The 57,671-nt window shown below is 48.3% G+C and carries 47 protein-coding genes, 1 pseudogene and 1 riboswitch (1 of these 49 running past the window's edge); of the genes and pseudogenes, 25 read left to right on the top strand and 23 right to left on the bottom strand.

Features of this window, described 5'->3' with window-relative positions; all coding sequences use genetic code 11:
* The 7 genes and pseudogenes from BACCOPRO_RS15545 to BACCOPRO_RS15515 form a co-directional block, all read left to right on the top strand.
* A protein-coding gene (locus BACCOPRO_RS15545; protein WP_008145126.1) for an efflux transporter outer membrane subunit crosses the window boundary here: on the top strand, positions 1 to 394 show its 3' end. Its footprint begins 971 nt before the window's first position; only the last 394 of its 1,365 coding nucleotides appear in the window; the start codon falls outside the window, past its left edge; its stop codon occupies positions 392 to 394.
* Between the two features lie 139 nt (positions 395 to 533).
* Complete coding sequence (locus tag BACCOPRO_RS15540; protein WP_008145124.1) at positions 534 to 1,439, top strand: ion transporter; 906 nt, start codon at positions 534 to 536, stop codon at positions 1,437 to 1,439.
* Between the two features lie 341 nt (positions 1,440 to 1,780).
* Positions 1,781 to 2,296, top strand: a complete 516-nt coding sequence (locus BACCOPRO_RS15535) for an RNA polymerase sigma-70 factor (RefSeq protein ID WP_008145122.1) — start codon at positions 1,781 to 1,783, stop codon at positions 2,294 to 2,296.
* Positions 2,297 to 2,368: 72 nt separating this feature from the next.
* On the top strand, positions 2,369 to 3,181 hold the full coding sequence (locus BACCOPRO_RS15530; protein WP_008145120.1) for a FecR family protein: 813 nt from the start codon (positions 2,369 to 2,371) through the stop codon (positions 3,179 to 3,181).
* A complete protein-coding gene (locus tag BACCOPRO_RS15525; protein ID WP_008145118.1) occupies positions 3,178 to 5,769 on the top strand; it encodes a TonB-dependent receptor in 2,592 nt (863 codons plus the stop codon). Before BACCOPRO_RS15530 ends, BACCOPRO_RS15525 begins: the two co-directional genes overlap by 4 nt.
* 4 nt (positions 5,770 to 5,773) lie before the next feature.
* The gene (locus BACCOPRO_RS15520) at positions 5,774 to 6,754 is read left to right on the top strand and encodes a DUF4249 domain-containing protein (protein WP_008145116.1); all 981 of its coding nucleotides are present in this window, start codon (positions 5,774 to 5,776) and stop codon (positions 6,752 to 6,754) included.
* A gap of 128 nt (positions 6,755 to 6,882) precedes the next feature.
* Positions 6,883 to 8,543: pseudogene (locus tag BACCOPRO_RS15515) on the top strand (NAD(P)/FAD-dependent oxidoreductase).
* Between the two features lie 119 nt (positions 8,544 to 8,662).
* Here the strand turns inward: BACCOPRO_RS15515 and BACCOPRO_RS15510 are convergent.
* On the bottom strand, positions 8,663 to 10,249 hold the full coding sequence (locus BACCOPRO_RS15510; protein WP_008145111.1) for a sulfatase family protein: 1,587 nt from the start codon (positions 10,247 to 10,249) through the stop codon (positions 8,663 to 8,665).
* A gap of 45 nt (positions 10,250 to 10,294) precedes the next feature.
* The gene (locus BACCOPRO_RS15505) at positions 10,295 to 12,262 is read right to left on the bottom strand and encodes a beta-N-acetylhexosaminidase (RefSeq protein ID WP_008145108.1); all 1,968 of its coding nucleotides are present in this window, start codon (positions 12,260 to 12,262) and stop codon (positions 10,295 to 10,297) included.
* 118 nt (positions 12,263 to 12,380) lie between these two features.
* Here BACCOPRO_RS15505 and BACCOPRO_RS15500 point away from each other — a divergent pair, with 118 nt between their 5' ends.
* From BACCOPRO_RS15500 to gluP, 11 genes are all read left to right on the top strand, one after another.
* The gene (locus BACCOPRO_RS15500) at positions 12,381 to 14,699 is read left to right on the top strand and encodes a glycoside hydrolase family 20 protein (protein ID WP_008145106.1); all 2,319 of its coding nucleotides are present in this window, start codon (positions 12,381 to 12,383) and stop codon (positions 14,697 to 14,699) included.
* A gap of 386 nt (positions 14,700 to 15,085) precedes the next feature.
* Positions 15,086 to 15,300: riboswitch (cobalamin riboswitch) on the top strand.
* Positions 15,301 to 15,356: 56 nt separating this feature from the next.
* On the top strand, positions 15,357 to 17,372 hold the full coding sequence (locus tag BACCOPRO_RS15490; protein WP_008145101.1) for a TonB-dependent receptor plug domain-containing protein: 2,016 nt from the start codon (positions 15,357 to 15,359) through the stop codon (positions 17,370 to 17,372).
* A gap of 14 nt (positions 17,373 to 17,386) precedes the next feature.
* Positions 17,387 to 18,475 (top strand): YncE family protein, encoded by a 1,089-nt coding sequence (locus tag BACCOPRO_RS15485; RefSeq protein ID WP_008145099.1) that lies wholly within the window; start codon positions 17,387 to 17,389, stop codon positions 18,473 to 18,475.
* 10 nt (positions 18,476 to 18,485) lie between these two features.
* Positions 18,486 to 19,625 (top strand): ABC transporter substrate-binding protein, encoded by a 1,140-nt coding sequence (locus tag BACCOPRO_RS15480; RefSeq protein WP_008145098.1) that lies wholly within the window; start codon positions 18,486 to 18,488, stop codon positions 19,623 to 19,625.
* Positions 19,626 to 19,678: 53 nt separating this feature from the next.
* The gene (locus BACCOPRO_RS15475) at positions 19,679 to 20,647 is read left to right on the top strand and encodes an iron chelate uptake ABC transporter family permease subunit (RefSeq protein ID WP_081446957.1); all 969 of its coding nucleotides are present in this window, start codon (positions 19,679 to 19,681) and stop codon (positions 20,645 to 20,647) included.
* Positions 20,644 to 21,648, top strand: coding sequence for an ABC transporter ATP-binding protein (locus BACCOPRO_RS15470; protein ID WP_008145096.1), 1,005 nt, complete (start codon positions 20,644 to 20,646; stop codon positions 21,646 to 21,648). Before BACCOPRO_RS15475 ends, BACCOPRO_RS15470 begins: the two co-directional genes overlap by 4 nt.
* A 33-nt stretch (positions 21,649 to 21,681) precedes the next feature.
* Positions 21,682 to 22,113, top strand: a complete 432-nt coding sequence (locus BACCOPRO_RS15465; protein WP_008145095.1) for a hypothetical protein — start codon at positions 21,682 to 21,684, stop codon at positions 22,111 to 22,113.
* A complete protein-coding gene (locus tag BACCOPRO_RS15460; protein ID WP_008145094.1) occupies positions 22,079 to 23,377 on the top strand; it encodes a DUF3440 domain-containing protein in 1,299 nt (432 codons plus the stop codon). The genes BACCOPRO_RS15465 and BACCOPRO_RS15460 overlap by 35 nt, the downstream gene beginning before the upstream one ends.
* On the top strand, positions 23,368 to 23,913 hold the full coding sequence (locus BACCOPRO_RS15455) for an IbrB-like domain-containing protein (protein ID WP_008145093.1): 546 nt from the start codon (positions 23,368 to 23,370) through the stop codon (positions 23,911 to 23,913). Before BACCOPRO_RS15460 ends, BACCOPRO_RS15455 begins: the two co-directional genes overlap by 10 nt.
* Before the next feature lie 24 nt (positions 23,914 to 23,937).
* Positions 23,938 to 25,398: a potassium/proton antiporter gene (locus BACCOPRO_RS15450; protein ID WP_008145092.1), complete on the top strand. Its 1,461-nt coding sequence runs from the start codon at positions 23,938 to 23,940 to the stop codon at positions 25,396 to 25,398.
* Between the two features lie 328 nt (positions 25,399 to 25,726).
* Positions 25,727 to 26,938 carry a glucose/galactose MFS transporter gene (gluP, locus tag BACCOPRO_RS15445; RefSeq protein WP_008145090.1) on the top strand — a complete coding sequence of 404 codons (1,212 nt, stop codon included), beginning with the start codon at positions 25,727 to 25,729 and terminating at the stop codon, positions 26,936 to 26,938.
* A gap of 109 nt (positions 26,939 to 27,047) precedes the next feature.
* Here the strand turns inward: gluP and BACCOPRO_RS15440 are convergent, their stop codons facing one another.
* Positions 27,048 to 27,461 (bottom strand): DUF6249 domain-containing protein, encoded by a 414-nt coding sequence (locus tag BACCOPRO_RS15440; protein ID WP_008145087.1) that lies wholly within the window; start codon positions 27,459 to 27,461, stop codon positions 27,048 to 27,050.
* A 200-nt stretch (positions 27,462 to 27,661) separates the two neighbouring features.
* Between BACCOPRO_RS15440 and BACCOPRO_RS15435 the strand changes: the two genes are divergently transcribed.
* A complete protein-coding gene (locus BACCOPRO_RS15435; RefSeq protein WP_008145083.1) occupies positions 27,662 to 28,216 on the top strand; it encodes an RNA polymerase sigma factor in 555 nt (184 codons plus the stop codon).
* A complete protein-coding gene (locus BACCOPRO_RS17285; protein ID WP_008145081.1) occupies positions 28,213 to 28,590 on the top strand; it encodes a hypothetical protein in 378 nt (125 codons plus the stop codon). The genes BACCOPRO_RS15435 and BACCOPRO_RS17285 overlap by 4 nt, the downstream gene beginning before the upstream one ends.
* Positions 28,591 to 28,711: 121 nt before the next feature.
* Here the strand turns inward: BACCOPRO_RS17285 and BACCOPRO_RS15425 are convergent, their stop codons facing one another.
* The 6 genes from BACCOPRO_RS15425 to BACCOPRO_RS15400 all read right to left on the bottom strand — a co-directional run bounded on the left by BACCOPRO_RS15425 (position 28,712) and on the right by BACCOPRO_RS15400 (position 33,747).
* Positions 28,712 to 28,897 carry a type II toxin-antitoxin system HicB family antitoxin gene (locus tag BACCOPRO_RS15425; protein ID WP_008145079.1) on the bottom strand — a complete coding sequence of 62 codons (186 nt, stop codon included), beginning with the start codon at positions 28,895 to 28,897 and terminating at the stop codon, positions 28,712 to 28,714.
* A gap of 207 nt (positions 28,898 to 29,104) precedes the next feature.
* Positions 29,105 to 30,814: an acyl-CoA dehydrogenase family protein gene (locus BACCOPRO_RS15420; protein WP_008145076.1), complete on the bottom strand. Its 1,710-nt coding sequence runs from the start codon at positions 30,812 to 30,814 to the stop codon at positions 29,105 to 29,107.
* Positions 30,814 to 31,833, bottom strand: coding sequence for an electron transfer flavoprotein subunit alpha/FixB family protein (locus BACCOPRO_RS15415; protein WP_008145075.1), 1,020 nt, complete (start codon positions 31,831 to 31,833; stop codon positions 30,814 to 30,816). The genes BACCOPRO_RS15420 and BACCOPRO_RS15415 overlap by 1 nt, the downstream gene beginning before the upstream one ends.
* A 4-nt stretch (positions 31,834 to 31,837) precedes the next feature.
* Positions 31,838 to 32,725 carry an electron transfer flavoprotein subunit beta/FixA family protein gene (locus tag BACCOPRO_RS15410; RefSeq protein WP_008145074.1) on the bottom strand — a complete coding sequence of 296 codons (888 nt, stop codon included), beginning with the start codon at positions 32,723 to 32,725 and terminating at the stop codon, positions 31,838 to 31,840.
* A 105-nt stretch (positions 32,726 to 32,830) separates the two neighbouring features.
* Positions 32,831 to 33,349: a TlpA family protein disulfide reductase gene (locus BACCOPRO_RS15405; protein ID WP_008145073.1), complete on the bottom strand. Its 519-nt coding sequence runs from the start codon at positions 33,347 to 33,349 to the stop codon at positions 32,831 to 32,833.
* On the bottom strand, positions 33,349 to 33,747 hold the full coding sequence (locus BACCOPRO_RS15400) for a DUF4891 domain-containing protein (protein ID WP_008145072.1): 399 nt from the start codon (positions 33,745 to 33,747) through the stop codon (positions 33,349 to 33,351). Before BACCOPRO_RS15400 ends, BACCOPRO_RS15405 begins: the two co-directional genes overlap by 1 nt.
* Before the next feature lie 74 nt (positions 33,748 to 33,821).
* On the opposite strand from BACCOPRO_RS15400, the gene BACCOPRO_RS15395 reads away from it, so the two are divergent.
* A complete protein-coding gene (locus tag BACCOPRO_RS15395) occupies positions 33,822 to 35,024 on the top strand; it encodes a mechanosensitive ion channel family protein (RefSeq protein ID WP_008145071.1) in 1,203 nt (400 codons plus the stop codon).
* Here BACCOPRO_RS15395 and BACCOPRO_RS15390 read toward each other — a convergent pair.
* Both BACCOPRO_RS15390 and BACCOPRO_RS15385 read right to left on the bottom strand, forming a co-directional pair.
* Positions 35,002 to 36,600, bottom strand: a complete 1,599-nt coding sequence (locus BACCOPRO_RS15390) for an aspartate:alanine exchanger family transporter (protein WP_008145070.1) — start codon at positions 36,598 to 36,600, stop codon at positions 35,002 to 35,004. The two genes, BACCOPRO_RS15395 and BACCOPRO_RS15390, sit on opposite strands and share 23 nt — an antisense overlap.
* Positions 36,601 to 36,681: 81 nt before the next feature.
* Positions 36,682 to 38,556: an AAA domain-containing protein gene (locus BACCOPRO_RS15385; protein ID WP_040311585.1), complete on the bottom strand. Its 1,875-nt coding sequence runs from the start codon at positions 38,554 to 38,556 to the stop codon at positions 36,682 to 36,684.
* Positions 38,557 to 38,684: 128 nt separating this feature from the next.
* On the opposite strand from BACCOPRO_RS15385, the gene BACCOPRO_RS15380 reads away from it, so the two are divergent.
* Positions 38,685 to 39,509, top strand: coding sequence for an AAA family ATPase (locus tag BACCOPRO_RS15380; protein WP_008145064.1), 825 nt, complete (start codon positions 38,685 to 38,687; stop codon positions 39,507 to 39,509).
* An 11-nt stretch (positions 39,510 to 39,520) separates the two neighbouring features.
* On the top strand, positions 39,521 to 40,519 hold the full coding sequence (locus tag BACCOPRO_RS15375; RefSeq protein ID WP_008145062.1) for a DUF4435 domain-containing protein: 999 nt from the start codon (positions 39,521 to 39,523) through the stop codon (positions 40,517 to 40,519).
* Here the strand turns inward: BACCOPRO_RS15375 and BACCOPRO_RS15370 are convergent, their stop codons facing one another.
* From BACCOPRO_RS15370 to BACCOPRO_RS15345, 6 genes are all read right to left on the bottom strand, one after another.
* Positions 40,520 to 41,875, bottom strand: a complete 1,356-nt coding sequence (locus BACCOPRO_RS15370) for an MATE family efflux transporter (protein ID WP_008145060.1) — start codon at positions 41,873 to 41,875, stop codon at positions 40,520 to 40,522.
* Between the two features lie 19 nt (positions 41,876 to 41,894).
* A complete protein-coding gene (locus BACCOPRO_RS15365; RefSeq protein ID WP_008145058.1) occupies positions 41,895 to 42,305 on the bottom strand; it encodes a PaaI family thioesterase in 411 nt (136 codons plus the stop codon).
* Between the two features lie 5 nt (positions 42,306 to 42,310).
* Positions 42,311 to 43,363, bottom strand: a complete 1,053-nt coding sequence (locus tag BACCOPRO_RS15360; RefSeq protein ID WP_040311584.1) for a DUF2027 domain-containing protein — start codon at positions 43,361 to 43,363, stop codon at positions 42,311 to 42,313.
* A 185-nt stretch (positions 43,364 to 43,548) separates the two neighbouring features.
* Positions 43,549 to 44,640, bottom strand: coding sequence for a 2-aminoethylphosphonate--pyruvate transaminase (phnW, locus tag BACCOPRO_RS15355; protein ID WP_008145054.1), 1,092 nt, complete (start codon positions 44,638 to 44,640; stop codon positions 43,549 to 43,551).
* A gap of 25 nt (positions 44,641 to 44,665) precedes the next feature.
* The gene (phnX, locus tag BACCOPRO_RS15350; RefSeq protein ID WP_008145053.1) at positions 44,666 to 45,466 is read right to left on the bottom strand and encodes a phosphonoacetaldehyde hydrolase; all 801 of its coding nucleotides are present in this window, start codon (positions 45,464 to 45,466) and stop codon (positions 44,666 to 44,668) included.
* Positions 45,463 to 46,851 (bottom strand): DUF5690 family protein, encoded by a 1,389-nt coding sequence (locus BACCOPRO_RS15345; protein ID WP_008145052.1) that lies wholly within the window; start codon positions 46,849 to 46,851, stop codon positions 45,463 to 45,465. The genes phnX and BACCOPRO_RS15345 overlap by 4 nt, the downstream gene beginning before the upstream one ends.
* A gap of 303 nt (positions 46,852 to 47,154) precedes the next feature.
* Here BACCOPRO_RS15345 and BACCOPRO_RS15340 point away from each other — a divergent pair, with 303 nt between their 5' ends.
* Both BACCOPRO_RS15340 and BACCOPRO_RS15335 read left to right on the top strand, forming a co-directional pair.
* The gene (locus BACCOPRO_RS15340) at positions 47,155 to 48,048 is read left to right on the top strand and encodes a hypothetical protein (protein ID WP_008145051.1); all 894 of its coding nucleotides are present in this window, start codon (positions 47,155 to 47,157) and stop codon (positions 48,046 to 48,048) included.
* 82 nt (positions 48,049 to 48,130) lie between these two features.
* A complete protein-coding gene (locus tag BACCOPRO_RS15335) occupies positions 48,131 to 49,348 on the top strand; it encodes an S-adenosylmethionine:tRNA ribosyltransferase-isomerase (RefSeq protein ID WP_008145050.1) in 1,218 nt (405 codons plus the stop codon).
* A 217-nt stretch (positions 49,349 to 49,565) separates the two neighbouring features.
* On the opposite strand, the gene BACCOPRO_RS15330 is transcribed toward BACCOPRO_RS15335, so the two are convergent.
* From BACCOPRO_RS15330 to BACCOPRO_RS15305, 6 genes are all read right to left on the bottom strand, one after another.
* Positions 49,566 to 51,602: a M13 family metallopeptidase gene (locus BACCOPRO_RS15330; protein ID WP_008145049.1), complete on the bottom strand. Its 2,037-nt coding sequence runs from the start codon at positions 51,600 to 51,602 to the stop codon at positions 49,566 to 49,568.
* A gap of 22 nt (positions 51,603 to 51,624) precedes the next feature.
* A complete protein-coding gene (locus BACCOPRO_RS15325; RefSeq protein ID WP_008145048.1) occupies positions 51,625 to 53,559 on the bottom strand; it encodes an ABC-F family ATP-binding cassette domain-containing protein in 1,935 nt (644 codons plus the stop codon).
* Between the two features lie 129 nt (positions 53,560 to 53,688).
* Positions 53,689 to 54,963 (bottom strand): adenylosuccinate synthase, encoded by a 1,275-nt coding sequence (locus BACCOPRO_RS15320; protein WP_008145046.1) that lies wholly within the window; start codon positions 54,961 to 54,963, stop codon positions 53,689 to 53,691.
* Between the two features lie 19 nt (positions 54,964 to 54,982).
* On the bottom strand, positions 54,983 to 55,444 hold the full coding sequence (locus BACCOPRO_RS15315; protein WP_008145044.1) for a Fur family transcriptional regulator: 462 nt from the start codon (positions 55,442 to 55,444) through the stop codon (positions 54,983 to 54,985).
* Positions 55,445 to 55,497: 53 nt separating this feature from the next.
* Complete coding sequence (locus BACCOPRO_RS15310) at positions 55,498 to 56,172, bottom strand: DNA alkylation repair protein (protein WP_008145042.1); 675 nt, start codon at positions 56,170 to 56,172, stop codon at positions 55,498 to 55,500.
* A 40-nt stretch (positions 56,173 to 56,212) separates the two neighbouring features.
* Positions 56,213 to 57,671 (bottom strand): dipeptidyl-peptidase 3 family protein (locus tag BACCOPRO_RS15305; RefSeq protein WP_008145041.1); only part of this gene is annotated, 1,459 nt, incomplete at its 5' end.

Below are 57,671 nucleotides of genomic sequence, written 5' to 3'. Positions count from 1 at the left end.
CGCCTGGTTGCTGCAAGCCGTAGGATCTCTGGTTCAGCCGCTCTTCAACCGCGGACAAAACATTGCCAATCTGAAGATCGCCAAGGCCCAGCAACAGGAAGCCTTACTTGCTTTCAAACAATCTTTGCTCGATGCAGGACAGGAAGTCAACAATGCGCTGACCCAATGGCAGACAGCCAGAGAACGCATCCGGCTGGAGAATGAACAAGTAAAACATCTGGAGACAACTGTCTCTGATACCCGCCTGCTGATGAAATATGGTACCATCAATTATTTGCAGGTACTAACCGCACGTCAGTCCCTTCTTTCAGCCCAGCTGAATCTGGCCTCCGACCGATATAATGAAATACAAGGTGTTATAAATCTTTATCACGCTCTGGGAGGAGGATGCTGACAGTATCCTCACTTCATCTATTCATGCAGAAAAATCCGTATGCCTCGCGACGAAGCGTACGGATTTCTTTTTTTCAGGGAGGTCAAACCTGTCAATTAATTGCTAACTTTGTCCCATCATTATCAAGCATTGAAACATCATGAACTATCTTTCCAAATGGCGCCGAAAATGGCATCAGTTCCTGCACGACGAAGACCTGAAACAACGAATCTATTCCATCGTATTCGAATCTGATACCCCGAAAGGGAAACTTTTTGACATCATTCTGATCGGAAGCATTACGCTCAGCGTACTGCTCGTCATTCTGGAAAGCATGCACATATTTCCCCATTCGGCTTATCTGGCCCTGCGGATCACGGAATATATCCTCACGTTTTTCTTCACCGTAGAATATCTGGCACGCATTTATTGCCTGAAACAGCCCCGCAAGTACATTTTCAGTTTCTTCGGCATCGTCGACCTGCTGGCTACACTTCCCGTCTACCTGAGCTTTTTCCTTCACGGTTCCCACTATTTGCTGGTGATCCGTGCATTCCGGCTCATCCGGGTGTTCCGTATCTTCAAGCTCTTTACATTCATCAACGAAGGCAATCTTCTTCTGCGCTCCCTGTGGATCAGTGCTCCCAAGATTTCCATCTTTTTCTTTTTCGTGCTCATTCTTGTCACCTCCATGGGAACGGTCATGTATATGATTGAAGGAAATGTGCCCGACTCGCAGTTCAATAACATTCCCAACAGCATCTACTGGGCCATTGTCACGATGACCACAGTAGGCTATGGGGACATCACTCCCGTTACACCGACCGGCCGTTTCCTCTCGGCCGTCATCATGCTCATCGGTTACACCATCATTGCCGTACCTACCGGAATCGTTTCGGCTACCATGGTAAGCGAACATAAAAAACAGGAGAAACGCCGCTGCCCTCGCTGTCACCGTGACGGACATGAGTTTGAAGCCCTCTATTGCAAATACTGCGGTGCCAGACTGAAACAGGAAAAGCCTGAAACGCCCGAAAAGGAACGTCGTGCAGACGAACGTTTCTGATTCTGAAAAAAGGCCTCGGGCTTTTAAAAAAACGTTTCGACGTTTTCATAAAAAGATTTCGGCGTTTTAAGGAAAAGAATTCGACGTTTTTCTTCAAAGACGGGCTCCGCATAATCACCTGAATTACAACACATCATTAAAGGCATAGTCAAGAATCGTCCAGTGCAGTTCCTGACTGACTTTACTTTTCGGGAATTTATTTTCAGACTCTGCTGACCGGAACTGTTGAAAAGACATACCTGACAAAAAGAACAATTTCACTTTTTTTCTCATCCGGGCATAGTGGATTTATCCCGAAACGCCGTCATAATAAAATAAACACCCGCTAAAATCACTGAAGGATGAACAAAGCAAACATAGACATCGATACTACTTTCAAATACTACTACCGGCCCTTATGCCTGTATGCCATTCATTATGTCCGGAACATGGAACTGGCAGAAGACATCGTACAGGACAGCTTTTCCGCTTTATGGGAAAAGCTCAACGAACAGGAGCATCCGATTGAAAACCTCAAAGCATACCTATATACCATGGTACGCAACCGCAGTCTGGACTATCTGAAAAAGGAACCACTTTTCGACATGTCCCTTTCTCCTGCCGATCTGGAAGAAACACTTACTGATGAAGAGGCAGAAAATCGCTCGCTTATGGAAGCACGGATGTGGACAGCCATTGATGCTCTGCCTGAACGATGCCGGGAAGTTTTTCTGCTGAACAAACGTGATGGCATGAAATACAAGGAAATTGCCGAACTCTTCGGCATCTCCGTCCATACGGTAGACAACCACATCACCAAGGCACTCCGGCTGATCCGGGAGGGTGCGAAAAAAATCTATACCTTTCTGTTTAACTAATATTCACGAGGAAGCCATAGGGACATTTCACCAATTCTTCCTCTTAGCGATGTAACTTCAAACTACAGATGTATGAAAGAATTAGAAAACAAATGCCTCCGGTTTGTCCTGCATTACTATCAGAAAGATAAACTGGATACACCGAAAGCCTTGAAAGCATTCAAAGAGAAAAACCGGATCTCTGTACACAAACACTCCTCTTTCCGTACTTTCCTGTTTACATCAGGAGCTGCTGCCATAATCCTGCTGGCAGTGGCTCTGCATACAGTGCTCCGTCCGGATTCCGAACGAACCGTGATTACCGCACATGCCCAACGGGTGAACTATCTGCTTCCGGACAGTTCTCTCCTGACCTTGTACCCTTATTCTTCGGTCAGCTTCTGCAAGCAAACCTATCAGAACGACCGGCGTGAAATTCAGATGAAAGGAAAAGTTGCATTTACTGTCAGACACGATGAAACCCGCCCCTTCCGTGTACTGGGCCGGCTTACACAAACAGTCGTGCTGGGAACGCAGTTCACAGTCGACGAAAGCCGGCAGGACACCGCTTCCGTGCAAGTAACAACAGGTAAAGTCCGGCTCACTTCGCTACAGGGAACGGAAAGTGTTATCCTGACCAAAGGCATGACTGCACAAATCGTCAAAGGGGAAACGAAGCCTCGGGTGATCTCTCAAAAGCAGGAAATCCGAAAAGGCAGCTTCCAGTTTGAAAATACACCGCTGTCTCAGGTCCTTGAACAACTGTCCCGATATTATCAGGTACGCCTCACGACACAGGCATCCGACAGACGACTGACAGCCCGATTTGAAGAACGCAGTCTGGATGAAATCATTGAGATCATTGAAAAGGTGTTGAAGGTCAAAATCAGAAAGGAGAAACCATGAGAGTGCTTTTCAGTATGCTGATCGTCTGCATCTGGCTGAGTGCAGCCGCTCAGTCCGGACAGACAGAGATGAGTAAAGCCATCGGGCAGATGCAGCAATTGTATGGAATGAATTTCGTGTACGATGCCTCTCTGACTGCTGTCAGACCGAAACAAAAACCCCTGCCTGACAAAACGCTGGCTGAAAATCTCAGGCGAGTGTTCGGAGGAACGGGTATCCAATGGGAAATACAGGACAAGCATGTTCTGCTGTTGCGTCCCAATCTGTATACCTTTTCCGGCTACATCCGCCTGGAAAACGGAGAGTCGCTGATCAATGCAACCGTATTCGATGCCGGAACCCAAACGGGAACTCTCAGCAATGAACACGGTTTCTTCAGCATGACGCTCCCCGAAGGGAATCATGTCATCCGCTTTTCGTATGCCGGTTGTCAGGAAGTGAACAAAGCAATCAGCCTGCAGGCCGACCACACGGAAACCGTTTATCTGAAAGAAAACATCACTTCATTGGGAGAAGTAGAAATCAGGGCCGACCTGAATTCACCTCTCCGCACGACACAAACCGGCAAGATATCACTGACTCCCGAACGGCTGAATCCCGGATTTTCACTGTTGAGTTCACCCGATCTCGTAAAGACTCTTCAGTCGCTTCCCGGCATCTCATCCGGAACAGAACTGCTTTCCGGATTATACGTTCACGGAGGCAGGAATGATGAAAATCTGTTTCTGCTTGACGGAACTCCCGTTTATCAGATCAATCACCTGGGAGGGCTGTTCTCTGCATTCAATACGGATATCGTCAAGAATGTGGACTTTTACAAAAGCGGATTCCCGGCCCGTTACGGAGGACGGACCTCTTCCGTCATCGACGTGCGTACCAGAGACGGAAACATGAAAGAACATCACGGCACTTTTTCTATCGGACTCCTTGACGGAAGAATCCAGTGGGAAGGTCCGATCGTAAAAGACAAGACTTCCTTCAACATTGCCATGCGAAGAAGCTGGGCAGACCTGATTACTGCCCCGGCCTTCCTCCTCCAGAACCGTCTCAATCCGAATGACAAACAGAATATGCGTTATGCCTTCCATGATATCAACGGCAAACTGACCCACCGCTTTTCCGACAGAAGCCGGATCTCGCTGAGTCTGTATTCAGGCAACGATCTGCTGAAAGGAAAGAGCAATCAGAAATTCCAGATCTTCTCGGACGAAACGCTTCAGGAACTTTATCAGGCTAATTTCAAGCTGAGATGGGGAAACCTGAACACGGCACTGGCATGGAACTATCAGTTCAATCCGAAATTATCGGGTAACTTTGCAGCCGTCTATACGCATAATTCTTCCATGTACGACTATCTGGAAGACGACCGTTACCTGAAGGACAAGCAGCTACAGTCCCATACACGAATGGAGCGCTACAACCATTCAACCATTCACGATGCAGGCTATTCCGTCGAATTTGACTACCGCCCGAACGGAAAACACCACATCCGTTTCGGAAGCAATTACCTGTATCATCTGTTCCGTCCGCAAAGCCAGGCTTCAAAGAACCTGAGCGGAAACCAGGAAGAGGCAGACAGCATCTGGAGCAGAAGCCGGAATATTCATAGAGGACACGAACTGTCTGTGTATGCGGAAGACGACGTGACTCTAAGCCGTAAGCTGAAGGTCAATGCCGGACTTCGGTACACACTCTATCAGACAAACGGATCGGCCTTTCACTCTCTGGAGCCTCGTTTCGCTCTCAGCTATCAGTGGACTAAAGATCTGACCCTGAAATTGTCCTATACCGAAATGAGTCAGTTCGCCCATCAGCTTTCAAGCACTTATCTGAACCTGCCCACCGACTGCTGGGTTCCTTCTACTTCCCGCATACGGCCGATGCATTCCCGGCAACTGGCAGGAGGTCTGTACGCCCGGCTGCTTCCGCAACTCAGTCTGAGCCTGGAAGGTTACTACCGTTTCACGGAACGTCTGCTGGAATACGACACGGGAAACAATCTGATGCTTCCTGCCGACAAATGGGAAAATCTGGTTCGGACCGGAAACGGAAAGAGTTATGGTCTGGAAGCCCGCCTGACTTTCGCCAATACACAGAATGCGCTGGAGGCCAATTACACCTTGTCGTGGACAAAAGAAAAATTCAAGGACTTCTATCCGGACTGGTATCCCGGGAAGTTTGACAACCGGCACAAGCTGAACCTTGCGTTCAGTCACAAGTTCAATCAGAGAATTGACTGTTATGCTGCATGGACTTACCACAGTGGAGACCGCGCAACGGTGCCCACCCAGTACGTTCAGGGACCTTCCCTGCCGGGCATCCCTGACTCCGGTTATGCGGAACTGATTTATGAAAGGCCGAACAACATCACACTGCCTGCCTACCACCGGCTGGATTTTGGAATCAACTTCCGACGCACAACCAAACGGGGATTCGAACGCATCTGGAATATCAGTATTTATAATGTCTATTGCCGGATCAATCCATTTTACACCAAGGTGGAGCAAACAACAGACGGAAGTTTCAGAGGAAAAAGCTTCGGAATCTTTCCGATCCTGCCTTCTTTCAGTTATACACTTAAATTTTAAACACATGAGATTGAATAAATACCTGTCGGGAGCGGCTATCCTGAGCCTGATTTCCTCCTGTACTTATTATATCCCGCTGGACAACGTAAACGAACCTTCCAAACTGGTATTGTACTGTTATCCGGGAAACGGAGAAAATACAGTTGTCCGGCTCTCGCGCAGCCTCCCGGTCGGAAGCAAAAATATTCCGGAATTCTCAGCAGAAAGAGCTGAAGTACATTTCTTTCTGAACGGAGAGGAGCAGCCTCTTCAGTGGACGGACGACTCACTACCCGGAATCCCGGCACAGAGTTTCTACCGGCCGGGCAGACTGAACGACAAGGATCTTGTCAGAATCACGGCAGCGGCAGATGAGATGAAAGCTGTCACATCGTCAACCGTCGTTCCAGCTCCGTTCCTCGCCGACTCCATCCGGATGGAACGGGAACCATCGGATCCCGGCAAGCTTCTGTTCCGGATTCATTTCACAGACCGGCAGGACACAGACAATTACTATGCAGTAAGAGTGGAATGCAGACAGACGAACTACCTTAACGGAGATTATAAAGAATGGATTTATGCTGTCAACTTTGATCTGGACAAAGAGCCGCTGCTGAATACGAACTCCGGTCTGGATGACATTCTGATGAGAGAAGAAAATTATTATCAGGACCTTTATTTCTGGGACGACAGCCAAATCCGCGGAAAAAGTTATACCCTCCGGCTAAGGGCTAATTATCTGCCCGATTCTGAAGATACCTATGACACACCGGAAGGAGAAGTTTATACCATCTATAAATACCAGTATCGGATCAGTCTTTACAGTTTGTCGGAAGAATTCTACAAGTATCTGAAATCCATGAATGACCAGCACAACAACGAACTGGGCAAAACCGAACTGGCACCGATTCGTGCCACCTATACCAACGTCACAAACGGTATCGGTCTGGTAGGGGGATGCCGGTTCACGCAGACCGGTTGGCTCGACAATCTTCCGGCAGAATAAGATATCTTTCAGCCCGCCCCACTCTGCATGGCGGGCTTCTGATTTTTATTTGCCCGCCGGATGAGGATAATTCACGACTTCTCCGTATCTTTACCTGCAGAACCAAACCATCAAAGAAGTTCATTGATATGATTAACGAATACCAATTAAGAATTCTGCCCGAACAGGCAGCCAGCGAACAAAGTATCAAACAATATGTCAGCCGTGAAAAGGGAATAGACATCCGTACCATTCAGGCCGTACGCATCCTGAAGCGAAGCATCGATGCACGCCAGCGGACCATTTACGTCAATCTGAAAGTACTGGTATTCATCAACGAAATGCCGGAAGATGACGAATTTGTGCATACCGAATATCCCAATGTGGAAGGAAAACCGCAAGTCATCGTAGTAGGTGCCGGACCGGGAGGACTGTTTGCAGCCCTGCGTCTGATCGAACTCGGACTGCGCCCTGTCGTTGTGGAACGCGGAAAGAACGTACGCGACCGCAAGGCCGACCTGGCACGCATCAGCCGGGAACACAAAGTTGATACGGAATCCAATTACAGTTTTGGTGAAGGGGGCGCCGGAGCTTACTCCGACGGAAAACTCTACACCCGCAGCAAGAAAAGAGGAAGTGTAGACAAGATTCTGAATGTATTCTGCCAGCACGGGGCCAGCACTTCCATCCTGATCGACGCACATCCGCACATCGGAACGGACAAACTCCCGCGGGTCATTGAAAACATGCGGAACACGATTTTGGAATGTGGCGGAGAAGTCCACTTCCAGACACGGATGGATGCCCTGCTCATCGAAAACAACAAAGTGGCAGGAATCGAGACAAATACCGGAAAGACATTCCGGGGACCTGTAATCCTGGCCACGGGACACTCTGCACGCGATGTTTACCGGTGGCTTTATGCGAACGGGGTTCCTGTTGAAGCCAAAGGACTTGCCGTCGGAGTCCGCCTGGAACATCCTTCCATGCTGATTGACCAAATCCAATATCACAATAAAAACGGACGTGGAAAATACCTGCCTGCTGCCGAATACAGCTTCGTCCAGCAGGTGGAAGGACGCGGCGTTTACAGTTTCTGTATGTGTCCCGGAGGTTTCGTCGTTCCCGAGCCAGCGGACCGCATCAGCTGGTTGTCAACGGAATGAGCCCGAGCAACCGCGGAACGCAATGGAGCAACTCGGGCATGGTGGTGGAAATCCGTCCGGAAGATCTCACCGATCCTGCTCTCCAGCCGCAGGCTCTTGAGCTGATCGCCGGTTCAGCAGAAGCAGAAACCGAACGGCTGATCCGGGAAAGCAAGGCAAGCAGCGGCAATGATATCCATCCGCTGGCTGTAATGCACTTTCAGGAAAAGCTGGAAATGCTTTGCTGGCAACAGGGAAACATGCGGCAGACAGCCCCCGCACAGCGTATGGCAGACTTTACCCGGCAGAAGCTGAGTTATGACCTGCCCAAGAGTTCCTACAGTCCCGGACTGGTATCTTCTCCTCTGCACTTCTGGCTGCCTCCTTTCATCAGCGGACGCCTCAGCAAAGGATTCCAGCTGTTCGGTAAAAGTTCAAGGGGCTTCCTCACCAACGAAGCTGTCATGATTGCCGTCGAGACACGTACTTCTGCTCCGGTGCGCGTGACACGTGACGGAAACACACTGCAACACATTACCGTAGAAGGACTCTTCCCCTGTGGAGAAGGAGCCGGTTATGCCGGAGGAATTGTTTCTGCCGGAATCGACGGTGAACGGTGTGCCGAAGCTGTGGCAGCCTATCTGGAAGCTCGTCCTCAGGCATGATCAAATCTGCTGCCAGACAAACAAGAATCCCCATAAAAACAAGAAGGTGTCAGAACGCAAATCCTGACACCTTCTGTCTGTTTTAAGGCATTCCGTCCCGCGAAAGGGACGGAAACATTTTACTTCTTCTGTTCTTTCAGCTTCTCTTCAATCGGATCCTGATACTGCTTCTGCAACTTCACCAGTTCCTGTTTCAGCTCTTCCGTAATCTTTTCATATCCCGGTTTGCCGAAAAGATTATGCATTTCAGTCGGATCTTCCTTCAGATCATACAACTCCCATTCATCAATGTCATTGTAGAAATGAATCAGTTTGTAACGGTCTGTACGCACTCCATAATGGCGTTTCACCATGTGTTCTGCCGGATATTCATAGAAATGATAGTACAGCGACTTGCGCCAGTCTGCCGGTTTCTCGCCTTTCAGCAGCGGCAACAGAGATACTCCCTGAATATCTTCCGGAATCGGAGCACCAGCCAGATCCAGGAAAGTCGGAGCATAGTCGATGTTCTGTACCAGCTGAGGAATATCTCCCCGAGTCTGGAAATCTTTCGGCAGATGCATGATCAACGGTGTACGCATGGATTCTTCATACATGAACCGTTTGTCGAACCATCCGTGTTCGCCCATATAGAATCCCTGATCAGAAGTATAAACAACCAGCGTATTGTCCATCAGACCTTTTTCCTCCAGATAGTCAAGTACACGACCTACATTGTCATCCAGAGTCTTTACAACCTTCGCATAATCGCGCATATAACGCTGGAACTTCCATTCGGCCAGTTCCTTTCCCTGCGGATTCTTTTTATAGAACTCTTCGATGATAGGTTCATAGAAAGCATCATACTGCTTGCGTTCTTCCGGATCCAGGCGTCCGATGAAGCTTTCGTACGTGCTCTTCAGCGGAGTTTCCTTGTCCTTGCGGTACATCTTGGTATCATAAATGATATCCATGTCTTTCCAGACGCTCATCTCCTGTGCGGCAGCAGCAGGACGTCCTTCGTAGTCATCATAGAAGTTTTCCGGCATGGGGAACGTCTTGTCTTCATACAAAGACAGGTATTTCAGCTCAGGAAGCCAGTTGCGATGGATTGCCTTGTGATGAATGAACAGGCAGAAAGGCTTTTCCTTATCCCGCTGATTCTCCATCCAGTCAATACTCATATCCGTGATCAGGTTGGTCAGATAACCTTTTTTCTCAATGGTATCATTTTCCATGGTGATGAATCTCGGATTGTAGTAATCGCCCTGTCCCGGAAGAATTTCCCAATAATCGAATCCCGTAGGCAAGCTTTCCAGATGCCACTTTCCGATAATTGCCGTCTGATATCCTGCTTTCTGAAGCAGCTTCGGCATGGTCTGCTGGGATCCGTCGAATACACAGGTTGTATTGTCTGTAAATCCGTTGGCATGGCTGTGTTTGCCGGTCAGCATACAGGCACGGCTCGGTCCGCTCAGGGAATTGGCAACAAAACTGTTGACGAAACGCACGCCATCATTAGCGATCCGGTCCAGATTCGGAGTCTCAACATACCGTGTGTCGTAACAACTCATCATCTGAGCCGTATGGTCATCAGTCATGATGTAAACAATGTTGTATTGTTTCGCGGCTTCTTTCTGCTGAGAGGCACAGCCGGACAGTACGGGCAGCAGGGCTGCAACGCCCGCTACCGAACCAATGAAAGGGTGACAAGTTAATGGTCTCATAAATAAAACTTTTTTCTTGCTAAAACTAACAGGTATACGACAGGGTTACTTGGTTATTTCATTATAAACCTTCAGGTTCGTCACACGTCCCTTGAATGATCCGGCCTTCTCAAGCGGGAAAACAAGTGTACGTACATAATTCATGGAGTCTTTTCCACCATTGAAATAACGTTTCTGGATATCCATCTTTTCAATCAGCTGATCGTTGATGAACAAGGAAGTGGAAACATTGTCCCCCTGTACTTTTACATGAACTTTCTCACCCGGATACGGACGGTAGTTGAATGTGTTCAGATAACCGTCACGGGCAAAGCCGAACAGACCGCTGACAGGATCTGCCAGATAGAACACAGCGTTCGGAGAACGGAAGAGTTCTGTTCCGCAAGATTCAGCCGCAGCTTCCAGATCAAACGATACGGTATATCCGTAACCAACTTCAGGGTAAGGCAGAGTTTCTCCCGCACGTACTTCATCTTTCTGATAAACCAGTCCCGGTTTCTTGCCGATCTTTCCCATCTGATTTACACCCGGAGCTTCGCTGAGGAGCTGGCGGTTCGCATCGAATTCAGCATAAGGAACTGTCACTTTCGCATCCCATGTCTTGACAGCCAGTGTCTGCAAAGCCGGGAAAAGACGATGATGAATGTCTTTTACTGAGATACCGTTTCCTACATGATCGTTCCAGACAGCAAACATACCACCCAGAATAGCCGGATCCTTTTCTTCGAATACAGCTTTACCGACATGAGCCGGAGTCCAGTTTTCGTACAGATATTTGGTATTCAGATAGTCATAATAATATCCTGCAGCAGGCACAATGTAAATCAGTCCGTCAGGGATGCTGATCAGCTTATATCCCTGTTTCACCATTTCCTTCGGTTCGGCATATCCGTTATACCATGCGCTCATGATGACATTTTCCGATTTCACCGGAGTTTCACCGTTGGCATGTGTCAGGGCTCCCCATACGCAAGCCTGCTTGCCGAAGCTTTCCACATAACGGATATAACGGTCAGTAAATGCACGGAATTTTTCTACGACATCTTTTTTCTTATTGGAATATTCATCGGTACCGATGTGTACACGCGGGCCGCGGAACACAGGTTCTTCCCCTTCCAGGTATTCTTTAAACAAGGCATCCATGAAAGTATAAGTCTCCGGATTGAACAGATCAAGATGATCCATACCATATTCCTTGCTTCCGAGTTCCGGTTTGTAATGGCTGAAAGCCAGTGTATGAGCCGGAGCATCAATTTCCGGAATGATTTCTACGCAACGTGCAGCAGCATCCAGCTGGAAATCCACGAACTCACGTTTGGTGTAATAACCATCGCGGGCAGTCAGACCGGGGAAGGTTTCACATTCCAGACGGAAAGCAGCATACGTCTTGCTCCAGTCGTGACCGAAGAACTGCTTGAAGCCGTTATCGTTCAAATGTACCTGCAGTACATTCATCTTGTAATAGGACATCATCTTCACCAGATCGCGCATGTAAGCCATCGGAATGAACTTGCGTCCGCAGTCCATCATAAATCCGCGAACAGAATAATCCGGCCAGTCGCGCACGGTTCCATGGGGTAAAGCATGATTGTCGGACTGTTCTCCGATCTGAAGCAGGGTACGTGTAGCCCAGTAAACACCGGTTGTTTCAGGAGCTGAAACAGTTACATACTTCGCAACGGCAATAGCATATCCTTCTTTTCCCAGTTTCTTATCTTTCTTCAGTGTCAGATAGAAATCACCGGCCTGCGGTTTTCCGGCCTTGACCTGAAGTGCGTTTCCGAACATTTCTTTCCAGTCAGCAGCAAAGGCTTCCGCAATACTTTGCAACGCAGCGTTGCCATAAACGATGCAGGTCTTTTCCGAAGGGACGAACGCTCCGTCCTTGCCCTGCCATTCTTTCAGTTCAGGAATAACAAAAGGTTTTGCATTCTGAGCGGCTACGCCCACACAAGTCAAACACAGCAGACACAGTCCCAGGATTGCTTTTTTCAAAAAGTTTAAATGATTCATGTTTCAAAGTTTTAAAGTCAATAATGTTGCAAAAATACGTTTTTTTTAAATATAAGAAAAGGAGTCTCGTCAAAAAAGCCTATTTTTGCAAGGTCATCCCTAAAACAACGTTTGATTCATGAAAACATCTTTTTTTAAAAGCTGCACAGCAGCAGCCCTGCTCTTTCTTGCTTTTTCGGCATGTTCGCAGCAGGAAACAACTCTCGGCAACCTGCATGTGATTCCCCTGCCGCAGGAAATTACGGAACAGGCCACGGCAAATCCTTTTGTGATCCGTACTTCTACCACCATCTGTTATCCGGAAGGTAATGAAAAGATGAAGCGCAACGCTGAATTCCTGGCTTCCTATATTAAAGAGGTGGCAGGTACACAGGTGAAAGTTTCTTCAGAAACGGCCGCAAGCAACTGCATCATGCTGGAAACCGACACAACCCTTACAAATAAGGAAGGCTATGAAATGGATATCAACGCCGACCGCGTGATCATCAAAGGCGGTTCGGAAGCTGCCGTTTTCTACGGCATTCAGACCCTTCACAAAGCACTTCCCATCACCAATGGTCAAACGTTGGCTTCACTGCCAGCCGGCACCATCAACGACTGGCCGGAGTTCAGCTACCGCGGATTCCTGGTGGATGTGGGCAGACACTTCTTCTCTGTCGACTACCTGAAGGAAGTCATCGACATGCTGGCCCTGCACAACATCAATTATTTCCACTGGCATCTGACCGAAGACCAGGGCTGGAGAATCGAAATCAAGAAATATCCCAAACTGACCGAAATCGGCTCTCACCGCAAGGAAACCATTGTGGCTCCGGGTTCAGATCAGTTCGACAATACTCCTGTCAGCGGATATTACACCCAGGAAGAAGCCAAAGAAATCGTCAGATATGCAGCCGAACGCTATATCACCGTCATCCCCGAAATAGATATGCCGGGACACATGCTGGCTACCCTCGCTTCGTATCCGGAGCTGGGCTGTACCGGAGGTCCGTATGAAGTGGCAACTCAGTTCGGAGTCTTCACCGACGTTCTGTGCGGCGGGAATGAAAAGTCCTTGCAGTTCGCCAAGGATGTGCTCAATGAAATCATGGATATCTTCCCTTCGCCCTATATTCACATCGGAGGAGACGAATGTCCGAAAGAACGCTGGGAAGCCTGTCCCAAATGCCAGGCGCAGATCCGCAAGCTGGGACTGAAGGATACACCGGAGCACTCCAAGGAAAACCAGCTGCAAGCCTGGTTCATGGGCGAAGTGGAAAAGAGCATCGTCGCACGCGGACGGAAAATGCTTGCCTGGGACGAGATTCTGGAAGGAAATCCTGCCAAGAGCACAACCGTCATGGCATGGACAAGTCCTAACGTCCGCATCAAGTCAGCCCGGCTGGGACATAACACCATCGTCTGCCCCATCACTCACCTTTATTTCAGCAACCCGGGATACAACCGCCTGAAAGGGGTAAGCAGTGTGGCACGCGTGTATAATTTCGAACCGGTTGCCGACGAGCTGACTCCCGAAGAAAAGGCACGCATCATCGGAGTACAAGGCTGTATCTGGACTGAATGGACGAAGGACAGCGTGAAAATGGAATGGCAGATGATGCCGCGCATTGCCTCCCTGAGCGAACTGCAATGGAGCAATCCGAAACAGAAGAACCTCGATAATTTCCTGGGACGCCTGCGTCATCAGCTGGATCTCTACGTACTGTATGGCTACCACTATAAACAGGATATCGACAATGTGACCATCGATATCAATGCCGGTGAAAACGGACAGGCCCTCGTGACACTGAGTACCTTCGACAATGCTCCGGTGTTCTACAGCACCGACGGCAGCGAACCGACAGCCTCATCGGCAGCCTATACGGAACCTTTCCCCGTACAGGGAAGCCAGACCATCAAGGCAAAGGCAATCCGGAACGGACGTGAAAGCGAAACCACCGAAGAAACCCTGAACTACAGCCTCGCCACGATGCGCCCCATCACACTGGCTTCGGAAGCCGACAAAGGCTATACTTTCAAGGGAGCTACGCTGTTGAACGACGGTTTGAAGGGAGACGGAAACTACCGCTCCGGCCGCTACATGGGATTCTATTCCAACAACGTGGATGCAACCATCGATCTGCAGAGTGAACAGGAGATTTCCGAAGCTTTCATCGACACGTACCTTGTGCCGGGCGACTACATCTTCGGACTGACCGGTATGGAAGTTTATGTTTCCAACGACGGCAAATCTTTCAGTAAAGTAGCATCCAGACAGATCCCTGTGCTGGAAAAAGGCAGCAAGAATAATGTTCCCTGCCACAACACGCTTGCTTTCGACAAGACCAAAGCCCGCTACGTGCGCATCGTCGGTAAATGCACGCCTACCCTTCCGGCATGGCATTCCGGAGCCGGCAAAAAGGCTTTCCTCTTTGTAGATGAAATCGGTGTAAATTAACCGGATATACATAGCCGAAAAACGTTTCGGCGTTTACATGAAAATCCTTCGGCGTTTAAACTAAAACGTCGAAGGATTTTTTTAAAAGCCCGGCGGCTTCTGACAACGGTCCGGAAGGCTACGGGCAACAAGCAGAAACCGTGCGGTCACAGCCAAAACATTATGCGGACATTGCGACTCAATCGTGCAGTCGTTGCAGCTCAATCGTGCGGTCGTTGCGGCCCAATCGTGCAGTCGTTCCAACCCGATCGTGCGGTCGTTGCAGCACATTGTTAATCAAACACTTGCAAAGTCTTCTTTCCTCATCTTCCCGACAAACAGTTTCATGCTCACCGGAAGAAGCATACATAAACCCGCAGCGAATTATTGCACATTCAAAAAAGTTTCCTACCTTTGCGAAGTCTTGTTCTGTAAACCTCCTTTCCTGAGGTTTCAGATGAAAAGGGAATCGGGTGAAAGTCCCGGACAGTCCCGCTGCTGTAAGCTCCATAAAAAGGGTTGCCCATCTATCCTTTAGCCACTGCCCCCGAAGCAACCGGAGGGTGGGAAGGCCGGGCCAACCGGAGTAAGTCAGAAGACCTGCAAGACAAAAGCCATGTTTGTACCCTCGAGGAAAGGGTGACAAATACATGCACATCAATAAAAACTGTAAATTTTATGCCCATGAAGTATCTGGTACGCAGACTTGTTCTGTGCCCTATCGTTGCAGCCTCCGGTGTGCTGACTGCCGTCGTCCACGCACAAGATCCGGTCAACGACAGCATTTCCCGACGTGTTTATGACATTCCGGAAGTGACAGTCAAAGCCCGGCGTACGCCCCCTTCCGTAAAAGCCGCCTCTCCCTTACAGGTGATGAACAAGGCAGAAATGGAACGCATGGGCATCAGTGAAGTGGCAGATGCCGTCCGCCATTTCTCCGGAGTCAGCGTAAAGGACTATGGAGGCATCGGCGGTCTGAAAACCATTTCCGTACGCAGTCTGGGTGCCCAGCATACAGGAGTGATCTACGACGGTGTCAGCGTCAGCGACTGCCAGTCGGGACAAATCGACATTTCCCGCTTTTCACTGACCAACATCTCCCAGCTGACCCTGACCATCGGCCAGAGTGACGACATCTATCAGTCGGCCCGTGCCTTCGCTTCGGCAGGAGTGCTCCACATCCAGACCGACCGGCCGAACTTCTCGGAACAGAACTGGCATATCAATACCACACTGAAAGCCGGTTCATTCGGGCTGGCCAATCCTTCGGTGCTTTACAGCCAGCAACTCTCGCAGCGCACTTCGTTTTCCCTCTATGGTGACTACCTGCGGGCAGACGGAAATTATCCTTTCAAATTATGGAACGGTAATCAGTTGATCGACAGCAAACGAAACAACAGTGATATCCAGACATATCGGGCCGAAGCAACCCTATACACCTCTTTCACTCCGAAACAGGACCTGCAAGTAAAGGCTTATCTCTTTGACTCGGAACGCGGTTTGCCCGGTGGAGTCATCTACGACAACCCCTATGCGGCCGAACGGCTTTCCGACAAGAACTATTTCGGACAGTTCCGTTATGAGAACCGTTTCAGCGAAAAGTTCAAGCTGCAGGCACTGGGCAAGTTCAACTACAGCTGGAACCGTGACTACAACGACGAGGCATCGGGCATCACCGACGACCGTTACCGGCAGACAGAAAGCTACTTGTCGGCTACGCTCTGGACCGAACCTCTGAAAGGGCTTTCCTTCTCACTGGCACAGGATTTTGCCTACAATTACCTGCATACAACTCTTGACAAGTGCCAGTTTCCGGAACGCTTCACCTATCTGACAGCCTTTGCCGCACGTTACGAACACAACCGCTTTTCGGTCACGGCCTCGCTGCTCAACACTTATATTACGGAAAAAGTACGCATCGGTATCGCTGCAGACGACCGGAAACGGCTTTCACCAGCCTTCAGTGTGTCCTGGAAACCTTTCCTGGAAGCCGGTCTGCGTATCCGCGCATCGTATAAGGACATTTTCCGCACTCCGACTTTCAATGACCTCTATTATCTGGAAATCGGCAACACCAGTCTGCGCCCGGAAACCACACGCCAGGGAAACCTGGGAGTTACCTGGAGCCGTTCAAATCTGGGCTTTCTCGACTTTATCAGTCTTTCGGCCGATACCTATTATAATAAGGTGAAAGATAAAATCGTAGCCGTTCCGACCATGTTTGTCTGGAAAATGTCGAACGTAGGAAAGGTGGAAACCATCGGAGTGGACGTCAACCTGTCCGCAGAATGCCGTCTCAACCAGCAGATGAAGCTCTACCTCACGGGCAACTATAACTTCATGCAGGCCGAAGACGTGACCGACCGCAACTCAAAAACCTGGAGAAACCAGATAGTCTATACTCCCCGGCATTCGGGAAGCGGAAGTCTTACTCTGGAAACGCCCTGGCTTAACATGACGTACAATCTCACCGCTTCGTCCGAACGGTACACGCTGGCACAGAACCTGCCGAAGTACCGCATTGATGCATATACGGACCACGGAATCTCACTTTCGCGCAGCTTCCGCTGGAACCGTCATCACCTTCGTATACAGGCCGACGCGCTGAACCTGGGCAACAAGAACTACGAAATCATCCGTTTCTATCCCATGCCCGGAAGAAACTACCGAATTACCATCAATTACTATTTATAAAAACAACAAGACTTATGAAAAAGAACTGGATTTATTTCTTATGCATGGCATTGCCGTTGGGCCTTGGTCTGACAGCTTGTGACAACAACGATGATCCCGATGGTCCCGGCACCGACCCGATACCTACCCAAACCCTGGGCGCTTACGTCATCAATACCGGTAACTGGGGAGCCAACAATGGTTCGCTTCAGTGGTACGATACACAGGCCGGAACAATCAGCGGTGACATCTATGAGGCTCAGAACGGAAAAGGAATCGGTGACATTGAAGACCTTTGCGTATATGGTTCCAAACTGTATGCCATCGGAAGTACTTCTTCAAAAATCGACATTCTCGACCGCAACGGAAAACTCCTGAAAAGCCTTCCGATGACCAATGAAGAAGGAAAGCCCATCGAACCGCGCCGCGCCGTTGGTGCTGAAGGATGCGTATTCTTCACTGCATACGACGGAACGGTTTCCAAACTGGATACACTGACACAGACCGTAACTGCCAAGGTGGAAGTAGGCGCTTATCCGGAAGCTCTGGCTTATACCGACGGAAAACTCTACATCAACCTTTCCGGATATGGAAAAGGAAATCAGGTAGCTGTAGTCAACACTGCTACGATGACCAAAACCAAGGATATTGAAGTAAAACTGAACCCGTCTTACCAGTGTCTGAGAGGTGACGACGGAGCAATCTATGTAGTATCCTTCGGTAACTACGCCGGCAAACCGGGTCTGGCTGAAAGCGACTACATCTATCAGACTCTTCAGCGCATTGATCCGGCAACCGATCAGGTGGAAGATCTCTGTAAGGCTACTTACATTGCCAACAAGGGTAACAAGATGTATATCCTGTATTCAGAATATTATCTGCCGGAAACACGCGGCTGCTTCGTTTACGATCTGGAAACCAAAGAAGAGAAAACATTTGTTGACATCAGCGACATTCCTTCACCGAACGGTATTGCCGTTGACCCTGTAACCGAAGACGTTTACATCATCAACCAGCCATACGGCGCTCTGTGTGAGCTGTACATCTATGGAAGCGACGGTACATTCAAGAAAAAAGTTGAAACAGGAATCTATACAACCAACGTACGCTTCGTAACTGAATAATCTTTCTTCAATGAAAAAGATCTTACTATCTGCCTACATAGTAACATGGGTCTTGCTTCTCTCTGCCTGCGGCGGAGGAAGCAAGACTTCTTCCTTACAAGCTGAAGGTGACACCGTCCGGATGAAATATTCGTCCCTGCTGCAGATCGTGAAACATGCTGACTATACGGTTGTCACGATCCGTAACCCCTGGGACACCCTGAAAGTGCTGCATACTTACCTGCTTGCTGACCGCGAAAAACCGCTTCCGGAACACCTGCCCGAAGGAACCGTCGTACGTACTCCCCTGCAGAAGTCGGTCATCTATTCGTCTGTACACTGCAGCCTGTGGTCTGAACTCGACGAGCTGAAAGGCATTGGCGGAGTATGCGGTCTGGAATACATCAAACTTCCCCAAATCCAGGAAGGCTGCCGGAACGGAAGCATTGTCAACGTCGGCAACAGCATGAATCCCGATATCGAGCGCATCATCGACCTCCGGCCGGATGCCATCCTGCTTTCTCCTTTCGAGAACAGCGGCGGTTACGGAAGAGTCGGCAAACTGAATATTCCCATTATCGAATGTGCCGACTACATGGAAACCTCTGCCCTGGGACGCGCGGAATGGATGCGCCTCTACGGATTATTACTTGGAAAGGAAGCACAGGCTGACTCTCTGTTTGCCGGCATCGAGAAGGAATATCTGACCCTCACGCAACAGGTAAAATCGCAGAACCTCAAACGGCCGACGGTGATCAGCGAAATGAAAAACAGCTCTGCATGGTACATTCCGGGAGGAAACAGCACTATGGGTCGCCTCTATCAGGACGCCGGAGCCGACTATGTCTTTGCTTCCCTGTCCAACAGCGGATCTGTACCTCTGGCTTTCGAAACGGTATTCGACCGGGGAGGAAATGCCGACATCTGGCTGATCAAATACAATCAGCCTCAGGACAAAACCTACAGCGAACTGGAAAGAGACTATGCTCCCTACGCACGCTTCAAGGCATTTCAGGACAGAAAAGTATACGGCTGCAACACCAACCATGTTCCTTTTTATGAAGAATCCCCGTTCCATCCGGAGCTGCTTCTGAAAGATCTGATAAAAATTTTCCATCCGGAGCTGCTCCCTGACTATGATTTAAAATATTTCAGTAATTTAGCGGAGTGAAACAAAAAGGATTTATTTATGGAGGAATACTGGCCGTTATCATCCTTCTGCTGATGGCCGGCAACTTATTCCTGGGTGCAGTAAGCATTCCGGCTTCTGCTGTATGCGACATATTGACGGGAAATGAAGTGGAGAAAGCCAGCTGGAGCTTCATTGTATGGGAATCACGTTTTCCCCAGTGTATTACGGCCCTGCTCTGCGGGGCGGCTTTGTCTGTGTCCGGACTGATGCTGCAAACCGTCTTCAGTAACCCGCTGGCCGATCCGTCAATACTGGGCATCAGTTCCGGGGCCAGCCTGGGAGTAGCACTGGTCATGCTGGCCGGTGGAGGAACGATTGTAACCGGAGCCTTTACCCTGTCCGGATTCCTTTCCGTCATCGTGGGAGCCTTTGCAGGTGCCTCCGTGGTCATGGGACTGATCCTGTTTCTTTCAACGCTGATCCGGAACAGTGTCATGCTGCTCATCGCCGGTATCATGATCGGCTATATCACCTCATCCGCTATCTCATTGCTTAATTTTTTCGCTACGGCTGAAGGAGTACATTCCTACATGATCTGGGGACTGGGAAACTTCGGCGGGGTATCATTGCAACAGCTTCCGGTATTTTCAGCCGTTACTTTACTGGGACTGTTTACGGCCGTTCTGCTTATCAAACCTCTCAACGCCCTGCTGCTGGGACCGCGGTATGCCGAGAATCTGGGTGTAAACATCCGGCGCATCCGTAACCTGCTGCTGATTGCCACCGGACTTCTGACTGCAGTCACGACTTCTTTCTGCGGACCGGTTGCCTTTATCGGACTGGCAGTTCCTCATATCGCCCGGCTGATGCTGGGTACTTCCAACCACAATTCGCTGCTGCCTGTCACTCTGCTCACCGGAAGCGCCATGGCCTTGCTCTGCAATCTGATCTGCGTCCTGCCGGGAGAAGCCGGTATCATTCCCCTGAATGCCGTGACTCCGATTCTCGGGGCACCAGTCATTATTTATGTTATCATCAACCAACGCAAGCTCTTCTCATGAACCACTCCACACCCATCATTGAAGGATGCGACCTCAGCATCGGATACCGAAGCGGAAAACAGGTGAAAACCGTACACCGGCATCTGAACTTTTCACTCCACCGGGGCGAACTGACCTGCCTGCTCGGAGCTAACGGAGCGGGCAAATCAACCTTGCTGCGCACACTGGCCGCCACACAAATGCCCCTGGAAGGTTCCCTCAAACTGCTGGGACGTCCCATCGCATCCTATTCCGAACGGGAACGTTCGCGCACCATCGGAGTGGTACTGACCGACAAGACTCAAGCCGGCGGGCTGACCGTCTATGAGCTGGTAGCCCTCGGAAGACAGCCTCACACGGGCTTTTTCGGACGACTGCACGCCCGCGATCACGAAGTAATCCGACATGCACTGCAAGCCGTAGGAATTACCCACAAGGCACAGACCTACACCTCCGAACTGTCGGACGGAGAACGTCAGAAGGCCATGATTGCCAAGGCCCTGGTTCAGGAATGTCCGCTGATCCTGCTGGACGAACCGACAGCATTCCTTGACGTCACCAGCCGGATAGAAACCATGAACCTGCTCCATCGCCTGGCCGTAGAAGAACAAAAGGCGATTCTCCTGTCCACACACGACATCGAACAGGCACTGATACTGGCCGACCGCCTGTGGCTGCTGACTCGTGAAGGCGGTCTGGAATGCGGAGTCACGGAAGATCTGATTCTTCATAACCGGATGGATTCCCTGTTCCCTCAAAATAAAAATATCCGCTTCGACCTCATGCACGGAGGTTATTCTCCCATCGTGAGCGGACAAAAGTCCGTCTGCCTGCAGGCGGATGACGAAATGTTGCGTCACTGGGCCCAGAATGCACTGAACCGAAACAACTGTTTCTGCCTTTCCGAGTTGTCAGACGACTATCCGACTGTCCGCATCACTTCCCCCGAAAACATTCTTCTCACCACATCCCAGGGAACGTACACCTGTACATCTTTCGACGAATTGCTGCAAAATATTTAAAATTTTGCTACTTTTGCAGAAAACAGGTGTACTATGATAGAAGTCATACAGCTAAAAGGAACGGAGTCCCGACTTTACAAACACGTCGCTCCGCTGATAATGGATCCGAAAATTATCCATTACAATCAGGGATATCCCTTCAAGACAAGTCCCAACTATATCTGGTTTCTGGCCTTTTCTTCCCCCCGGAAGATTTCGGGATTTTTTCCTGTGGAACACCGGGGCGGACAATGGATCATAAATAATTACTACGTCGCTCCGACCGACAAAGAGCAGGAAACATTCCAGGCCCTGCTGGAAGCTGTCAAGACCTTTGCCGCCGACCAGCAGGAAGTGACCGCTATCGTACAGACACCCCATAAAGACTATTTCACGGCATATGCTTTCAAACCCGTAAAGGAATGGAAAGCTTACCTAAAAATGAGATTGAATGAACAAACAGAACACCAAGAAGAATGTATATGAGCTGACTCAGGAAAGATTACGGATGATCTTCAATGAGTTTGACAACATCTACGTCTCCTTTTCGGGAGGAAAGGACAGCGGCATCTTGCTGGAACTGTGTATTGACTACATCCGCAAGAATAACCTGAACCGGAAAATAGGCGTCTTTCACATGGATTATGAAATCCAGTACCGGATGACCATTGACTATGTGGACCGGATTCTGGAAGCTAACAAGGATATTCTGGAAGTATACCGGGTCTGTGTGCCTTTCAAAGTACGCACGTGTACCTCCATGTACCAGCAATACTGGCGTCCCTGGGAGAAAGAGAAAGAAGACATGTGGGTGCGTCAGATGCCCAAAGGCGTCATGACTCAGGAAGATTTTCCGTTCTACAACGAGAACATGTGGGATTATAACTTCCAGATTGAGTTTGCCAAATGGCTTCACCAGAAAAAGAATGCCATTCGTACCTGCTGTCTGGTCGGCATCCGTACCCAGGAAAGTTATCATCGCTGGCGGACCATTTACAAGACTTCCAAGCTCCTGCTGTATCATAATTACCGCTGGAGTACGAAAATAGATAATGACGTATATAACCTGTATCCCATCTATGACTGGAAAACGACGGACGTATGGACTGCCAACGGAAAATTCGGATGGGACTACAACAAACTCTACGACCTGTACTACCAGGCCGGAGTCTGTCTGGAGAAACAACGTGTAGCAAGCCCGTTCATCAGTGAAGCAACCGAAAGCCTTTACCTCTATAAAGCTATCGATCCCGACACATGGGGCCGCATGATCGGACGCGTGAACGGCGTAAACTTCACCGCCATATACGGAAACTCGTATGCCATGGGACGGCAGTCGCCCAAACTTCCGCCTGGACATACCTGGAAGTCGTTCATGGAATTTCTGCTCTCCACCCTGCCGGAAGAAAGCCGGAGAAACTATCTGGGAAAACTGGAGACCAGCATCAAATTCTGGAGAACCAAGGGAGGCTGCCTGAGCGAAGAGACCATCCAGCGCCTTCAGGACCTGAACATCCCGATTGAAGTCCGCAATACGACAAACTACAAGACGGACAAAAGACCGGTCATGATGGAATACCTGGATGACATCAATATCCCGGAATTCCGGGAAATCCCGACTTACAAGCGTATGTGTATCTGCATCCTTCGCAATGACCATGCGTGCAAGTACATGGGATTCGCCCTGACCAAAGAGGAAAAGAAAATGAAAGATTACATTCTGAAACAATACCAAAACATATGGACGTAAAAGAAGAAAAGAAAAGCCCTGTATATAATGTGATTGCTGTCCCCGTGGAAAAAGTGACAGCCAATGATTATAACCCGAATGTCGTAGCCCCGCCGGAAATGAAACTGCTGGAACTTTCCATCTGGGAAGACGGTTTCACCATGCCCTGCGTGTGCTATTACGACAAGGAGAATGACAAATATATCATCGTAGACGGATTCCACCGCTATACAGTGCTGAAAACATCCAGACGGATCTTCGAACGTGAAAAAGGAATGCTGCCTGTTGTTGTCATCGACAAGGATCTGTCGAACCGCATCAGTTCCACCATCCGTCACAACCGTGCCCGAGGTACACACGATATCGGACTGATGACACACATCGTAGGAGAACTTACCAATGCCGGAATGTCCGACCAATGGATCATGCGGAACATCGGCATGGACCGGGACGAACTGCTCCGCCTGAAACAGATATCCGGCCTTGCCGCACTGTTCACTAACTCTGACTTTTCGATCCCCGATCCGGAAACTACCATTCCTTCCATCGACGAATAAGAATCTGACCACTAATAATTGCATATGACATTTACAGCCGAAAATATCCTGCTGGTAGGATCTGTGCTGATCTTCTCCAGCATTCTCATCAGCAAGACGGGATACCGTTTCGGAATCCCGACCTTGCTTCTCTTTCTTCTGGTCGGTATGCTCTTCGGAAGCGACGGACTGGGACTTCAATTCAACAGCGCCTCTGATGCCCAGTTCATCGGTATGATGGCACTGAGCATTATTCTTTTTACCGGAGGTATGGACACCCGCTTCCAGGACATCAGGCCCGTGCTCCGTCAGGGTATTCTGCTTTCCACCGCAGGTGTGCTGATTACCACCGTACTTACCGGCCTGTTTATTTATTACATTACAGCCTGGTATACCGGAAGCCCGACGCTGCCCATGCTGACTTCCCTGCTGCTGGCAGCCACCATGTCGTCAACCGACTCTGCTTCCGTATTCAGTCTGCTCCGTTCACAGAAGATGAATCTGAAAGAGAACCTGCGTCCCATGCTGGAACTTGAAAGCGGAAGTAACGACCCGATGGCCTATATGCTGACCATCGCCCTGATTCAGGTGATCAGCAGCGGAAGCGAACTCCACGTCGGACTGATAGCCAAGGATCTACTCGTGCAGTTCTTTGTGGGAGGCGTTGTGGGATATGCCTTCGGACGCTTCGCCGTGTGGCTTATCAACCGGATCAACCTCAGCAACAGTTCGCTTTATCCGATCCTGCTGCTGAGCCTGGTTTTTGCCACCTTCACCATTACCGACTTGCTGAAAGGAAACGGCTATCTGGCTGTCTATATCACCGGTATTCTGGTCGGCAACTCAAGACTTGCTTTCCGCAAGGAAATCAATACCTTCATGGACGGACTTACCTGGCTGTTCCAGATCATCATGTTCCTCACACTGGGGCTGCTTGTCAATCCGCACGAAATGCTGGACATCGTGGTCATCGGCCTGCTGATCGGACTCTTCATGATCATTGTAGCCCGTCCCGTCAGTGTCTTTGCCTGTCTCCTTCCTTTCCGGAACCTGAGCGGACGGGCACGCCTGTTCGTCTCGTGGGTAGGACTGCGCGGTGCGGTTCCCATCATTTTTGCCACTTACCCGGTATTGGCACACGTGGAAGGCTCGCACTTGCTGTTCAACATCGTGTTTTTCATCACCCTGCTTTCGCTGATCGTACAGGGAATGACCATCGCCAAGGTAGCCAGACTGCTGCATCTGGACCTGCCTCAGGAAAAGGAAGGCAATGAATTTGGTGTTGAACTTCCGGACGAAATCGACACCCGTCTGCAGGATCTGACCCTGACTCCTGACATGCTGGCCGGCGGCAACCGCCTTGCCGACATGAATATCCCCAAGGGAACCCTTGTCATGCTGATCAAGCGCGGCAATGAATTTCTCATTCCGAACGGACAGATGGAACTGCATCCCGGCGACAAGCTGCTGGTGATGCTGGAAAACAAAAAACCAGCAGAAACCTGACTTCGCCTGCGGCGGGATTTTTGTAGGCAGTGAGATTCCTGCTCTTCCAAAGTTTCGGGAACTCCTGAAAAAGCCCGCCAGCTTTTTTAAAAACGTTTCGGGCTTTTCAGGAAAAGAATTCGGGCTTTGAAGCAAAACGTTTCGGCGTTTTTCAAGGCACCGGAAAGTTTCCTGTGCATTCCCTTCCAGATATTACAAATTATCTCTTTGCAACGCTTTGTATAAAAAATTTTTTCGTAATTTTGAAGCTCAAAACAAAATGTATAACTAACCTTATTATTATTCACTCAATGGGCATGCTATTACCATTGAAAAAACAAAAAACAACATGAGTCAAGAAAAAACGAACTTCATGATTCCTTTGTCATTCATCGGAATCATGTTCTTTGCGATTGGATTCGCATTGGGCATCAACTCCTTGCTGGTTCCCGTATTGCAAGGATCACTGGGTATTTCTAACGCCGCTTCTTACCTGATCATTGCAGCTACCTTCATTCCGTTCCTGGTATTCGGTTATCCGGCCGGACTGACCATCAAGGCAATCGGTTACAAGAAGACAATGTCACTGTCATTCTTCATCTTCGCCGCTGCCTTCTACCTGTTTATCCTTTCTGCCAACGAAAAGAGTTTCTCTCTCTTCCTGCTGGCTTCTTTCGTGAGCGGTGCTGCCAACGCTTATCTGCAGGCTTCCGTTAATCCGTACATCACCATCCTCGGTCCCCTGGAAAGTGCAGCAAAACGTATCAGTATCATGGGTATCTGCAACAAGATGGCATGGCCTATCCCTTCTATCTTCATCGTATGGCTGCTGGGCAAGGATGTAAACCTGATCAGCATCGACGACCTGGAAAAACCGTTCCTTATCATCATTGCAGCCTTCATCGTTCTGGGTATCATGGCTTTCTTCGCTCCCCTGCCTGAAGTGAAAGCTGCCGGTGAAGACGAAAGCGAAGATTCTGCAGATGCTTGTCCTTATGCTGCCGGAAAGACTTCAGTCTTCCAGTTCCCCCACCTGCTGCTGGGTTGTCTGGCTTTGTTCCTTTATGTAGGTGTTGAAACAGTTTCACTGGGAACCCTGGTTGACTATGCCAACTCACTGGGTCTGGAAGGTGCAGCCAACTATGCATGGATCGCTCCGATCGGTATTGTAATCGGTTATATCTGCGGTATCATCTTCATCCCGAAATACATCAGTCAGGCAACAGCCTTGAAGGTTTGCTCATGGCTGGCTATCATCGGTTCACTGCTGGTAGTACTTACTCCTTCTGACATCTCGATCTACTTCATTTCATTCATGGCACTGGGATGCTCTCTGATGTGGCCTGCTTTGTGGCCGCTGGCTATGGCTGATTTGGGTAAATTCACGAAAGCCGGTTCTTCACTGCTGATCATGGCTATGTTCGGTGGAGCAGTGATCCCGACCCTCTACGGCTGGCTGAAAGATATCACCGGTCCGCAGCAGGCTTACTGGCTGTGTCTTCCCTGCTTCCTCTTCATCCTGTACTACGGTATGGCAGGTTATAAGATCCGCACCAAATAAGAACGGTAATTTCCGTTCAGAAACGGCATAAAAATAACAGGCAGACGAAAGATCACCGGAAGGGTGCTTTTGTCTGCCTGCTTTTATTTCAGACACACTTTTTGCTGAATCATTCGTGGCCTTTCTCCTTGCGAAGACGGTTCATCTCAACCAAATAAGCAACAATCAGGCCTAGTCCGCCACCCAGCAGCAGGCAGGAACCATAGATCACACTGATTGAATTCTGAATCTTGCCTGACCATTCATCAGAAACAATGTACGATTGAAAAAACATCAGGGTAAGAATGAATCCGACCAGCAGTCCCAGTCCAAGTCCCAACATCAGGCATCCTCCACGCAAAGCCCAGTTACCGGAAGAGGAGAACTGAGGCAGCAGATTTCCCTTGAACTCTTCGGGGCGCCACCCGGAACTCAGTTTCTCGATCAGCATGATACGTTCCTGACGGCGTACATACAGTTCAAACAATTTATAAATCACTCCAAAAACAATTGCCACATTGGCAACAACCATTAATTCTTCCATAATTCCTTCTATTTAATGTGAATAATTTTGTTTCTTTGTCCCTTTAGACGCAGGGACCAGAGAAAGGTTACAGGCATTTCTGCTTTTTCACTGGATTCCGGAAATTTTCTCGCATTCTCCTATATTAAGGAAAGACTACGAAGAATTTTTTTCGTACGAAACCTGTAACCTTTATTTAACCTTTGCGTCTAAAGGGCATAATGAAAAACGACGAACTACATATTATTACATCCATTCTGGCCGGAAATACAGAACGCTTTTCGTATTTCCTCGACACCTACGGACAGCAGATCTTTACGCTGATTGTCCGGATGGTGGGATCGCCGGAAGACGCTGAAGAACTGACGCAGGACACTTTCATGAAGGCATTCCGCCACCTGTCGGACTTCAACGGCAAAAGTTCGTTTTCTACCTGGCTCTACCGGATTGCCTACAACACAGCCCTGTCTTCATTACGGAAACAGCCGAACGAAGTCTTGTCCGTTGACGACCGGTTATGGAACAACCTGACAGAAAACGAAATTGACCGTGCTCTGGATGAAGAAGACGAGGAACGGATCGAACAACTTCAGCGGGCACTCGAGAAACTGACACCCGATGAGCGGGCATTAGTGACCTTATTTTATGAAGAAGACAGACCTATTGCCGAAATCTGTCACATACTGAACCAGACCGAAGGCAATATCAAGGTCAAACTGTACCGGATACGCAAAAAACTATATATACTGATTAAACAGGAGGAAGAAACAAGATGAAAAAAGAAGACAGCAAAGCACTCAGAAAAGCAATCGGCCGGCAGCCGGAATTCAGATTGCCCAGCAACTTCACCTATCGCATGATGCAGCAAGTGGAGCAGGAAGCCTTTCTGCGCAAAAAGCGAAACGAAAAAAGAATTTTCATCCTGTGGGCCGCTACTCTGATTCTGATGGGAGGAAGTGCACTGGCCTATCTTGTCCTCACTTACATGAAAAATCTTTCCGGAATAGAAGAAACATTGAAAAATATACCGGAAGACAGTTCCTTGCTTCAGACATTCCCGGTTCTCCTGACGGTATTCATGTTGCTGGCAGTCCTCAACTACCGGCTGAACACCCTAAGATACCGCAAATTCATGGAGAAAGAAAAGTAGCGTTCCGAAAAGCGTCCTGTCTGAAAAATAACAGAGCCATGCCTGCGTCACACAGACATGACTCTCGGAAAGAAAGAGAGTTTTTATTACTGGAAAAACAGTATATGCTCGTAAGAATAAGTTAAGCCATTTCGTCTATCCTGTACATCAGGCTGACCTCATTGAAAAATTCATCGGCTACTTCCGACAGGTTTTCCACAGCCTCTTCTTCAGTTTCGCCATAAGCGCAACACTGGTGATAATCCAACAGATAAGCGTAAAATTCTCCGTCCGGTGTACATTCCACTACATAATTCGCTTCATTCATAATGAGTCCTCCTTTATTTTTTTAAGACACTGCGAAGTTAACCGGAACTTGTTACAATCCTGCAACCCGATAGTTACGTTTCTGTGAAACTCCTCCCGACAAAAAAAGTACCCGGATCATCCGTCCGGGAAGCCATTTTCCCTTTCGGATAATCCGGGTATTATCGTGCAGCTCTCCCTCCGCTACCGGAAGGAAAACCATCCATCATCAAGCCTGACGGTAAGAAGCCAGTTCTTCAGCCTGGAACTTACGGATAAAGTTGAAATGTTTTTCCACTTCAGATTCCGCATAATTAACATATACGTTCAAGGACTTGCCGAACATTTCAGGAGCCTTCGTTGCATCCTGCAGAAGCAGATGGCTCATCACGCAGACAGCAGCCATTTCATACAAGCGGCGTGATACCAGATCAAGCAGTTCCTGGTTCTGAGCTTCCTTCACGGCATTGGTGCAGGCTTCCAGCTTACGGGTCATCTCCTTGATACGGTTCATATATCCTTCAAATTCCGGTGCACAAGGAATCAGTTCATATTCATGCAAAGTAGCTGCATACGAACCGTTCGTTACATAACGGATGGCAGCAACCGTCTGCAACTGAGTAGTTCCTTCATAGATACTGGTGATACGTGCATCACGATAAATACGCTGACAAGCATATTCCATCATGAAACCGGAACCTCCGTGTACCTGAATACAGTCGTACGCATTCTGGTTAGCATACTCAGAGTTCATACCTTTTGCCAGCGGAGTAAAGCTGTCAGCAAGTTTTGCATAACGTTTCTGTTCCTGACGTTCTTCCGGAGTCAGCTTGCGTTCGCGGGCGATATCATCCAATGCTTTATAAATATCAACATAACGGGAAGTCTGATACAACAGCGCACGGCCGGCATCCAGCTTCGCCTTGATGGTAGCCAGCATATCGTAAACTGCCGGGAACTCAATAATGGCTTTACCGAATTGTTTACGGTCTTTAGCGTATGCCAAAGCCTCATCGTATGCAGCCTGACTCAGTCCGACAGACTGTGCGGCGATACCCAGACGCGCACCATTCATCAAGGCCATGACATATTTAATCAGACCGAGCTTGCGTTCACCGCAAAGTTCAGCTTTTGCATTCTTGTAAACCAGTTCACAAGTCGGAGAACCGTGGATACCCAGTTTGTTCTCAATACGACGAACGTCTACACCACCGTCGTTCTTGTCATAAATGAACATTGACAAGCCGCGACCGTCGTGTGTACCTTCTTCAGAACGTGCCAGAACCAAATGAAGGTTTGCGTCACCGTTTGTAATGAAACGTTTCACACCATTCAGGCGCCAGCAATTGTTTGCTTCATCGTAAGTAGCCTTCAACATCACACTCTGAAGGTCAGAACCCGCATCCGGTTCAGTCAAGTCCATTGACATGGTTTCACCGGCGCAAATACGCGGAATGAAACGGCTGTGCTGATCTTCATTACCGAATTCATAAAGAGTTTCGATACAATCCTGCAAAGACCAGATATTACCGAAACCGGCATCAGCCTGAGCCACGATTTCAGCACACATGGTATACGGAGTGATCGGGAAATTCAGACCGCCGTAACGACGAGGCATCGTCATACCGTTCAGACCTGCCTTCACCATTGCATCCAGGTTAGCCTTTGTTCCTGATGCATATTCTACACGACCGTTTGCACAGTGCGGACCTTCTTCGTCTACTCCTTCAGCATTGGCTGCAATTACTTCTCCGGTAATTTCACCTGTAATTTCCAATACTTTGTCATATGAGTCGATGGCATCCGCAAAATCCTGCGGAGCATAGTCATACTCGTCTTTATCTTTATAGCTGCGTTCTTTCAATTCGCAGATACGTTCCATCAACGGGTTATTCAGATGGAAACGCAGTTCCGGATGTTCTGTATAAAAGTTTGCCATTACTTACTGTTCTTTTTGTAGTACTTAATCATTTTCGGAATAACCTCTTCCACCGTTCCGTTGATCACATAATCAGCGATGGTATTGATCGGAGCGTTCGGATCATTGTTGACAGAAATGATAATTCCTGCATCCTGCATACCGGCGATATGCTGAATCTGTCCAGAGATACCGCAGGCAATATACAACTTCGGATGAACGGTTACACCGGTCTGTCCGATCTGACGGTCGTGTTCACAGAAACCGGCATCAACAGCTGCACGGCTGGCACCAACTTCTGCATGAAGTTCCTTAGCCAGTTCGAACAGCATATCAAAGCCTTCCTTGCTTCCCATACCATAACCTCCGGCAATCACAATCGGAGCTCCTTTCAGATTATGTTTGGCTTTTTCTACGTGACGGTCGATCACCTTCACTACATAATCCGTTTCCGGAACATACTTCGCAACATCGTGACGGATCACCTCGCCCTGATAATTGGCGTCCACAATTTCTTTTTTCATCACACCTTCGCGGACAGTAGCCATCTGCGGACGGTGTTCCGGATTGATAATGGTTGCCACAATATTACCTCCGAAAGCCGGACGAATCTGATACAACAGGTTTTCGTATGTAACGCCATTCTTTTTGTCTTCGTGGTTACCGATTTCCAACTGCGTACAGTCAGCGGTCAAACCACTGGTCAAAGCAGAAGAGACACGCGGTCCTAGGTCGCGACCGATAACGGTAGCTCCCATCAGACAGATCTGCGGTTTTTCTTCCTTGAACAAATTAACAAGAATGGAAGTATGAGGAAGTGAAGTATAAGGGAACAAGCCCGGAGCATCAAACACATGAACACGGTCAACTCCGTATGGCAAAACTTGTTTTTCTACATCTGCAAGATCGCTGCCGGCACAAATGGTTTCCAGCTGACATCCCAGCTGAGTGGCTAACTTACGACCTTTAGTTAAAAGTTCGAGACTGACATCGGCAACATGTTTGCCTTCCATCTCACAATATACAAATACATTATTCATAGTCTTATCCGATAGTATGGTTAGCCAACAATTCAACAATCAAGTTCTCTACATCTGCATCGCTGCCGGTAATCGTTTTACTTTCTTTTGCCTGGAAGATGATGTTTTCAATCTTCTTCACCTTTGTCGGTGAACCGGACAGACCACATTGCTTGGTGTCACCATTGACATCAGCTACACTCCATTCCGTAATATTCAGATAAGGACGACTTTCATATAAAGACGCATAAGGCAGAACGCCGCCATCTTTTGTGATCGCAGCTTTTTCCTGAGCTCCCAATGCACGTTTGTATTTCTGTACCAGTTTGGCATTGCGCGGACGACAGGGAGCAGCGCTTCCGTTTACAGTCAAGACGATCGGCAGCGGACCTTCTACGGTTTCCACACCACCGTCAATATGACGTTTCACACGGATACGTCCGTCTTTTACCTCCTGGATTTCTTCAACATAAGTAACCTGAGGCAATCCCAGTTTTTCTGCAACCTGAGGACCAACCTGCGCTGTATCACCGTCAATTGCCTGACGGCCGCCTACAATAATATCATATTCACCGATCTTACGGATAGCCGTAGCCAGTGCGTATGAAGTAGCCAGCGTATCTGCACCGGCAAAAGCACGGTCAGTAAGCAAATAACCATTATCAGCTCCTCTGTATAATCCTTCACGAATAATTTCAGCGGCACGGCCCGGACCCATGGTCAGAATCGTAACGGTAGAACCGGGATGTGTGTCTTTCAGTCTGAGTGCCTGTTCGAGGGCATTCAAGTCTTCCGGATTAAAAATCGCCGGAAGTGCCGCACGGTTAATTGTACCGTCAGCATTCATGGCATCTTTTCCCACACAACGTGTATCGGGAACTTGTTTAGCCAATACTACAATTTTCAAACTCATTAGATTATCTTTTTGGTATTAGTAATTTATTGTCGGCAAATTTAATGAAACCATTTGTTCTGCAAAACGATATAATAAAAAAAAGTTTAAGAAAGGAAGGTCCCGTCAATCCCCTGACAAAGAAGAAACAGCCTGATACAAATCCTCAAAAGAAGCTATCGGATTGTCCGTAAAAAGGTAACGGACATTACAGGCTGTATCGGAAACATAAACCAAAGGAACTCCTTCTTCCGAAAACAAAGAATATACTTTTCGGTCTGATTGTGCAGAATAAGGCAGAGTCAGAGCATTACTTTTCCAATATGCCAGTATTTCTTTTTCTGGTTCTTCCCGACTGATACAGGCAATTCGGACACGAGGATTTCCAGCATAAACCTCATACAATTGCTGAACAACCGGAAGTTCACGCTGACAATCCGAACAGGAAGTATGGAAAAACACCAGTACCGAAACCTTTCCCCTCAAAGAATCCCGGTCAAGTATTGTTCCGTCATTCATCTCTACCATAAATTCCGGTAAAGCATCTCCCGGCTGTATATACTGAATATGCTCACCTACTTCTTCCCGTATACAGGAAACACAACCTATCAGAAATACTAGTACTACTGTTACAAGCAACCTCATTATATCAATTCTTTAAGAATGCGCAAATATACATATTGTACTCCTGGCCGAACAGATTCTTCCTCCAGAAACTTCTGCTTTACCCGATACCTGCGTAATGTTTTCCGAATATATGATTCCACCACGACTGAAGGTTCATCTACATATTCCAACACCTGCACGGAGCCATCCGGCTGAATATTCACCTTCGCTTTCACATTCAGTAAACTCTTGCCTTGAGCAGAAGTTCCACGACGATCATAATCAATCCACAAAATCATTGTAGCTTTAGGGACAGATTCTGCCACAGATTCGTTCACTTCTTTCTTACCAGCCTTTTCATCTTCTTTCGCACGTTCGGAAATACAGGCACTCACCAGCAACAAGACAGAAACCAAATATAAAAAACATTTTCGCATAATCGGTTAACAACTAAAAATCGAATATCCAAAGATACAAAATTTTATTAACTTTGCCCAAACAAGTAATATTTATGGAACAAATCAATCAAAGTATCGCTCAGTTTTTACTTCACATCGGTATAGACAAAGAAAATATTAACTGGAGCCTGCAGATACTCCTTATTATATGTATAGCCCTGCTGTCTTACATTACAACCAAGTTATTCCGGTACATCATCATCCCTGCTGTACAAAAAATCACCTCCCGGACCAAAGCCAGGTGGGACGATTACCTGTTCAACGAGAAGATGATGATCAGCTTCTGCCGCCTGATTCCTCCTTTGGTTTGGTATATACTGCTTCCTCTTGTATTCAGCAAGTTGCCCCTTCTGCTGGAATTCCTGCAAAAAGCATGCGAAATCTATCTGGTTGTCTGCATGCTACTGCTGGTCAGCGCCTTTCTTAACTCCCTTTATGAGATCTCCAATGAGCACGAGACCCTTCGCAACCGTCCGTTGAAAGGGATCTACCAGATGATTAAATTAATTGCATTCGGCATTGGATTTATTGTAATTATCAGTATCATCACCGACAGCAATGCAACAAGTATCCTTGCCGGATTAGGAGCTTCAGCGGCTGTTTTAATGTTGATCTTCAAAGACAGTTTACTGGGACTGGTTGCAGGAGTACAATTATCAGCAAACGATATGCTACGTCCCGGCGACTGGATTACCATGCCCAAATACGGAGCAGACGGAGATGTTATCGAAGTTTCACTTACAACGGTCAAGGTGCGTAACTTTGACAAGACAATTACTACCATTCCACCCTATGTACTGGTCAGTGACTCCTTTCAGAACTGGCGAGGAATGCGGGATACTGGCGGAAGACGTATCAAACGTTCCATCAATATTGACCTGAATACCATTCGTTTCTGTACTGAAGAAGAAAAGAAACGACTCGTGGAAAAAGGATGGATCAAAGATAATACAGAAACAGAAGAGCTGACAAACCTCAGTGCTTTCACCAGTTATCTTCAGGAATACCTTGTTCATCATCCTCACACCCACAAAGAGCTGATGATCATGGTCCGGCAGCTACAGCCGACTTCCGAAGGTCTTCCTCTAGAAATCTATTGCTTTACGGATACGACAGTATGGATGGAATATGAGAATATCCAGAACGGAATATTCAATCACCTGCTGGCAGTCCTTCCTCAATTCGGATTAAGAGCTTTCCAACGGCCAGCAGGTAAAGATATTAATGATTCAGTTATACCACCATTGCAGCGATAAACTGAATGAACAAAATCAAAAATACCATAGCGATCGGATAAACGGTCGCATAAGCCACTCCGGGAATATTGCTGTCAGTCATGGAATCCACGGCTGCAAGTCCCGGTGTACTGGTCATACCGCCAGTAATGGTTCCGAGCATATCCAGCAGACTGATCTTAAAGACATACCGTCCGACCAGCGCTGCTATGAGCATCGGCACTAAAGTAATCAAAGCTCCAACCCCAAACAGCAGGAACCCGCTTTCACGGAAAGTCGAAACCAGATTAGCACCGGCCGAAGTTCCTACTTCTGCCAGGAAAAGCAAGAGTCCCAACTGACGAAGCAACTGATTGGCAGGCCCCGACATAGACCACAAGATTGGTCCCGTCTTACCGATAGCACTCAAGAACAATGCCATCATCAACACTCCCCCGGTCAGTCCTGGAGAAAAAGAGAAACCGGAGCCAAAGGAGAGATTTAACTTGCCAAACAACACACCCAGAACGATACCCATAGCTATCGGGAAGAAATCCGTATCAGATAATTGTTTGGCATCATTCCCCAGCAAACGGGCAACAGCCTGAATTCCTTCTTTCTCTCCAACAACCATCAGCTTGTCACCAAACTTGAGAGCCAGATCCGGAGACGGAGACAGATCAATACCGCTTCGGCGAATCCGGGTTACCGTACAACCGAAGTTTCGCTGAAAGTTCAGGTCTCCCAGCTGCTTGTTGATCATATCTTTCTTTGTCAATAACAATGATTCGATTGCCTGTGTATTTTCAAGTGGCAATTCTCCCTCTTCACGTTCTCCCAGCATCAAAGCCAGACTTGCCAACGCATCCTCACTGCCTACAGCCTGAATGCAGTCTCCTTGCTTCAATTCTGTATGAGCCTTCGGGATCACGATATCCTCTCCACGTTTCAAACGGGAAATAACCGCTCCCGTCATAGCCCGTATATTCAACTGAGCCAGCGTCTTTCCGATCACCGTTTCGTTAGTTACCCGAAACAGACATGTCTTTAATTCCGGGAACTGCCCACGCCGTTCTTTCTCCAGCCGGTGAGCCTCTTGTTCCAGATCGACCCGCAACAATTTAGGGAGAAGCTTCACAAACAGAATAACCCCAATAACTCCAAAAGGATAAGCAATACCATAAGCAATGGATGCCAATGGTGACTGAGTGCTGTCGATGGCTACAGCCAATCCCGGTGTACTGGTCAAAGCACCTGCGATAAGTCCGACCAGACTAGGCGTATCAATGCCAAAGGCATACTTCAGTCCCAGACCGGTAAGACAGGCTGATGCAACAATCAGAATAGTTATCAGGATCAATGTTTTTCCTTTACTTCGGAAAGAATCAAAGAACCCCGGCCCCGCCTGGATGCCTATGGTAAAAATAAAAAGCACCAGTCCGAAGTTTCCCAGCGCTTTAGGAATAGAAACGCCCCAATGGCCAAAAGCCAAGGCGATAAAGATCACTGCGGACACGTCTAACGACAAGCCCATCACTTTCACACGCCCCAGCATAAAGCCTAAGGCCACAATCAAAAATACAGAAAAATAAGGTGACTGTAATAAGTCAATAAACATAAGTATAACGGGTTACAGGTTTTGCGGTCAAAGATAGAAAAATTTCTTTAATCTGCAAAGACCTGCCTTCCTGCCCCGATACTAATGTGATACCGACTGAATATATTCATACAGTTTTCTGTAAAAGGCATGACGGGTCAGCGTTGACACATCTCCCAAGATGATCAGTTTCATGCGGGCACGGGTTATGGCAACATTCATACGACGTAAGTCACTGAGAAAGCCAATCTGCCCGTCTTCGTTGGCACGCACCAGACTGATCAGGATTACATCCCTTTCCTGACCCTGAAAACCATCAACCGTATTGACTGTAATCAAGGAACGGTAAGGCTTGAAAAAAGGATCCCGTTTAAGCAACTGTCGCAGATACTGCACCTGTGCTTTGTAAGGAGATATCAATCCCACATCAATGCGTTCTTCCAGAAAACGTTCTCTTCCGATCTTGGTAATATATGTTTTCAGCTGACTTACGGAAAGTTCAGCTTCTGCCTTATTGATACGTCCGTAATTCTCTCCCACAAACTCCTCGTTACAGTCCATATCTTCCGTATCAATCCACTCTATCGGTGTATCAAAATCAAGAATACTGCGGTATTTCACTTCGGGAGCCGACTGCACCATTCCTCCATAAAACCAGTCAGAAGAAAAGCGCATGATCTCTTCATTCATGCGATATTGCAACTTCAGCAAAGCTACGGTTTCCGGCTTGTTCTTCACAATTGTCTGCATCAGAGTTTCACCCAGTCCTGCCCGTAATGCCTGCGGACATTTGACTGTCGGAGGAAGCTGACAATGATCACCAGCCAGAATCACCCGATCCACTTTACGGATCGGAATCCAGCAGGCTGCTTCCAATGCCTGCGCCGCCTCATCGATGAACAAAGTCCCGAACTTCTGCCCTTCCAGCAACCGGTTGGCACTGCTTACCAGCGTACAGGCAATCACCCTCGCTTCAGCAAACAAAGAAGCATTGATACGTATTTCAAGTTCCGTAGCCCGGTCTTTCAGTGAATTGATCTTCTGCCGGATACTTTCCCGGTCCGAAGCTTTCCGCATCCGGGCATAAAGTTCACGAACAGCCTTGCGGATGCTCCACAATTGCGGATAGTCCGGATGAGACTCAAAACGACGTTCGTATGTAAATGAAAGCATTTTATCGTTTACCCGACTCGGATTTCCGATACGCAACACACTGACTCCCCGGTCTACCAGCTTCTCGCTGATCCAGTCAACAGCCATGTTGCTTTGTGCGCACACCAGCACCTGATTCTCCCGATGAAGTGTTTCGTACACTGCTTCCACCAGTGTAGTTGTCTTACCTGTACCCGGAGGACCATGTACAATCGCTACATCCTTGGCATGAAGCACTTTGTTGACCGCTTCTTCCTGTGTCCGGTTCAGCCAGGGAAAACGGACAGGCTGAAATGAAAAGGACGACACAGGCTGCCGGCCATGAAAGATATCACGTAACTCTGCAAGGCGATTATTACGCGCACTGATCACTCCCTTCAGTGCTTCAAACATCAGCCGATAACTGGTTTCATCAAAATACAGCTGTACTCCCAACACCTCCTGAGCCTGTAAAGCCAACAGAGCATCTGCATTGGGAAGGACTACCACCATCCGGTCTTCTTCCACATAACTGACCGTAGCTGTAAAGGAAAGATAGTGTAACTTGCCAAAAGTATCTTGCGTAAAGAAACAAACAGGACGCCCATATTCAAACAAATGTTCAATCTCCCGGTCTTCAGTGCGCTCAACTTCTACAACCAGCTGATTCAAGGCATTATAATAACTCCGTCCCAGATGAAGCGGATACCAGCACATGCCCCGTTTGACCTTCCGGCCTATTCCCATCAGTTCGGTCTGCTGACGAAACTGTTCCTTTTCATATTCATATTCCATCTGCAACAACTCATACTGACGTTGCAAGGAAAGTATCGGCGAATCTGTCATCAATGCGTTTTTTATGTTCCTTTTCTCCTGCAAAGGTACAAGTTATTTGAAAAAAGAATTGATTAATTCCCGGATTCTTCTTAATTTTGTTTGCAACGAGAACAATAACCAGACAGATGGAGGCTATCATGAAAAAGCAAGCTGACTATATCAAACGCATTGAGATCAAAAGACTTTGGGGACGGAAAAATATTTCATGGGACTTGCGTCCCGATGTAAATATCCTGAGCGGAATCAACGGAATCGGGAAAAGTACCATCCTGAACAATTCTGTAAGAAGCCTGAACGCCCTTGAAGGAGGTGCATTAACCAATGGAGCACAGCCTGGAGTGTCTTTCATCTTCTCTCCCGAAGATGCCACTTTCATTCACTTTGACGTCATCCGCAGTTTCGACCGACCGCTTATCAATTCAGGACTGCTGGAAAAAATAGGCAATCAGAATGTCAAAACGGAACTGGACTGGCAGCTTTATCAGCTTCAGCGACGCTATCTGGACTACCAGGTCAATATCGGCAACCGAATTATTGAACTGCTGACGAGCGGCGTACCGGAAGACCAGTTGAAAGCTACCGAAGTGTCACGCCCCAAGACACGCTTTCAGGATCTGATAGACGACCTCTTTCAGGAAACCGGAAAGAAAATCATCCGAAAAAGCAACGAAATTCAGTTTGAGCAGGATGGAGATATCCTCACTCCTTATCAACTTTCATCCGGAGAGAAACAAATGCTCGTCATCCTGCTGACCGTGCTCGTACAGGACAACCAGCATTGTACTCTTTTTATGGATGAACCGGAAATTTCCCTGCACGTGGAATGGCAACAGCGGCTGATCAGCCTGATCCGATGCCTGAATCCCAATGTACAGATCATTCTGACCACTCATTCTCCGGCCCTCATCATGAACGGATGGCTGGATGCCGTCACCGAGGTCAGTGATATAACGACTCTTTAAATGCTAAGATTATGGGAAAAAGACTTACTGAAAACCTTTCTTCCCTCTACATAGAGGCAGCCAACAGCCTGCGTCCGAAGAAAGCAAGAAGAAAGATCGTAGCTTATGTGGAAAGCTACGATGACATCTCCTTCTGGCGTGCCTTACTGGCCGACTATGAAGACAATACCCGATACTTTGAAGTCATGCTTCCCTCACAGGATTCGCTGGCAAAAGGCAAGAAGACCGTATTGATGAACCATCTGGGAAAACAGCTCGGTGAAAATATGATTGCCTGTGTGGACAGTGACTATGACTATCTGTTGCAGGGACGGACACAGACATCACGTTATATGATTGAGAGTCCGTATGTACTCCAGACCTATGCTTATGCCATCGAGAACTATCATTGCTATGCAGAAGGCCTGCACGAAGTCTGTGTAACCGCTACCTTGAATGATCACCGCCTGATTGATTTTCCGGCATTTATGAAATTATATTCCCAGATTGCTTACCCATTATTTATATGGTCTGTATGGTTCTACCGCCGGCATATCCTGTCAGAGTTCTCCCTACTTGACTTCTGCTCATACGTCAAGCTGGATCAGGTAAGCACACGCCACCCGGAACGCAGTCTGGAAAATATGGCCAAAAAAGTAGAGCGCAAGCTCAGGGAACTGGAAAGAAAACATTCCAATGCCCTCCACGAAATTGAATCCTTAAAAGCGGAACTGCTCAATTTGGACGTAACCCCGGACAATACCTATATGTTCATCCAGGGACATCACATTCTGGACAACGTGGTCATGAGACTACTGATTCCGGTCTGTACCGTGCTACGCAGGGAACGTGAACAGCAGATTCACGATCTGGCCCTGCATAACATTCAATTACAGAACGAACTGACGAACTATCAGCGCAGTCAGGTGGCCGTCGAAGTAGTCATTCATAAAAACCTATATTACAAAAATTCTCCTCTCTATAAAAAGATACAGCGCGATGTGGAGAGATTCCTGAAAATCATCAAGTGATCATCCCGGAATACGAGAGAGAATTTTCGGAAACTTCCAGGCAAAAAGCAGCGTACAGCAAACAGCAGCCGTGGCATCAGATATCGCTTCGGCTGCATAAATTCCATTCACACCCCAGAAGCGGGGCAACAACAAAGCCAGAGGTATCAGAAGGATCACCTTGCGAAGCAGGGCAATGAAAATGGAAATCCGCGCCTGCCCCAAAGCAACAAACATATTCTGACAGGCACGCTGCAAACCGAAGATCGTCATCCCGGCAAGAAAAACCGGCATTACACAACGTACCGTACCGATCAGAACTTCATCATCGGTAAAGGCTGAAGCTACAACCGACGGGAAACAGATCATCAGCAGCATCAGTGCAAAATTGAAAGAGAACATGGTGATCAGTGAAATCCGGAAGCAGGATCTCACCCGATCCTTATAGCCGTGACCGTAATTGTAACTGGCCACCGGAACAAATCCCTGCGCAAAACCCACCAAAGGAACACTGGCAAACTGCATCGCACTCTGAAGAATAGCCAGGGCACTGACATGAATATCGCCAAAATGTTTCAGACTACCGTTCAGCACAAACCCGACAAGGCTTTCCGTACTCGCCATGATGAAAGGCGAAACGCCCAGGGCCAGCATAGACAGAACGATCCCTTTGTCCAGTTTCATGTAACGGCGTTCCAGCGGAAGCGAAGCCTGTCGGGAAAACAAAAAGCGCAACACCCATCCGGCACTGCATGCCTGAGACAGAATAGTAGCCAGTGCTGCTCCCTTTACTCCCATGTCCAGCCCGAAGATAAAGACCGGATCGAGCACAATATTCATGGCTGCCCCGATCAGAACAGAAGTCATGGCTATACCTGGCCTGCCCTGTGTATTGATAAAAGCATTCAGCCCCACTGAAAGCTCGACAAACAAGGTGCCCAGCAAATAGACAGACAGATAATCCTCCGCATATCCCAGAGTATGTTCCGAAGCTCCCGTCAGCAACAGCACGGGTTCCATAAACAGATACGCCAGTGAAGAAGTCACAACCGTAAAAAGCAAAAGCAGGACAAATCCATTCCCTAATATCTTTCCGGCCCGTTCCCGGTTTCCCTGCCCCAAAGCAATGGCAGCAAGCGGTGCACCTCCGGCACCGACTATGGCTGAAAACGATGATATCAGAATCACAATGGACATGGTGACTCCTACCCCTGCCAGTGCATCCGTGCCGATTCCGGGGATATGGCCGATATAGACACGGTCGACAATGGCATAAAGTAAATTCACAAACTGCGCCGCTACGGCCGGCAAAGCCATCCGGAAAATCAGACGCAGCATGGGATCTGTCCCTAACCGCTCTTCGTAGGAATGATTCATAACCAACGCTCCTCCGGATTTATTTCAAGGTTTCTACCGGAAGTTCCTCGTTTTTCCGGTAGCCGGAACTGGTAAAAATCGCAACAAGCTGTCCTTCATCGTCCGTAATCCGTACCTCGATGAAAGGTACCCGGGCGTGACTGAAAGTCTCCGTCGCTTCAGCATACACGTACCCTTCATGCGCCGAACGCAGAAATGTAATGTTTGCATTCAGCGAAAGCGTCAGTTTCAGATGACTGTTCGCCACCGCAGCAAAAGCCAGGTCAGCCAGTGTAAACAGGGCACCTCCCTGACAGACACCTCCTGCATTCAGGTGTTTCACCGTAACAAGCATCCGCGCCCGGGCATATCCCGGAGACACTTCCAGCAGCTCCACGCCGGCATTGGCTGCAAAATGATCCTTTGCCAGCAATTCCTTCAATGTTTTCATAAGCCTCAACGAATGGTTACCATGGTTGCTCCGAAACCATATTCACGGAACGAAGCATCCTGACTCGGATAATTTTTATACTTGCGTTTCAGTTCATCCAGAATCGCACGGCGCAACACTCCGTCTCCCTTACCGTGAATAAAGACAATCTTCTGTCCCTTTCTGGTACGATACTCTTCCAGTGTCTTGCGGAAGACATCCAGCTGATAATTCAACATTTCCGCATTACCCATTCCTGTCGTATCATCCAGCAGTTCATGAATGTGCAGATCGACTTCCACAATATCATTCTTCACCTTCGGACCTTTCTTCTGAAGTTTGGCCGGAACCTCGTCCCCCTTTTTCCCCAACAGGGCATCCTTGATATCCTCGGCAGAAACAAACACCTGGCGGGCTGTTTCGTCATCACGTACAATGTCATAGATCAGGGCCGGTTCCGGGAAGAAGTCATTCTTCTCGAATGTATGAAGTTTGTAGAACTTCACCGTGTCAATACGCAATTCCTGACAGACTACATTTTTCATCAGGAAAGTACGGTCATCCTTATAAGCCATCAGCTGTACAGCCACGTGCTCCAGGCCGTTCAGTGCACTCCGGTCGAACTCTTCCAGATGCAGTTTCATATTCGGCTTCACGGTTCCCCGGCTTCTCAGCGTCCAGCTCTTGCCTTCGGCCGAAAGATACAGATAGTCTACAAAATAATTGCTGTCGTTCACCAGGTATGCATCAAAAGCCGTTGACGAGATTTCCCTGATATCCTGAGGCACATAAGCCAGGAATACATTCAGGACATCGTTCCCCCGGATCTCAGGAGCCCGGTAAGTAATGGGCTTTTCTTCTTCCGGCTCTTCCTCTTCCACTGCCGGAGCAGCAGGCTTTGCAACAGACTTCAACGGAATATTATAGTCGTCGGTCTGTATCACCACACACTCCTTGATCAGCATCGGAATTTCAAATCCGTCTTCACCTTCCACCAGTGCAATGTCCTTACCCTGAAATCCTCTCACAATGCCGCCTCCCACTTCACTCAGGAAACGGACTTTATCTCCTATTTTCATATTCGTTACATTTTTTACTTTCGCAAAAGTAGAAATTTTTATCCATACTATCACGAAAAAAACGTCCCGGTCTTTTCATCAAAAGGCCGAAACGTTTTACTTCAAACGCCGAAACATTTTTTTAAAAGCTGGAAGCCTTTTCCGGCTATGCCTGTTCCAGCTCCGACGAATATGAACAACCCCAATTAATTCTGACGAACTTCCTTGACAGCTTCAATCAAACGGAGGAAATCAGCAGGATAAACATCTCCGATATTACCGATACGGAAAGTATCTGCCTGAGAAATCTTTCCCGGATAGATCACAAAGCCTTTTGCTTTCAGCTGCTGATAGAAATCCTTGAAATCAAAGTCTGCAGAAGGATAATAGAAGGAAGTGATCACCGGCGACTGTTCTTCATCCGGAAGCAAAGTCTTATAACCCAAAGCACGCATGCCTTCTACCAGGGTACGGTGGTTTTCGCAATAACGGGCATAACGGGCTTCAATACCTCCTTCGGCCTCCAGTTCCTTCAATGCCTGCATAAAAGCACGAACCACATGAGTAGGAGAAGTGAAACGCCATTTGCCATGACCTTTTTCCATCGTTTCCCACTGGTCATACAAGTCGAGCGACAAAGAACGTGCCACTCCCTTGCACTGTTCCAGCAACGAACGGCGGGCAATGATGAAACCGAATCCCGGCACACCCTGAATACACTTGTTAGCACTGCTGATCATAAAATCAATTCCCAGCTTCGCCATGTCAATGGGTACTCCGCCAAAACTGCTCATGGCATCAACGATGAACACTTTACCATGTCGTTTGACCACTTCGGCAACTTCCTCCAGCGGATTCAGGACACCGGTCGTCGTTTCACAATGAACCACAGAAACATGTGTCACTTCCGGATGTTCATTCAGATACTGATCAATTTGCTTCGGATCTACCTGCTGCGTTTCTTCAAACTTCATTACGGAGCAGTTGATCCGATAATAATCAGCGATTACTCCCATACGCTTGCCATAAGCACCGTTGGCTGCAACCAGCAGATGATCTTCCGGACGAACCACTGTTCCCAATACAGATTCCACACAGAAGCTTCCGCTTCCCTGCATTAATACCGCAGTATATTCCTCAGGGCGGCTTGAAGCCAGCTTCACCAGTTCCTTGCGGATTACTTCAACAATGCCCAGATTATAATCTTCATCCCAGGTACACCAGTCGCTCATCATAGCTTCTTTTACAGTTTCACTGGTAGTCAAAGGTCCGGGGGTCAACAACAAATAAGGTCTCATATCTTGATTCGTTTTTAAAGTTCAATTATTTCATTTCATTCTCCATACGTGCATTGATGCTCTCGATCAAGGCAGGCAGCTCACAGATGCTGTCCACTACATAATGTGCACCGGCAGCATACATCCGGTTTCTGACTGCAGCCATGCGTTTCTTCAGTTCGGCTTCAGGAAGTTGCTTGACTTCATCTTCTGTCAGTCCCATCTCGTTACTTCCCAGAATTACTCCGACACTCCATACTCCGGCATTCACACCTTCCTTGATATCAGAAATCGTATCACCGTATTTCACAACAGACAAGCGTGAAGGTACAGCCAGATCACACATATTCTTATAAATCATATACGGATAGGGACGGCCGGCCGGAAGTCCGTCGGACGTAACACAATTGTCCGTACGGTAACCTTTTTCTGCTGCAGCAGGTACCACTACATCCATCATCTCACGGGTATATCCGGTGGTTGAACCGATCTTGATTCCCATCTTGCGCAATACGTCAATCGTTTCGATCACGTCTGAAATCGGAGCCGTATACTCTCTCAGCGTAGCAAACAGCAGACGCTGGAACTCAGCATAACGTCCTTTTACATCTTCCTCTCCATACACTCTTCCATACTTCTGACGGAATGCTTCTCCAATCCGCTCCATGTCAAACAGCGCACGGATATGATCAATCTTTGTCAACCCCATCGGACGGCGGGCTTCTTCCGGAGTCACCTCAATTCCGATCGCACGAAAACTCTCAATAAAAACCGATACAGGTGCAAAACATCCATAATCAATGGCTGTACCAGCCCAGTCCATAATCACACATTCAATTTTTTTCATATTGTCGTAGTCGTTAAATATACATTATTTTCTTCCATTACAACCTGCTCACCGGTCTGGGTCTTTCCCTGGTCAGGACTCTGGGGAGGAACCAGTTTCCGGTTTTTCTTCCAGGTCATATATACCAGCGATCCCATGAATGCAATACAGCAGGTGATTCCAACCCAGACGCTCATCTGATTGTAGAAAACAGCCCAATTGATATGGGAAGCAAAGTATTCTTTAAAGAACAGAAGGGCCAGAGTTCCGAGATATCCCACAAAGTCAATGGTGATGATAAAGAATCCTACATTACCCCGAATCTTGAAACATGCAATGAAGCGTTCGAAAAAGATTGTCTGAAAACTGAGATAAGCAATGTCCAGACAAAGGCTTTGCAAGAAGAGCCATATATGTACCGGGATGGCCAGTTCCTCAAAGTTGGCGGCGATGAAGGCCAGCGTACCCATACCTGCCGTTGAAAGAACCAGCAAGATACACAGTACTTTCAGGTGGTCGTATGTCGTTGCCAGCAGGGCGAACGCTGCCAGCATAACCAGTGTGGCGATTGAATCGATCTGTGCAAAGGCCCAGGAAGAAACCTGACTGACATCAATGATACAGACGATGAAATCTTCTTTGATGTCCCGCTGAACCGTCAGCAGCAGATTGGCAGCAAACAGCATGATCAGCAACGGCATGAAACGCCGGAAGAGTTCCCATCGCTGACGGCCGTCAAGCGTAACGCGGACAGAGCGGGAAGCAATATCCGCAGCACTGGGACTGGGGAATCGGGTCATCATCCACCCCGTAAGACACAGCAGCGGGAAAGCCAGTGCACCGATAAGAGCCGGCATCCAGAACTCACTGACATGAAGCGTGTTCAGGGCATATAATCCGAGCGATTTGGCCAGACCGGAACTCAATGCCATGCTCACTCCCATGATACTGGCCAGAATATCAGTTGTCCGACGGCCTTCCAGGAAACTGAAAATCACTCCCCACATGCATCCCAGCGAAAGCCCGTTGAAGAACAAGGCAATGATATTGTAAGGTACAGGAAGAAGCCCGAACGCCAGCAAGGAAGCTTCTGACAAGGCAGCCGAGCCGATGATAAACTTCAGACGTCCTTCCGGTTTCAATTCTGAGATATATTTAATTCCCAACAGCTTGGCAACAACATATCCCAGCAACTGAACCATGCTGACCGCAATCTTATAATCCATACCGGCAACCTGCAGTCCGTCGAACACAGCCGCCGTGAAAGGTTTTCTCAATGCATACACCAGCGAATACGAAAGAAGTGCCGTACCTCCTGCCCAGAGTACAAACAACCAGTCAGGAACAGGAGCCTTTTTCTTTTCGGAACCGGGTAAAGTTATTGATGTTTTTTCTATGGTTTTCATATCATCTTTTTTCAAATCCGATGCAAAAGTAAAGCACCTAAATCACTGAAAAAATGAATATTCCATGATTCATAACCCTGTAACAATTCAGAAATATTCATGCAACAGGATTCTCACAGAAACAACACACAACCTTATCAGAAACGAAACAGGATTGTAATATTCGCTTCCCCAATATAGGGTTCTGAACGCATCTTCGGGCTGACGGAATATAAAAAAGAACCGGATTCACATAAAAAAACAAGGATCACTGACGGAAAAACATTAACTTTACTCCCCCAAATCTATTATACCTCACATTGCATGGATGAACTGAAACAAATATATGAACGCATCACCCTTCTGCGACAAAAAGGAATCAAGATGAAAGAAATTGCCGGACAGACCGGCTTTTCACCCAGTGTGCTGTCTGCCCTTTACAGCACTGTGCTCCCTGCGTTCTTCCAGAATCAGAAAAAAGGAATGAACAACGAAGAAGCACTGGATCAGGCTCTCGTTTGGGTAAACAATATATCCAAAAAGAAACTGCTGGGTTCACTTCCCAGCCTGAAGGCTTCCCTGTTCGCCATGCAAGTGACTCCCAAAGTTCCGACAGGAGAAAACGACAACCCTTTCCTGGCAGAACTGGAAGCCAATATGCGGGAAACCCTTTCGTGGATTGCCAATTATAGCGGTATCTACATCAGTTACAGTCTTTCTTCCACCAGTCAGGCCATGAAGGTCGAGCCCTATCTCATCGTTCCGGCCGAAAAGGGAAACTACGTGGAAGTGATCCACAACAACGTCTACGGAACAACTCATCATGGGGCTGCCCTGATGAACGGGACCAATCATCTATATTTGGCATTCAACGAACACAAGACGCCCCAGCTGGCCCTTTTCCATATCAGCCTGAAGCTTCCGATGTATGACCGTCCTCCATTCCTCCGGGGGGTCTATACCTGCTTTGACTATAACTATAACCCCATTGCACGGCGTATCCTGTTTGTAAAAGTATCCGAAAGCGTTGCCCGGGATGAATTCATGAAGCTGAAAGGACAGCTGAAAACCTATGACCAGCTTGACGAAAAGGAGAAACGTTATTATCAATACACCTGCCAGCCGGAGGACATCATCCGGATCTGCAACATCCCTTCTCCCACTATGACCGAAGAAGATCTGGACATGGAAAAGAAACTGCTGACGATTTCAAAATAGACGGCCGGTACAAGTATTCGCGGTTTTCTTTCCGGATTTGCACAAATGTGCGTAATTTTGCAAAGAATGAATCATAGCGAATATGGAAGAAACAAAACATATCAAAATCAGCGATTACAATTATCCGCTGCCCGATGAACGCATCGCCAAATTCCCGTTGCCCGTACGTGACCAGTCCAAACTCCTTGTGTACCGTCACGGTGAGGTAAGCGAAACCCGTTTTACTTCTCTTCCCGATTACCTGGAAGCCGGAGAACTGATGATCTTCAACAACACGAAAGTCATTCAGGCGCGTCTGCATTTCCGCAAGGAAACCGGTGCCCTGATTGAAATATTCTGTCTGGAACCCATACAGCCCAACGATTATGTGCTGAACTTCCAGCAGACCAGCCACGCCGCCTGGCTCTGCATGATCGGCAACCTGAAAAAATGGAAGGAAGGATCACTTCATAAGGAAATGAACGTGAAGGGACATACGATTACCCTGACTGCCACACGCGGGGAATGCCGCGGCACCAGTCACTGGGTGGATTTCACCTGGGATAACCCGGAAATCACCTTTGCCGATATCCTGGAAGTGTTCGGCGAACTGCCCATTCCTCCCTATCTGAACCGGGAAACGCAGGAAAGCGACAAGGAAACCTATCAGACTGTTTACTCAAAGATCAAAGGATCCGTAGCGGCTCCTACTGCCGGCCTGCACTTCACTGAGCGCGTGCTTCAGGCTCTTCGTGACAAAGGTGTCGACCTGGAAGAGGTGACACTCCATGTCGGAGCAGGAACTTTCAAGCCTGTGAAGAGCGAAGAAATTGAAGGTCACGAAATGCACACCGAATATATTTCTGTCAACCGGCAGACTATTGAGAAACTGATCGCACACGGAGGAAAAGCCATCGCCGTCGGTACGACTTCAGTCCGTACGCTGGAAAGCCTGTACTACATCGGTGTGACAATAGCCTCTCATCCTGATGCCGGACAGGAGGAACTGCACGTCCGGCAATGGCAGCCTTACGAAACTCATCCTACGATGACGACCGTGGAATCGCTTCAACAGATCCTTGACTACATGAAACGTCACGAGCTGGAAGCCCTGCACACCAGTACACAGATCATCATCGCTCCGGGCTATACCTACCACATCGTACAGAAAATGGTCACCAACTTCCATCAGCCGCAAAGCACCCTGCTATTGCTGGTGTCAGCCTTTGTCAAAGGAAACTGGCGGACCATCTACGATTACGCTCTCGCCCACGACTTCCGTTTCCTCAGTTACGGTGATTCTTCCCTGCTGATCCCCTGACAGCAGGAAAGAAAAAAAGTTGTCTTACGTTCCCCAAAAATTGTGCGGTCGTTGAGCCCCAAACGTGCAGTCGTTGAAGCCTAATCGTGCGGTCGTTTGAGCCCGATCGTCCAGTCGTTGCGAAAAGGGAAAAGCACCGGAAATAATGATAAAAAAAGTCCGGAACCCTGGGATCAATTCCCGGTTCCGGACTTTCTGTTTGGATACGGTAAGTAAATTACCAAATATTTACACGCTTTTCAGGAGCGATGTACATCGGATCTTTGTCTGTAATTCCAAATGCATCATACCATGCCTGGATATGAGGCAGAGCGCCGTTTACACGCCATTCTCCCAAAGAGTGAGGATCAGACTTCGTATACTGACGGATAGCTTCTTCGCGGATGTTTCCGGCCCACAGAGCTGCGTATGCCAGGAAGAAACGCTGATCGGCTGTGAAGCCGTCTACAACTCCCAGCGGAGCATCCTTTGTTGCATTGCGGTAAGCCAGATAAGCCACGTTCAGTCCTCCGTGGTCTGCCAGGTTCTCGCCCAGTGTCAGCTGGCCGTTTGCCTTCAGTCCCGGAAGCACTTCAATGTTGTTGAAGAAGTCTACCATTACCTGAGCACGTTCGTTGAAGCGTTCAGCATCGCCTGCTGCCCACCAGTCACACAGGTTACCGTTCTTGTCGAACTGTCGTCCCTGATCATCGAATCCGTGAGTCATTTCGTGTCCGATCACAACGCCGATAGCTCCATAGTTGAAGGCATCGTCAGCATTCATGTCGAAGAACGGATACTGAAGAATAGCGGCCGGGAAGCAGATTTCGTTGGTTGAAGGATTATAATAAGCATTGACTGTCTGCGGAGTCATCAGCCATTCGTCCTTGTCCACCGGCTTTCCGACACGGCTGTACATGTCTCTCACTGCCCATTCAGAAGCACGGCAGACATTAGCCCAGTAAGAGTCTTTCTTGATTTCCAGGCTGGAGTAGTCTTTCCATTTGTCGGGATAACCCACTTTTACATGGAAAGCTGCCAGCTTTTCAGCGGCAACGGCCTTGGTGCTGTCGCTCATCCATTCCTGTGCCTGGATGCGTTCGCCCAGTGCAGTCTGCAGGTTCTTCACGAGGTTCACCATGCGTTCCTTGGCTGCTGCGGGGAAATATTTTTCCACATACATCTGTCCTACAACTTCACCCAGCATACCGTTTACTGCATTAACGGCACGTTTCCAGCGAGGCTGGTTCACCTGACGGCCGGACAATACCTTGCCGTAGAAATCGAAGCGGGCAGCCACGAAGTCATCGCTCAGACAGCTGGCAGCAGCGTCGATCAGGTTATATTGCAGATAAGAAATATGTTTTTCCAGCGGCAGGGTGCTGATCAGTTTGTCCACTGTCTGCAGCGGTTCAATCTGTTCCACGTTCAGTTCTTCCACGCCCTGTACGCCCAGACCTTTCAGGTAAGCATCCCAGTCAATTCCGGAGAACTGCTTCTTCAGGTCAGCATAAGTCATCTTGTGATAATTAGCTTCCGGATCACGGCGCTGAACAGCGCTGAAAGAAGCCTTTGCAATGGTTGTTTCGATTTCCAGTACATCGTTCATCTTCTGCTCAGCCTCAGCATCTGTGAAACCTGCCAGCTTGAACAACTTGGTGATGTAGAGTTTATACTGTTCACGGATGTTGGCAGTCACGCTGTCTGTATCCAGGTAATATTCCTTTTCGCCAAGGTTGATACCTCCCTGACTGATCTGGAAAATATTCAGAGCACTGTTCTTCGGGTCTGCATATACATAGCTGCTGAAATAGGTACCAATGCCGTCGTATGCCATTTCGGCGATCATCGGAACAATCTGCTTGCGGTCGCTGATGGCTGCAATTTTGTCCAGCTGTGCCTTGATGGGAGCTATTCCGTCGCTGTTCAGTTTCACACTGTCCATAGCCAGTGTATAAAGATCACCGATCTTCTGTCCCTGAGAGCCCGGCTCATTTGTCTGCGATGCAAAGCTTTCAATCAGTTCGCGAAGCTGCTTCTGATTGGTTTCAGCCAGCATATCAAACGATCCGTAGCGGGAATATTCGGCAGTCAGAGGATGACTGTCATTCCATCCGCCACAAGCATAACGGAAGAAGTCCGTACCTGCGGCAACTGTCGTGTCAAGGTTTGCCAAATCAATACCGGAAGTATTCTTCACTTCCTTTTGGCTGGTACAACCGGTCATTGCGGCAAAAGCCATTGCTGCAACGGCCACATAATGTTTAGTTTTCATAAGCTTTTATATCTGTTAAAAGTTACTTGAGTTCTTCCAGTTCCAGCGAAAGACGTTCCCATTCTTCTTCTTCGGAAGCAACCTGCTGCTTCAGCTGACGGTGTTGCTCATACAGTTGCATGTCGGAAGCTCCTTCAGGTGTTGCCATCTTGTTTTCCAGTTCCTGAATCTGCTGTTCCAGCTTGCTGATGCGCTCTTCACATTCGGCAACCTGCTTCTCCAGCTTACGGGCCTTGCGGGCCTGTTCCTTCTGAGCCTCATACGAAAGCTTGCTTTCGCTGACCGGTTCGGGCGCAGCCTTGCGGGCTTCACTCGTGGGCGACTGCGACAACTGCAGTTCATTCAGGTTTTCCATCTGTTTCTTTTGCAGGAAGTCATAGATTCCTCCAATGTGTTCCTTCACCACACCTCCGCCGAATTCGTAGACCTTGGTTACCAGTCCGTCCAGGAACTCACGGTCGTGGGACACGACGATCACCGTTCCGTCGAATTCCCGGATGGCTTCCTTCAGCACGTCCTTGGAACGCATATCCAGGTGGTTGGTAGGTTCGTCGAGTATCAGGAAGTTCACCGGTTCCAGCAACAGCTTGATCATGGCCAGACGGCTCCGCTCTCCTCCCGAAAGCACCTTGACTTTCTTGTCGGAGGCTTCTCCGCCAAACATGAATGCTCCCAGAATGTCACGGATCTTCAGACGGATGTCTCCCTTGGCTACCCGGTCAATGGTATCAAATACGGTCAGTTCGCCGTCAAGAAGCTGTGCCTGGTTCTGGGCAAAATAACCGATCTGCACATTGTGTCCGATCACCAGCTTGCCATCGTATGGAATCTGATCCATGATACACTTCACCAGAGTGGATTTTCCTTCTCCGTTCTTGCCGACAAAGGCTACTTTCTCTCCCCGGCTGATGGTCAGGGTTACGTCGTGAAAGACTACATGATCGCCATAGGCTTTTCGGACTCCTTCGCAGATAACGGGGTAATTACCCGACCGGGTGGCCGGAGCAAACTTCAGATGCAGGCTGGAAGTATCTTCCTCATCCACTTCGATGGGAACAATCTTCTCCAGCTGCTTGATGCGGCTCTGTACCTGCACTGCCTTCGTAGCCTTATAACGGAAACGTTCGATAAAGTCTTCCGTATCCTTGATTTCCTTCTGCTGGTTTTCGTAAGCGCGAAGCTGTTGCTCGCGGCGTTCCTTGCGGAGCACCACAAACTCATCGTAGGAAACCTTGTAGTCGTAAATCCGTCCGCAGGAGATCTCAATGGTACGGTTGGTCACATTGTTGATGAAAGCCCGGTCGTGGCTGACCAGTACAACGGCACCCGGACTGACACGCAGGAAGTTTTCAAGCCACTGGATACTCTCGATATCCAGGTGATTGGTCGGCTCGTCGAGCAGAAGTACGTCAGGACGACGCAACAGCAGCTTGGCAAGTTCGATACGCATACGCCAGCCTCCGCTGAACTCGGAAGTGGGACGGTCAAAGTCTTTCCGGTCAAATCCCAGTCCCACCAGGGTACGTTCTATTTCGGCTTTGTAATTTGCTCCCCCCATCATCAAGAAACGTTCGTTCTCATGGGTGAAACGGTCAATCAGTTCATGGTAGCTTTCCGAATCGTAATCCGTACGGTCTGCCAGTTCCTGATTCATTCTGGCCAGACGATCCTGCATCTCGAATATGTGTTCGAAAGCCATTTCCGCTTCCGCCATCACGGTACGCGTATCACTGAGTACCATCACCTGCGGCAAATAGCCGATGGTAATACCGCGCTGTACGGCGACAGTTCCTTCTGTGGGCCTTTGCAGTCCCGCAAGGATTTTCAGCATGGTAGATTTTCCGGCTCCGTTCTTTCCTACCAGAGCAATACGGTCTTTTTTATTGATCACGAACGACACATCCTGAAACAGAGGTGTCACGCCAAATTCGACTTTCAGTCCTTCTATTGAAATCATACGTATATACTTGCGCTACAGAATGTCGGCAAAGGTAAGAATAAAATTGCTAAAAGCAAAAACGCAGGCCGGAAACCTCCTGTTTCCAGCCTGCGTCTATAGCGTTTTTCCCTTATATAATAAGGTCTGTTATTCTGCTTCGGTATAACGTTCAATAGTCTGTGCGCGGTCAGGACCTACTGATACGATCTTGATCGGAGTTTCCAGCTGTTCTTCGAGGAAAGCAATGTATGCATTGAATTCTTCGGGGAACTCATCTTCACTGGTCATCTTGGTCATGTCAGTCTTCCATCCGGGAAGTTCCACATACACCGGTTCTACACCTTCTGTAATGTCATACGGAAAGTAATCGATCTCTTCTCCGTTTACCTTATAAGCCACACAAGCCTTTACGGTATCGAAGCCGTCGAGTACATCACTCTTCATCAGGATCAGCTGAGTAACACCATTCACCATAATGGCATAACGCAAAGCAACCAGATCCACCCATCCGCAACGGCGTTCACGTCCGGTTACAGCTCCGTATTCATGACCCAGATCACGGATAGTCTTACCGGTTTCATCAAACAGTTCGGTCGGGAACGGTCCGGAACCTACACGAGTACAGTAAGCTTTCATGATACCGTATACCTCTCCGATCTTGTTCGGGCCCAGTCCCAGTCCGGTGCAGGCTCCTGCACAGATAGTATTGGAAGAAGTCACGAACGGATAAGAACCGAAGTCAACATCCAGCATCGTACCCTGTGCACCTTCGCAAAGTACGCTCTTGCCTTCCTTCAGCAGTCTGTTCACTTCGTGTTCACTGTCTACCAGCGGGAACTGGCGCAGGTATTCGATACCTTCCATCCACTGTTTTTCCAGTTCAGTGATATCGTAAGAATAGTTCAGACTCTTCAGTATCTTTTCGTGACGGGCTTTGGCCGCAGCATATTTTTCTTCAAAATTATTCAGGATATCTCCCACACGCAAACCGTTACGGCTTACCTTGTCTGTATAAGTAGGACCGATTCCCTTACCGGTAGTTCCTACCTTTGCATCGCCTTTGGCTGCTTCATATGCAGCATCCAGAATACGGTGAGTCGGCATAATCAGATGAGCCTTCTTGGAAATGTGCAGGCGTTCCTTCAGCGGGTGTCCGCTTGCTTCCAGCGCTTCAGCCTCAGCTTTGAACAGTGCCGGATCCAGAACAACTCCGTTACCGATAATATTTACCTTGTCGCCCTGGAATATACCTGAAGGAATGGAACGAAGCACATACTTCTGTCCTTCAAATTCAAGAGTGTGACCAGCATTCGGGCCGCCCTGAAAACGAGCAACAACATCATAGCGGGGTGTCAATACGTCAACAACTTTACCTTTGCCTTCGTCTCCCCATTGCAAACCTAACAAAACATCTACTTTCATGCTTTTCAGTTTTATAAATTTATTTATGTTTCTTACGCTTGAGTCCCATACACTTGCTACAGAGTCCATATATATATAAGGAATAATGCGAAGGATAGAATCCCTTCGTACGATACTGGGCAATGGCTAACTTCAGATTTTCATCCTCAAACTCGGAAACCTTGCCGCAGGAAGTGCAAATCATGTGATGATGGGTTTCGTTATTGTATGAACGCTCATACTGCGAAGTATTGCCAAACTGATGCTTGATCACCAGACCTGCATCAATCAGCAGGACAATCGTATTATAGAGCGTGGCCCGACTGACACGGAACTTTTCCTTTTCGGCCATGTAACAATAAAGCTCATCAATATCAAAATGGCCCTTGATGGAATAGATTGTTTCGAGTATAGCATACCGCTCGGGCGTCTTCCGATGTCCGTTCTTCTGAAGATACTCTGTGAGGATCTGCCTAACCTTATCTTTTATATTCTCTTCCATCCGTTCATACGTTCAGTCGTCAAAGATAACTCTTTTTAAGTAATCCAAGAAAATTACCGGCAATATTCTGCCTCATTTTTTATTTCTTCCGCAATAGCACTCACTCCGGGGCGCTGTGACTTCGACAGAACAGCCAGCGGTTTTCCCAGTTTCTTCATATTTTCACGCGACTGGCAGCCAAACTTGCACAATGCCAGAGCAGCAGCTTTCCGTATTTGCAGCGAATCGCTTTCCAGAGCTGTAAATGCCTGATCCATAAACTCGGCTTCTGCCCGGTCGTTCAGCGTCATGCCGTTCATCAGCAGCCGGGCCATCAGCAGGAAGCCGCAAAGCTGGAAGTATTCGCGTTCATCGGCTATCCAGCAGAACACCACTTCCGCTGCATAGGGAAGGTGTTGAAACAAATTCATCACCGTATATTGTGCCAGTTCCGAATTGTGTATATCTTCCATCCAGATCTCTGCAATCTCCCGATAGAAGGTATCGACCGGTTGCAGCAGCCCGGCCATAATCTTACACTCCCGGATGTTCTCCTTCCAGAGTGCCTGAGCCAATTCGTGACTGGGTTCGTAGCCTGCTGCGATTTCTCTGATACGCGGATACTCTATTCCAAAATTCAATTTGTAGTCAAGTCCTTTTTCGCGCATGCTTTGAGAGACAACTCCGTTCATATACAAACGGAATTTAGCTTTGATATCTTTCAGAGTTTCGTGTAGTTGATCTGTCATTTCCTTGATTCTTTATAGTTGCCGTAAGTGTCATTCCGTCTCAGTCTTCCGTTACATTCGCATAATCCCGGCTGTAACGAAGCATCTGGGCGGCATATCCTTCCGTATAGTCTACTTTCACATCAGTCCAGCGCCCTTCCGCATCGTAACAAGGTGTATACACCGGATTGATGAACCCTTTGTAGGGAGCCAGATGCAGTTGCCGGTAACGTTCCAGCACCTCTGCATGCAAGGCAGGATCAATCCGTACGGCATAGGTTTCCACCAACTGGCGGGCAGCCTCATAATCGCCTTCACTCTTGATGTGCTGTACTTCGGCCAGCAGGCGGCCGAACAGACTCCGCAACTGCTCATAGTCGTTGATGCGGACAAATGTCTTGCCGTCGCGGACCACAAGTTCCACAACTTTTTGTTCCGCTCCCTGTTCCAATGCCCACCGGGCAATCAGCTGACGGTTACGCATGTGAGCTTCCTCGACATTGCATCCCGGCTCGATACGCACCAGCTGGGTCATCAGTCCGTTCATCATGTAAGCATAATATTCCGCCTTATACGCTTCCGCATCAGGCACCAGTCCCAGTTCCACCATACGGGGATCCGGAATATAATACAGTCCGAACAGGTCGGCACGCGCTTCCTCTATCGTTGAACCGTATGCTTTCAACGCATCCGGATCAACACCCGGCAGCAAGCGTCCGGAACCGTGTCCCAGACATTCATGCAGATCGGTATGTAAATCACCGGTGATGTCTGCATATTTATCCAGCAATCCGATCTCGACAGGGCTGTATACAAACTCGTCGCGGAAACCGTTTCCACGGGCCGCCTGGTTATAGGCCGATGTCAGGTTGCCGATAGTTACCGATTTGGATCCGTGCACGCTGCGTATCCAGTTGGAGTTAGGCAAATTGATACCGATAGCCGTACTGGGGTACAAATCACCGCCAAGCATGGCTGCCGTAATCACTTTGGCCGAAACACCTTTCACCTTTTCCTTGCGGAACTGAGGCGCCACCGGAGAATGATCTTCAAACCACTGGGCATTCTCACTGATGAGTTCCGTACGGCGAGTTGCTTCCAGATCCTTGAAGTTAACAATAGATTCCCAGCTGGCCTTGATACCCAGCGGATCACCATAGCTCTCGATGAACCCGTTAACAAAGTCCACCTGGGAATCCGTATCTTTTAACCAGACAATGGAATAGGCATCAAACGTCTTCAGATCGCCCGTGCGGTAGAACTCCGTCAGCAGGCGGATCACCTCACGCTGACGGTCATTTTCGGCTACCTCAGCAGCCTTGTCCAGCCAGGAAACAATCTTTTGCAAAGCTTCTCCGTACATGCCTCCAATCTTCCATACCTCTTCCTGTACCACACCATCCTTTTTCACCAGACGGCTGTTCATGCCATACATGACCGGTTCAGTTTCTCCGGGAGTCTTCATGGCGGCATAGAAATCCTCGGCCTCCTGCTGAGTGACTCCTTCATAATAATTGGCC

Origin of the sequence: Phocaeicola coprophilus DSM 18228 = JCM 13818 (assembly GCF_000157915.1) — a bacterium.
GTDB classification, from domain to species: domain Bacteria; phylum Bacteroidota; class Bacteroidia; order Bacteroidales; family Bacteroidaceae; genus Phocaeicola; species Phocaeicola coprophilus.
The sequence above is the reverse complement of the archived record's forward strand: the minus strand, read 5'-3'. Positions and strand labels throughout refer to the sequence as shown.

What these genes read in the sequence shown, in the direction of transcription:
- BACCOPRO_RS15540 (WP_008145124.1), top strand. Translation starts at nt 534, where the DNA reads ATGAACTATCTTTCCAAATGGCGCCGAAAATGGCATCAGTTCCTGCAC.
- BACCOPRO_RS15535 (WP_008145122.1), top strand. Translation starts at nt 1,781, where the DNA reads ATGAACAAAGCAAACATAGACATCGATACTACTTTCAAATACTACTAC.
- BACCOPRO_RS15530 (WP_008145120.1), top strand. Translation starts at nt 2,369, where the DNA reads ATGAAAGAATTAGAAAACAAATGCCTCCGGTTTGTCCTGCATTACTAT.
- BACCOPRO_RS15525 (WP_008145118.1), top strand. Translation starts at nt 3,178, where the DNA reads ATGAGAGTGCTTTTCAGTATGCTGATCGTCTGCATCTGGCTGAGTGCA.
- BACCOPRO_RS15520 (WP_008145116.1), top strand. Translation starts at nt 5,774, where the DNA reads ATGAGATTGAATAAATACCTGTCGGGAGCGGCTATCCTGAGCCTGATT.
- BACCOPRO_RS15510 (WP_008145111.1), bottom strand. Translation starts at nt 10,249, where the DNA reads ATGAGACCATTAACTTGTCACCCTTTCATTGGTTCGGTAGCGGGCGTT.
- BACCOPRO_RS15505 (WP_008145108.1), bottom strand. Translation starts at nt 12,262, where the DNA reads ATGAATCATTTAAACTTTTTGAAAAAAGCAATCCTGGGACTGTGTCTG.
- BACCOPRO_RS15500 (WP_008145106.1), top strand. Translation starts at nt 12,381, where the DNA reads ATGAAAACATCTTTTTTTAAAAGCTGCACAGCAGCAGCCCTGCTCTTT.
- BACCOPRO_RS15490 (WP_008145101.1), top strand. Translation starts at nt 15,357, where the DNA reads ATGCCCATGAAGTATCTGGTACGCAGACTTGTTCTGTGCCCTATCGTT.
- BACCOPRO_RS15485 (WP_008145099.1), top strand. Translation starts at nt 17,387, where the DNA reads ATGAAAAAGAACTGGATTTATTTCTTATGCATGGCATTGCCGTTGGGC.
- BACCOPRO_RS15480 (WP_008145098.1), top strand. Translation starts at nt 18,486, where the DNA reads ATGAAAAAGATCTTACTATCTGCCTACATAGTAACATGGGTCTTGCTT.
- BACCOPRO_RS15475 (WP_081446957.1), top strand. Translation starts at nt 19,679, where the DNA reads ATGGCCGGCAACTTATTCCTGGGTGCAGTAAGCATTCCGGCTTCTGCT.
- BACCOPRO_RS15470 (WP_008145096.1), top strand. Translation starts at nt 20,644, where the DNA reads ATGAACCACTCCACACCCATCATTGAAGGATGCGACCTCAGCATCGGA.
- BACCOPRO_RS15465 (WP_008145095.1), top strand. Translation starts at nt 21,682, where the DNA reads ATGATAGAAGTCATACAGCTAAAAGGAACGGAGTCCCGACTTTACAAA.
- BACCOPRO_RS15460 (WP_008145094.1), top strand. Translation starts at nt 22,079, where the DNA reads ATGAACAAACAGAACACCAAGAAGAATGTATATGAGCTGACTCAGGAA.
- BACCOPRO_RS15455 (WP_008145093.1), top strand. Translation starts at nt 23,368, where the DNA reads ATGGACGTAAAAGAAGAAAAGAAAAGCCCTGTATATAATGTGATTGCT.
- BACCOPRO_RS15450 (WP_008145092.1), top strand. Translation starts at nt 23,938, where the DNA reads ATGACATTTACAGCCGAAAATATCCTGCTGGTAGGATCTGTGCTGATC.
- gluP (WP_008145090.1), top strand. Translation starts at nt 25,727, where the DNA reads ATGAGTCAAGAAAAAACGAACTTCATGATTCCTTTGTCATTCATCGGA.
- BACCOPRO_RS15440 (WP_008145087.1), bottom strand. Translation starts at nt 27,461, where the DNA reads ATGGAAGAATTAATGGTTGTTGCCAATGTGGCAATTGTTTTTGGAGTG.
- BACCOPRO_RS15435 (WP_008145083.1), top strand. Translation starts at nt 27,662, where the DNA reads ATGAAAAACGACGAACTACATATTATTACATCCATTCTGGCCGGAAAT.
- BACCOPRO_RS17285 (WP_008145081.1), top strand. Translation starts at nt 28,213, where the DNA reads ATGAAAAAAGAAGACAGCAAAGCACTCAGAAAAGCAATCGGCCGGCAG.
- BACCOPRO_RS15425 (WP_008145079.1), bottom strand. Translation starts at nt 28,897, where the DNA reads ATGAATGAAGCGAATTATGTAGTGGAATGTACACCGGACGGAGAATTT.
- BACCOPRO_RS15420 (WP_008145076.1), bottom strand. Translation starts at nt 30,814, where the DNA reads ATGGCAAACTTTTATACAGAACATCCGGAACTGCGTTTCCATCTGAAT.
- BACCOPRO_RS15415 (WP_008145075.1), bottom strand. Translation starts at nt 31,833, where the DNA reads ATGAATAATGTATTTGTATATTGTGAGATGGAAGGCAAACATGTTGCC.
- BACCOPRO_RS15410 (WP_008145074.1), bottom strand. Translation starts at nt 32,725, where the DNA reads ATGAGTTTGAAAATTGTAGTATTGGCTAAACAAGTTCCCGATACACGT.
- BACCOPRO_RS15405 (WP_008145073.1), bottom strand. Translation starts at nt 33,349, where the DNA reads ATGAGGTTGCTTGTAACAGTAGTACTAGTATTTCTGATAGGTTGTGTT.
- BACCOPRO_RS15400 (WP_008145072.1), bottom strand. Translation starts at nt 33,747, where the DNA reads ATGCGAAAATGTTTTTTATATTTGGTTTCTGTCTTGTTGCTGGTGAGT.
- BACCOPRO_RS15395 (WP_008145071.1), top strand. Translation starts at nt 33,822, where the DNA reads ATGGAACAAATCAATCAAAGTATCGCTCAGTTTTTACTTCACATCGGT.
- BACCOPRO_RS15390 (WP_008145070.1), bottom strand. Translation starts at nt 36,600, where the DNA reads ATGTTTATTGACTTATTACAGTCACCTTATTTTTCTGTATTTTTGATT.
- BACCOPRO_RS15385 (WP_040311585.1), bottom strand. Translation starts at nt 38,556, where the DNA reads ATGACAGATTCGCCGATACTTTCCTTGCAACGTCAGTATGAGTTGTTG.
- BACCOPRO_RS15380 (WP_008145064.1), top strand. Translation starts at nt 38,685, where the DNA reads ATGAAAAAGCAAGCTGACTATATCAAACGCATTGAGATCAAAAGACTT.
- BACCOPRO_RS15375 (WP_008145062.1), top strand. Translation starts at nt 39,521, where the DNA reads ATGGGAAAAAGACTTACTGAAAACCTTTCTTCCCTCTACATAGAGGCA.
- BACCOPRO_RS15370 (WP_008145060.1), bottom strand. Translation starts at nt 41,875, where the DNA reads ATGAATCATTCCTACGAAGAGCGGTTAGGGACAGATCCCATGCTGCGT.
- BACCOPRO_RS15365 (WP_008145058.1), bottom strand. Translation starts at nt 42,305, where the DNA reads ATGAAAACATTGAAGGAATTGCTGGCAAAGGATCATTTTGCAGCCAAT.
- BACCOPRO_RS15360 (WP_040311584.1), bottom strand. Translation starts at nt 43,363, where the DNA reads ATGAAAATAGGAGATAAAGTCCGTTTCCTGAGTGAAGTGGGAGGCGGC.
- phnW (WP_008145054.1), bottom strand. Translation starts at nt 44,640, where the DNA reads ATGAGACCTTATTTGTTGTTGACCCCCGGACCTTTGACTACCAGTGAA.
- phnX (WP_008145053.1), bottom strand. Translation starts at nt 45,466, where the DNA reads ATGAAAAAAATTGAATGTGTGATTATGGACTGGGCTGGTACAGCCATT.
- BACCOPRO_RS15345 (WP_008145052.1), bottom strand. Translation starts at nt 46,851, where the DNA reads ATGAAAACCATAGAAAAAACATCAATAACTTTACCCGGTTCCGAAAAG.
- BACCOPRO_RS15340 (WP_008145051.1), top strand. Translation starts at nt 47,155, where the DNA reads ATGGATGAACTGAAACAAATATATGAACGCATCACCCTTCTGCGACAA.
- BACCOPRO_RS15335 (WP_008145050.1), top strand. Translation starts at nt 48,131, where the DNA reads ATGGAAGAAACAAAACATATCAAAATCAGCGATTACAATTATCCGCTG.
- BACCOPRO_RS15330 (WP_008145049.1), bottom strand. Translation starts at nt 51,602, where the DNA reads ATGAAAACTAAACATTATGTGGCCGTTGCAGCAATGGCTTTTGCCGCA.
- BACCOPRO_RS15325 (WP_008145048.1), bottom strand. Translation starts at nt 53,559, where the DNA reads ATGATTTCAATAGAAGGACTGAAAGTCGAATTTGGCGTGACACCTCTG.
- BACCOPRO_RS15320 (WP_008145046.1), bottom strand. Translation starts at nt 54,963, where the DNA reads ATGAAAGTAGATGTTTTGTTAGGTTTGCAATGGGGAGACGAAGGCAAA.
- BACCOPRO_RS15315 (WP_008145044.1), bottom strand. Translation starts at nt 55,444, where the DNA reads ATGGAAGAGAATATAAAAGATAAGGTTAGGCAGATCCTCACAGAGTAT.
- BACCOPRO_RS15310 (WP_008145042.1), bottom strand. Translation starts at nt 56,172, where the DNA reads ATGACAGATCAACTACACGAAACTCTGAAAGATATCAAAGCTAAATTC.